Origin of the sequence: Rheinheimera metallidurans, assembly GCF_036983985.1 — a bacterium.
In the GTDB taxonomy this organism is placed as follows: Bacteria; Pseudomonadota; Gammaproteobacteria; order Enterobacterales; family Alteromonadaceae; genus Alishewanella; species Alishewanella metallidurans.
Window position 1 is genome coordinate 461,371 of the sequence record NZ_JALAHQ010000003.1, and the last position, 57,671, is coordinate 519,041.

Genomic DNA, 57,671 nt, shown 5'->3' on the forward strand with positions numbered 1-57,671 from the left:
GATGCGCTGCACCGCGCTTATGTTAATGCACGAATGATGAGTGCTATTCCATTAAATGGCGTATGTGATAACTACAGCTGGGCTGAAGCCATTAGCTTACTAAAATCAGGCCGCGTGGTTATTTTCTCTGCGGGTACCGGTAATCCGTTTTTTACTACTGACTCGGCAGCATGCTTACGCGGTATTGAAATTGGTGCCGACGCGGTATTAAAAGCCACCAAGGTAGATGGTGTTTTCTCTGCCGATCCAGTAAAAGACCCTAGTGCAACCTTGTACAAACAGCTAACGTACACTGAAGTATTAGACAAAGAGCTTAAAGTGATGGATTTAGCGGCATTTACGCTAGCACGTGATCACAATTTACAAATTCGAGTATTTAATATGAACACCGCCGGCGCGTTAAAACGTGTGATTATGGGCGAGCCAGAGGGCACAGTAATCGACCACGCAGAAAATTTACAGTAAACTACTGCGCTTAGTACTGCATTGTGTAACTGATGCAATGAATAAAAAGGATAGAGATCGTGATTAACGACATTATTAAAGACAGTAACGTTCGTATGGAAAAAAGCGTAGATGCGCTTAAAATTCAATTAACCAAAGTAAGAACCGGCCGTGCTCACCCAAGTTTATTAGATGGTATTATGGTGTCTTACTATGGCGCTGATACGCCGCTGCGTCAGGTAGCTAACGTATCTATTGATGACCCACGTACACTGGCTATTACCGTATTTGATAAAAGCCTTACCACGGCGGTAGAAAAGGCAATTATGGCCTCTGACTTAGGTTTAAACCCAATGTCGGCTGGCACTACTATTCGCGTGCCATTACCTGCATTGACGGAAGAGCGTCGTAAATCGTTGGTTAAGTTGGTACGTGGCGAAGCAGAAAACGGCCGAGTTGCGGTGCGTAATATTCGTCGCGATGCTAATGCTGATTTAAAAACGCTGCAAAAAGATAAAGAAATTAGCGAAGATGACGAACGTCGCGCCGCTGATGAAATTCAGAAAATAACCGATAGCTTTATCAAGAAAATTGATGATGTATTAGCGGATAAAGAAAAAGAATTAATGGAAGTGTAATTTGCACTTCTGTTAACGTATCAGCGTCGTGACGTTAAAGCTTTGCGACGCTTTTTTATTTGTTCGTAAGTTTTACATGGTAATAAGGTTGATCAGCAATAGACTGATGAACTCAAGATAAGGACAGGTCGCACGTTATGACTGCATTGACGCAGCTCAAACCGCATAGTTTGCCTAAGCATGTGGCAATTATTATGGATGGTAACGGCCGTTGGGCCGAACGGCAGGGCAAGCCGCGAGTCTGGGGACATAAAAAAGGCGTGGAAGCCGTGCGGCGTAGCGTAAGCTTTTGTCGTGAGCTGGGAATTCAGTCACTTACTTTATTTGCCTTTAGCAGTGAGAATTGGCGCAGGCCAGAAGACGAAGTGTCAACGCTGATGCAGCTATTTTTAATGGTGCTGCAAAGTGAAGTAAAAAAATTACATAAACACAATGTCAGGCTAAAAGTAGTGGGCGACTTATCCGCGTTTAGCGATAAATTGCGCGCTAGTATTGATAAAGCCGAGCAACTAACCGCGAATAATACCGCGTTAACGTTAAATATTGCCGCAAATTACGGCGGACGATGGGATATAGTTAATGCTGCACGCACGTTAGCGATAAAGGTGCAGCAGGGGACGTTAGTTGCAGAGCAAATTGACGAGCAGCTATTTGCTCAACACGTGCAGATGCATGATCAGCCAGAGCTGGATTTATTAATTCGCACTGGTGGTGATTACCGTATCAGCAACTTTTTATTGTGGCAGGCCGCTTACGCCGAGTTCTGGTTTACTGAAATCTTATGGCCAGATTTTGATCAGCAAGTATTTTCAGAAGCGATAGCCGCCTTTGTAAACCGAGAGCGACGCTTTGGCTGTACCGGAGAGCAAATCCGGCAACTAGCGACTCAAGGTAAAGGATAACAAGATTGTTTAAACAACGGGTTATTACAGCGTTAATTATGGCGCCTTTAGCATTGTTAGCCGTATTTTATTTGCCGCTACTAGGTTTTGCACTGTTTATCTCAGCCGCATTTTTATTAGGCGCATGGGAATGGAGTGGTTTATGTAACCTTGCTAACACAGCAATGCGTACAGCTTACGTTAGCTTAACCGCAGTGGTTATGGCGCTGCTGTATTGGCAGCTACCCGCACAAACCCAGTGGCCAATAGAAAATAATATTTTACTAAGCACCGTGCTACTGGCCGGAGTGGGCTGGTGGTTGCTAGCCATTGCGTTGGTGTTAACGTACCCCAAAAGCAAAAATTTATGGGCCAATAGTGATTGGGGCAAAGCCCTAATGGGCTGGCTAACATTAGTTCCGGCGTGGGCTGGGGTGTTATTTATTCGTTCTACTGATTACGCGGCGTCTAGTTTTACTGGCGCTTGGTTAATTGTCTGTCTGCTAGCCTTAGTTTGGGCCGCTGATATTGGCGGGTATATTGTTGGCAAGCCATTTGGTAAACATAAATTGTTACCTCAGGTAAGCCCAGGTAAAACCGTTGAAGGTATGCTGGGTGGCTTAGCGCTAGTGGCAATAGCGGTTACAGTTTTGGCATATTTACAAGATTGGCCAGCCCAAACTGGAATTTGGTATGTGTCGGCATTTCTGCTAACCGTATTGTCTGTGTTTGGTGATCTAACCGAAAGTATGTTTAAACGTGTTGCTGGCAAAAAAGACAGCGGAAAATTTTTGCCTGGGCATGGCGGTATTTTAGATCGCATAGACAGTTTAACCGCGACGGCACCGTTGTTTGCGATTATTGTGGCTATTTTTGGTGGTTTTTACTAATGCGTCAGGTGGTTATCCTCGGCTCAACTGGCTCTATTGGCGTAAGTACCTTATCGGTATTAGCGGCACATCCCCAAGACTATAAGGTGCTGGCGTTAACCGCAGCGACGCAAACTAAAAAATTGCTGCAGCAGTGTTTAGAGTTTAAGCCGCGCTATGCGGCGATGCTGGATAACAACGCTGCTAAAATGTTGGCAGCAGAATTAAAACACGCCGGTAGCCATACTGAAGTGTTATCGGGCATTGAAGCGCTATGTCAGCTTGCAGCGCATCCTGATGCAGATATGGTGATGGCGGCTATTGTCGGTTCAGCGGGCTTGCTGCCAACATTGGCGGCAGTCGAGCAAGGTAAAACGGTGTTACTGGCCAATAAAGAAGCGCTAGTGATGAGCGGTGAGTTGTTTATCAGCAAAGTAAAACAACATGGTGCCACCTTATTGCCGATAGATAGCGAGCATAATGCTATTTTCCAGTGTTTACCGGCTAATTTACAGCTAAACACTCACGCGCAAACTCTGCAAGATTTTGGTATTAATAAACTACTGCTCACTGGCAGTGGCGGCCCGTTTTTGTGTAAGGCATTAACTGAGTTTTCCCAAATTACACCTGAACAAGCCGTGGCCCATCCGAATTGGAGCATGGGGCATAAAATTTCGGTCGATAGCGCCACCATGATGAACAAAGGTTTAGAGTTTATCGAAGCGCGCTGGTTATTTAATTGCCAAGCTGATGATATTGAAGTCGTAATTCATCCGCAAAGTATTATTCATTCTATGGTGCAATATAGTGATGGCTCGGTACTGGCTCAGCTAGGCCAACCCGATATGCGTACACCTATTGCGCATGCCTTAGCATTCCCTAAGCGTATCGCTAGCCCTGTTGCACCGCTTAACTTTAAGCAAATGCGCGATTTTACCTTTACTGAACCTGAGCCGGAACGTTATCCAAATTTATATTTGGCGATGTCGGCTTGCGCTGCGGGGCAAGGTGCAACCACAGCGCTAAATGCCGCTAATGAAGTAGCGGTAGCAGCATTTTTAGCTAAACAAATACGCTTTACCGATATCGCGCGTATTAACAGCAATAGCCTTGAACATTTTGCTGGCTTTCAGGTTGCGGCACTCGATGATATATTAGCGCTCGATCAAGACGCGCGGCAATACGCGCAGTTGCAACTTAGGAAGTGTGTTTAATGTCGGGTGCGATTTGGAATTTATTGTCGTTTATTGTCGCCTTGGGCATTTTAATTACCGTGCACGAGTTTGGCCATTTTTGGGTAGCGCGCAAAAACGGCGTATTAGTTAAACGGTTTTCTATTGGTTTTGGTAAAGCATTACTGCGCTGGCGTGATAAGCAAGGCACTGAATTTGTTATTGCCGCAATTCCACTTGGTGGCTATGTCCGCATGCTGGATGAACGGGTAGATCCTGTTTTACCACAATTCAAAGACCTGGCCTTTAACCACAAAACGGTATGGCAGCGTATGGCCATTATCGCTGCTGGCCCTGCAGCAAACTTTATCTTTGCCATTTTAGTGTTGTGGTTAATGTATATGCTTGGTGTGCAAACGATGCGCCCAGTTGTTGCAGATATTACACCGCAGTCAATAGCATGGCAGGCAGGTATACCCGCACAGCAGCAAATTATCGCGGTTAACCAACATCAAGCTAGCGACGTTAATAGTGTGAACTTGTTATTAGTAGAACAAATTGGCCGAGATAGCATTGAATTAGAACTTAAAGATTTAACGACACAACAGTTACGCACTGTTGTGTTAGATACTAAAAACTGGAAGTTTAACCCGGAAAAACAGAGCGTATTTGATAGTTTAGGTTTAGGTTTAGCTAAACCTAAAGTACTGACCAATATTGCCGCAATACAAAAAGATTCTGCCGCAGATAAAGCGGGCTTACAAATTAATGATAAAATTTTAAGTATTAATGATGACGCTATTAATGACTGGCAGCAGTTACAAGGCATTATTACTAATTCTGCAGAACAGCCACTGACATTACTAATTCAGCGTGCAGAACAGCAGCTAAACGTAACGGTAACGCCTACCTTGGTGATTGCTAAAGACGGTTTTTCGCAAGGTGTGCTGGGCGTTACCCCCCAAGTAACTGACTGGCCGGCTGGGGTACTTTATACCCAACAGTATGGTGCCTTTGATGCTATTGGCGCAGGTGTTGCTCATACGTGGCAGCTCACCCGATTAAGTTTCTCTATGATCGGTAAACTTATAACGGGCGACGTGTCAGTAAAGCATTTAAGCGGACCAATTTCGATTGCACAGGGTGCTGGCACTACCGCCAGTATAGGTTTGGTAGCTTTTTTATCGTTTTTAGCATTGATAAGTGTTAACTTGGGCGTTATTAATTTACTACCGCTGCCAGTACTTGATGGTGGTCATTTAATGTATATGCTGCTGGAACTAATACGTGGTAAACCTGTCTCTGAAAAGACGCAGGAGATAGGTTTCCGGTTTGGAGCGCTAATTCTGCTAATGCTAATGGGAATTGCGCTGTTCAACGATATTTCTCGTTTGTAAATAACTAATCATAAGTAGTTCAATAATGACAATTAAACGATTAGTAGCCGCGATGTTACTTGCCTCTGCTAGTAACTCGGTGCTTGCTGAAGAATCTTTTACGGTTCAAGATATTCAGGTTGAAGGCCTGCAACGCGTAGCGCTTGGCGCGGCGTTAAATAACTTACCTTTTAACGTTGGCGACACCATTAATGAGTTTAATTTGTCACGCAGTATTCGTACTTTGTATGCTGCGGGACATTTCGATGATATTAAGGTATTTCGCGACGGTAACACGATTATTTATCGGCTACGTGAGCGGCCAACCATCAATGCAATAGAATTTGATGGTAATAAAGATATCAAAGAAGAACAGCTGCTAGAGAGCCTGTCAGGTAATCATGTGGAAGTTGGTGAACCCTTAGATAAAACGATTTTAAAAAGCATAGAAAATGGCTTAACCGAGTTTTATCACGGTGTCGGTAAATATCAGGCTGACGTTAAAATAGACGTTACGTATTTGCCGCGTAATCGCGTTAATCTAAAAATTAAGTTTGAAGAGGGTGATGCGGCATCAGTTCGGCAAATTAATATCGTTGGTAATAAGTTATTTTCTGACGAAGAATTATTAAAAAATATTGAATCGAAGCAAGATTTGCCATGGTGGCGCTTTATGTCTTCTGATCGCTATCAAAAGCAAACGCTTAAAGGCGATATAGAAAAGATAAATAGCTACTACCTAGATCGTGGTTATCTGCGTTTTAATATTGATTCTGAGCAAGTATCAGTTAGCCCAGATAAAACGTCGGTGTACGTAACGTTAAACGTTAACGAAGGCGAAAAGTACAATATAAAAAGCGTAAAGTTTGTTGGTGATCTCATCGGTCAAGACGAATTTATTACTCAAGTATTGCCGCTTAAAGAGGGCCAACTGTATAACGGCGCTCTAGTTACTTACACCGAGGAAAGTATTGCTAAGTTATTGGCTCGGTTTGGCTATGCGAATTCTAAAGTGCGTACTATTCCGCAAATTAACGATGATACCAAAGAAGTTGATCTAACCATCAGTGTTGACCCGGGTAAGCGGGTGTATGTGCGCCGCATTAATATGCAAGGTAATAGCTCTACCAGAGATGAAGTGCTGCGCCGTGAACTACGTCAGATGGAAGGGGCATGGTTATCGAACGATGCCCTAGAACTATCAAAACAACGTATTCAACGTCTGCCTTATATTGAAAACGTAGAGTTTGAAACGATTCCGGTAGCCGGCGAAGACGATTTAATCGACATCGGTTTTAAAGTTAAAGAGCAGCCATCGGGTAGTTTTAATGCCGGTATTTCTTATGGCAACTATATGGGTTTGTCATTCCAAATAGGTGTGCAACAAGAAAACTTTTTTGGCACAGGTAACAGCGCTGGTATTAGCTTAAACACGAATAAATATCAAAAGTCGATTAGTGCAACCTACACCGATCCTTATTTTACGTTGGACGGCGTAAGTTTAGGTGGACAGGTATTTTACTCTGATACCGACTATAGCAGTGCATCATCAAACCTTGAGGCTTATAACCAACGCCGCTATGGTTTTGGTGCGAATATAGGTTATCCGATAAACGAATATAATCGCTTAAATTTTGGCGCGAACTACGTAGTTAATAAAATTAACTTACGTGATGATTATGATCAGCTAAGGCATTTCCGCGCGGTATTAAAAGATGAATTAAATCCAGATGCAGCGTTTCATTTTACCAACTATGAGTTATCAGCGGGTTGGGTACGTAGCACGTTAAACCGTGGTTTATTCCCAACTGCGGGTAACTATTTAGGTGCAAACATAAAAGTTACTACGCCTAATTCGGATTTAGCCTTCTTTAAAACCTCATTTGAAGGGCGCAACTATATACCGTTAAGTAATGATCATAGCTGGTCATTCCTATCTAAAATTGAGCTGGGTTATGGTAATGGTTACGGCAGTAAAAATGGCTATGACTACACCTTACCTTTCACAGAAAACTTTTATGGCGGCGGCCAAAATATTCGTGGTTTTGAAAGCCGCATTATTGGTCCACATGCTATTTTTCGCTATGCTGACACAGTGCCAGGCTTACCGGGTGATAACATGTCTAACGGTTATCCTAACTCACCGAATAATGATAGCTATCAGGTATCGCAACGTTCTATCGGCGGTAACGCCACGGCAGTTGTCACCTTAGAACTTATTACGCCGACACCGTTTTTAAGTGATGATTATCGTAACTCGGTGCGCACCAGTTTATTTATTGATGCTGGTAACGTCTGGGATACTGAGTTTGACATGGCGCGTTATGCTGACTTAAAGCAAATCCAGTATGCTCAGCAAAGTCGTCAGGCTCAGCCTTTATTGATCGATTATTCAGATCCGAGCTTGTTTCGCGCCACCGCTGGTGTATCTTTACAGTGGATTTCGCCAATGGGCCCATTAACTTTCAGCTTGGCAAAGATACTTAAAAAGCAAGAAGGCGATTTACAAGAAAACTTTAGTTTTAATATTGGTACAACTTTCTAGATTAGAAAAATAGGGATTAAAAGATGTTAAAGACACGTGCAGTAAAATCAGTAATTATTCTTGTTGCAGGCTTGTTAATGGCTGGCACAAGCATGGCCAAAGAAATGAAAATCGCTTATGTTGATGTGCAAGCAGTTGCGGCTAAAATACCGCAGTCTGCTGCGATGCAAGAAGCCATTAAGAATGAATTTTCTCAGCGTATAGAAGCGGTAAGTAAGTTAGAAAAAGATATTGGCTTTAATATCGAAAAGCTGCGTCGCGATGGGCCAACCATGAGCGATAAACAGCAAGATGAACTAAAGAAAGCGGTTACAGATCAGCGCCAACAATACGAGCAGTTAGCGCGTCCGTTAGATGAAGAAATTCGTAATCGTCAAGCCGAAGAGCGCAACAAGGTTTTAGCGTTAATTAAAGCTGCCATTGATGTGGTTGCTGAACGTGAAAAGTTTGACATGGTATTAAATTCGGGCGCTGCTGTTTATGCTAAGCCAGAGTTTGATATCTCTGAATCGGTAATTACTCAGGTTAGTAAAGCGAAAAAATGATAAGTTTTACGCTCTCTGAACTGGCTGAGCGTTTAGATGCTCAGCTAATTGGCGATGCTGCTTGCAGCATCGTTTCCATTGCATCATTAGCCAATGCTGGGTCGGGTCAGATCAGCTTTTTGTCTAATGCCAAATATCGTAAGTTTTTAGCTGAGACGTCGGCATCAGCGGTGTTAATTACTCATGATGACGTACCCTTTGTCGCACCAACGGTTAATGCATTAGTGGTACAAAACCCCTATGTTGCGTTTGCCCGTGTCGCACAGCTGCTGGATACTACGCCTGCGGCTGCGAATGGTATTCACGCAACGGCTGTGATCGATGCCAGTGTTAAGCTTGGTGAAAACGTTTCCGTTGGCGCCAATGCAGTGGTATCGGCTGGAGTTGTGCTTGGCAATAATGTGCAAATTGGTGCGGGTTGCTTTATTGGTGAAAACGCAACAGTAGCTGATGACACTCGATTATGGGCTAATGTGACGCTTTATCATAAGGTTAACATCGGTAAGCGCTGCATTATACACAGCGGTGCTATTATTGGTGCTGATGGTTTTGGTTTTGCTAATGAGCGTGGAAACTGGCTGAAAATACCCCAAACTGGTAGCGTCATTATTGGTGATGATAGCGATATTGGTGCTAATGCCACTATCGATAGAGGCGCAATAGAAGATACGATAATTGGTAACAATGTTATTATTGATAACCAGTGCCAGATTGCCCATAACGTGAAAATTGGTGATCATACTGCTATAGCTGGCTGCACGGTGGTCGCCGGCAGTACCAATATTGGCCGCTACTGTATTATCGGTGGCGCAGCAGTAATAAACGGCCATATTGATATTTGCGATGGCGCTAATATTAGTGGCATGGCCATGGTAATGAAGCCAATTACTGAAAAAGGTATTTATACCTCAGGTTTACCGGCCACCACCAATCAAGATTGGCGGAAAAATACGGCTAAGTTACGACAAATAGATCAATTATATCAGCGAGTAAAGCAGCTTGAACGCCAGCTTGCTACTGTGCTTTCGGCACAGGATACTGAAAACTAGATAGAGGAATAGCCTTGGCTAACCAATTAAACAGCCTGCAAATTCAGGAAATTATGGCATTACTGCCACACCGTTATCCTTTCTTATTAATCGACCGGGTGCTTGATTACACGCCGGGCGAAAGTTTAACGGCAGTAAAAAACGTTTCAGTTAATGAACCCATTTTTACTGGGCATTTCCCAAACATGCCTATTTTTCCAGGCGTTTTAATTTTAGAAGCTTTGGCTCAAGCTACCGGTATCTTAGGTTTTAAAACGGTTACCGAGCGCTCTGATAACGAATTATATTTATTTGCCGCTATTGATGACGCACGCTTTAAAAAGCCTGTAGTGCCTGGCGATCAAATGATTTTAGAAGTGAAGTTTTTAAAAGAACGCCGCAACATTTGGAAGTTTTACGGTGAAGCTAAAGTTGATGGCCAAGTGGTATGCTCGGCTGAATTAATGTGCGCCAGAAGAGAGCTATAAAACGTGATCCATCCATCGGCAGTAATAGAAGCTAGTGCAAAGCTTGGTAATAATGTAAAAATTGGCCCGTTTTGTTATGTCGGCCATGGTGTGGTGTTAGGTGATGACTGCGTTTTAGAGTCACACGTTGCCATTAAAGGGCCGAGCACTATTGGCAAGGGTAATCATTTTTTCCAGTTCGCCAGCATTGGCGAGGCCTGCCAAGATAAAAAATACCAAGGTGAAGCCACCGAGTTGATTGTTGGCGATTATAACGTATTTCGTGAAGGCTGCTCAGTGCATCGCGGCACGGTACAAGACCAGGGTAAAACTATTATTGGTAGTCATAACCTGTTTATGAATACCACCCATATTGCTCACGACTGCGTTATTGGTAGCCATATTATTTTTGCTAGTGGTGCGCAAGCCGCTGGGCATGTTCACATTGGTGACTGGGCAATTTTAGGCGGTATGACCGGCGTACATCAGTTTGTACATATTGGCGCACATAGTTTCTGTGGCGGCGGCTCTATTGTACTCAAAGACGTGCCACCGTATTTGATGGTGCATGGCGCGCCGTGCGTACCTGCCGGCATTAACACTGAAGGGTTAAAGCGCCGAGGCTATAGCAGTGAAGCTTTGCTGGAAATACGCCGTGCTTACAAAGAGGTTTATCGTAAAAACCAGACGGTAGCCGAAGCTTTGGCCGTTCTAGCAGAGAAAGCCGCTACTACACCCGAGCTTAAACTATTTACCGACTTTATTGCCAATGCTAGTAGAGGTATCGTGCGCTAATGTCTGTAGCTGAACGACCACTCAAAATAGCCATTATCGCCGGAGAACACTCCGGCGATATTTTAGGTGCTGATCTCATTACCGCTTTACAAGCCATTCATCCTGATGCGGTATTTTATGGTATCGGCGGGCCACGCATGCAGGCTCTTGGTTTTAATGCGCTATTTGATATGGAAGAGCTGGCGGTAATGGGCATTGTTGAAGTGCTTGGTAGGCTGCGGCGTTTACTGCAGGTAAAACGGGAAATTATTGCTGCATTGCTGGCTGATAAACCTGATGTATTTATTGGCATTGATGCGCCCGATTTTAACTTACCGGTAGAACTGCAATTAAAGCAAGCGGGTATAAAAACCGTGCACTACGTTAGTCCGTCAGTATGGGCATGGCGGCACAAACGTATTTTTAAAATTGCCGCCGCTACTAATATGGTGCTGTCGTTATTACCGTTTGAAAAAGTCTTTTACGATAAATACAAAGTGCCTTGTACCTTTGTTGGCCATACCATGGCTGATACTATGCCGTTAGATGTAGATAAAGTCGCTGCAAAAATCGAGCTTGGCTTAGATCGCGACAAAATTGCACTAGCGATCATGCCCGGCAGTCGGACTAATGAAATTAAGCTACTAGCCGCCGATTTTTTACTGGCGGCAAGGCAACTACAGCAGCAATTCCCTGAGTTGCAGCTTATCTGTAATATGGTAACAGCAGCTAAAGCCGCACAGTTTAACGAAATAAAGCAACAGATTGCCCCAGAGCTAGATATTAAACTGTTTATTGGTCAGGCACGCCAAGTTTTACTGGCCGCAGACGCTACCTTTATTACTTCAGGTACGGCAACCTTAGAGGCGATGCTAGCAAAATGCTTAATGGTCGTATCGTATCGAGCAAACTGGTTAACCTATCAAATAGGTCGCAGGTTAGTGAAGTTAGCGCATTTTAGCCTACCTAATTTACTGGCAGGCCGCGGTATGGTTACGGAGTTACTGCAACATCAGGTCACACCCAATGCGTTGGTGGCAGCCATGACACCGCTATTAACCTCAGAGCGAGATGAGTTGCTGCAACAGTATCGGGTTATTCATCACAGCATAAAATGCGATGCGAGTGCTAAAGCCGCACAAGCTATTCTACAGGTAGTGAATAATGATGTTGTACCAACGCCCTAACGTTAGCCTAATTTGTGGTGTCGATGAAGTAGGGCGAGGCCCATTAATTGGCGCGGTGGTTACAGCTGCGGTAATTTTAGATCCAACCAAGCCTATTGCTGGCTTAACTGACTCAAAAAAACTAAGCGAAAAGCGTCGTATAGAACTTGCTGAGCAAATTAAAGCCAATGCACTATGCTGGGCGCTAGGCCGCGCGGAGCCAGCAGAAATTGACGAGCTTAATATTCTCCATGCCACTATGTTGGCGATGCGTCGCGCGGTAGCTGCACTTAGTGTGCAGCCAGAATGGGTATTAGTCGATGGCAACCGAACGCCAGATTTTGCTTTACCCGCTAGTGCGATAATAAAAGGCGATTTGCTAGTGCCAGAAATAAGCGCTGCGTCTATTTTGGCCAAGGTAACGCGCGATAATGAAATGCATTTGCTACATCAGGCGTATCCGCAATATGGTTTTGCTGCCCATAAGGGCTACCCGACAGCTGCGCACTTGGCAGCGATTGCCCAGCATGGCGTGTTACCACAGCATAGGCGCAGCTTTAAACCAGTGCGCCACGTTCTTGAGTGCCAAGGGCTATGAGAGAGCCTAGCTTTATTCATTTGCGCGTACACAGCGACTTTTCAATGGTCGATGGCGTTGCCAAAATAAAACCTATTGTTAAAGCCGCGCAAAATTTAGCCATGCCAGCGTTGGCGCTAACTGATCAAATGAATTTTTGCGGCTTAGTGCGCTTTTACAGTGCTGCACATGGCGCGGGTATTAAGCCAATAATTGGTATCGATTGTTACGTGCAGCATGCATTACTCGGTACTGAGTGCAGCCGTATACTGCTACTTGCCGCCGATAATACCGGTTATCAAAACCTTAGCCAGCTTATTTCTAAAGCCTATTTACGTGGCCATGTTGATGGCAAACCACAAATTGAGCATGACTGGCTCGCAGAGTTTTCTGCCGGCGTTATTATTTTGTCTGGTGGTAAAGATGGCGTATTAGGCAAGGCGCTATTAAAAGAAAATAATCAAAGTATTAATCAGTTGCTCGAGTTCTATCAGCTGTATTTTCCTGATCGGTTTTACCTGGAAGTTATTCGTACCGGTAGGCCTGATGAAGAGCACTACATTCAAAAAGCCGTAACGCTGGCCGAGCAATACAATTTACCCTTAGTTGCGACTAACGAGGTGGTATTTTTAAAACCAGAAGATTTCCCTGCGCATGAAATACGCGTGGCAATTCATGATGGTTTTACCCTAGACGATAAACGTCGGCCGAAAAATTATACTGAGCAGCAGTATTTAAAATCTGCAGCAGAAATGCAGCAATTATTTGCTGATTTACCTGAAGCGCTGGAAAACTCGGTTGAAATTGCCAAGCGTTGTAACGTAACCATTCGTTTGGGTGAGTATTTCTTACCGGCATTTCCTACTGGCGGCATGAGCGACGCCGATTTTTTGGTAATGAAATCACGCGAAGGTTTAGAGCAGCGTTTAATCAAGCTATTTCCTGATGCTACCGTGCGCGCAACTAACCGGGTTGCTTATGATGAACGGTTACAAATTGAATTAGATGTTATTAATCAAATGGGGTTTCCCGGCTACTTCCTAGTCGTGATGGAATTTATTCAGTGGAGTAAAGATAACGATATTCCAGTTGGCCCCGGCCGAGGTTCTGGCGCCGGCTCACTAGTGGCTTATGCACTGAGTATTACTGACTTAGACCCGTTAGAATTTGATTTACTGTTCGAGCGTTTTTTAAACCCTGAACGGGTATCTATGCCTGATTTTGACGTCGACTTTTGTATGGACCGGCGCGATGAAGTAATAGAGCACGTGTCGGATATGTACGGCCGTGATGCGGTGTCGCAAATTATTACCTTTGGTACTATGGCGGCTAAAGCCGTTATTCGCGACGTGGGGCGAGTATTAGGCCACCCGTATGGTTTTGTTGACCGTATTTCTAAGCTGATCCCGATGACACCGGGTATGACGTTAGATCAAGCCTTTAAAGAAGAGCCGCGCTTGCCCGAGCTATATGCTCAAGATCAAGAAGTAAAAGATCTTATTGACATGGCGCGCCAGCTTGAAGGTGTTACCCGTAACGCCGGTAAGCATGCTGGTGGGGTAGTAATAGCTCCCACTAAGATCACCGACTTTTCACCGTTATACTGTGACAACGAAGGTAATAACCCAGTTACGCAGTTTGATAAAAACGACGTCGAATATGCGGGTTTAGTTAAGTTCGACTTTCTTGGCTTGCGCACACTGACCATTTTGCAGTGGGCAGTTAATATGACCAATACGCGGCTAGAAAAAGAAGGTCGTGAATTAATTGATATTAACGCTATTTCTTTAGTCGATAGAAAGTGCTTTGATTTACTGCAAAAGGCCGATACTACCGCGGTATTCCAGCTTGAATCCCGCGGTATGAAAGACTTAATTCGCCGCCTACAGCCAGACTGTTTTGAAGATATGATTGCCCTAGTGGCGTTGTTTCGCCCAGGGCCATTGCAATCAGGCATGGTAGATAACTTTATTGACCGCAAACGTGGACGTGAAGCTATATCTTATCCTGATGCGACATGGCAGCACGAATCACTAAAACCTATTTTAGAACCGACATACGGCATTATTCTGTATCAAGAACAGGTAATGCAAATTGCCCAAGTCTTATCGGGCTACTCGTTAGGTGGCGCTGACTTACTGCGCCGAGCCATGGGTAAGAAAAATGCCGAGGAAATGGCCAAGCAACGTGATGCGTTTCAAGATGGCGCAGCCAAAAACAATATTGATCCAGAACTAGCGATTAAAATTTTTGACTTAGTTGAGAAATTTGCTGGTTATGGTTTTAACAAATCACACTCTGCGGCATACGCACTCGTATCCTATCAAACGCTTTGGATGAAAACGCATTATCCGGCAGAGTTTATGGCTGCGGTAATGTCAGCTGATATGGATAACACCGACAAGATAGTCACGCTGGTGGATGAATGCGAACGGATGAAACTAAAGCTTATCCCGCCTGACGTAAACGCCGGTGTGCATAAGTTTACCGTAAATGAGCAAGGCCACATTGTTTATGGTATTGGCGCGATTAAAGGCGTGGGTGAAGGCCCAATAGAAGCCATTATTGAAGCACGTACTAAACACGGTGTATTTACCGATTTATTTGATTTTTGTGCCAAGGTTGATTTAAAGAAACTGAATCGGCGAGTAATAGATAAACTTATTTTATCCGGTGCCATGGACCAACTCGGCCCACATCGCGCTGCGCTATCAGCAACGCTAGAAGAGGCAATGAAAGCAGCGGATCAACATGCTAAAGCGCAAGCAGTAGGGCAAGACGACTTATTTGGCTTATTAAGCCCAGAGCCAGAAAACGCCGCAGCTGCCTTTAAGCAGGTAGCGCCTTGGCCTGATGAAGTATGGTTAGAGGGTGAGCGAGAAACCTTAGGTTTATATTTAACGGGGCACCCGATAAACCGTTATCTAGACGAAATACCGCGTTATGTACATTGTCGCTTAGTAGACTTACAACCGACCAGAAAAGATCAAAGTATTACCGTGGCAGGTTTGGTGGTGTCGGTTAGAATAATGATTAATAAAAAAGGTCGGCGCTGGGCCATTGTTACACTTGACGATAAATCTGCTCGATTAGATGTACGTTTTTTCCCCGATATGCTAGAAATGTTTGAGTTACAGCTACAAAAAGACCATATTTTGGTTATAACTGGACAGGTCAGCTTTGATGATTTTAACGGTGGCCTTACAATGACCGGCCGCGATGTATGCGAGATCACTTCGGTACGAGAAAAGTCTCTACGATCTCTGAATATCACTGTACAATCGTCGAATATAGACCACAATTACCTGCAAAGATTGCAGCAGGTATTAAGCGAGTTTAAGGCTGGCACTGTGCCGGTTAAGCTGCGTTATCAACGCCAGGAAGGCGAAATTATGTTACAGCTAGGGACAACATGGTGGATAACGCCAGCCGATGCTTTGTTGCACCAGTTAAAACAACTGGCAACAATAGAACTAGAATTTAATTAATTAGGTAGTGACTGTCGATGATGCTGAATTATTTGGAGTTTGAGCAACCCATTGCTGAACTTGAAGCAAAAATAGACGAATTGCGTAACGTAAGCCGAAACGGTGATTACGATTTAGGCTTAGAAGAAGAAATAAACAAACTTAAAGAAAAGAGCCTTGGTTTAACCAGAAAAATTTTCGCAGAACTCGGCGCGTGGCAGGTTGCACAATTAGCCCGTCACCCGCTGCGGCCATACACACTGGATTATATTCAGCATGTGTTTACTGATTTTGATGACTTAGCCGGCGACCGTACTTTCGCTAATGATCAAGCTATCGTTGGTGGTACTGCCCGTTTAGGTGATACGCCTGTTATGATCATTGGCCACCAAAAAGGCCGTGATACACGGGAGAAAATAAAACGTAATTTTGGTATGCCGCGGCCAGAAGGCTATCGTAAAGCATTACGGTTAATGGAAATGGCAGAACGTTTTAAAATGCCAATTCTTACCTTTATTGATACGCCAGGTGCGTACCCAGGTATTGGCGCAGAAGAGCGTGGTCAGTCAGAAGCCATTGCGCGTAACCTTAAAGTCATGGCCGGTTTAAAAGTGCCAATTATTTGCACCGTTATAGGTGAGGGTGGCTCTGGTGGCGCACTGGCCATTGGTGTCGGCGACAAAGTTAATATGCTGCAATACAGCACCTATTCCGTTATTTCGCCAGAAGGTTGTGCGTCAATTTTATGGAAAAGCGCTGAAAAAGCACCGCTAGCTGCGGAAGCCATGGGCATTACTGCTGAGCGCATTAAAGAGTTAAAGCTCATTGATGAAGTGCTGCCTGAGCCTTTGGGCGGCGCGCATCGTGCGCCAGAGCAGATAGCACAAACCTTAAAACAGACTTTATTACGCGATTTACAGCAGTTAGAGAAAATGAATACTGCTGAATTATTGGATGTACGCTATAAGCGTTTAATGTCTTACGGTTACTGTTAATCAGTTTTAGAGTAGTAAAAGCCAGTGCCTCTGCACTGGCTTTTTGTTTTGTGGTAGCCTAAACACCTATTTTGGCGTAATGAAAATTATCGATGTCTGAACTTAGCCCTAGTTATCTGCTTAGTAGATTGCAATTGCAGCGCGATAGCCATGTTGTGCTGGCGCTAAGTGGCGGCTTAGACTCTGTGGTGTTGCTCGATTTACTGGTTAAAGCACGTAACCTACAGCCTTTTGCACTGCAGGCGGTGTATGTGCATCATGGCATCAGTAATTATGCGTCGCAGTGGGGCGAATTTTGCGCCCAGCAATGTACAGCTCGAGATGTTGCCTTTACTCAGTGCCGCGTTCAATTACAAGGTAGTGATAATTTAGAGCAAAAAGCCCGCGATGCGCGCTACCAAGCACTGTCTGATTTTGTTTGCTCTGAACAACATACACTACTAACCGCGCACCATGGTGATGACCAAATAGAAACTCTATTCCTCGCTTTAAAACGTGGCGCTGGTGCTGCGGGTTTAAGGGGTATTGCATCACGGCGTAATTTCGCTAAAGGCAGTTTACTGCGGCCGTTGTTAGGCTTTAGCCGCACTGAGTTAGAGCAGTATGCAAATCAACAGCAACTAACTTGGGTTGAAGATGACAGTAATAGCGATACCCGCTTTGACCGTAACTTTATTCGCCAACATATCACGCCTGCACTGCGTCAACGCTGGCCGCATTTCACCAGTTCTGCTGCGCGCAGCATGCAGCATGTGGCCCAGTTGCAGCAGTTGGCTGATCATTACACCGAGCTAGCATTAGCACAATGTGTTAACGCCAATACGCTGTCGTTATCTGAGCTAGCCAAGCAAATACCCGCGCAGCAAGATTTAGTAATAAGACGTTGGTTGGCAGGTTATAACTTAAATCCAGATAGCCAGTGGCTTACTACATTAAAGCAACAGGTTATCGCCGCGCGTATTGATGCTAGCCCAGAACTGCAGTTGGCGGACTATCAACTACGGCGTTTTGCCGACAGATTATATCTGCTAACACCCGCTGAGTTAGCGGTACCTTTGCAAGGCCTAAACTGGCAAGGTGAGGCCGAGCTAAAATTACCTGCATACTGTGGAAGTTTGGTATTTTCTTTGCAGCAGCAAGGTGCGGCTATTCCATTAAATATTACTAATGCCAGTGTGGTATTTGGCCAGTTAAGCTTACGTTTTAAGCCTTTTGGCGCTTCGGTAAGTAAACCACTAAAGCAGTGGTTTAAGTTGTGGCAAGTGCCGCCGTGGCAGCGGTTGCGGGTGCCATTAATCGTAGTTGATAATCAATTAGTCGCCGTGGTGGGTTATGCCAGCAGCGTGTCACCACTATTGGCAACACAGTGGCTGAGCTGGCAAGCCTAAACAGGGTTAAACCGCGACTAGTTAGGCAATGCAAACTGTGCGCTTACCTGCTGCTTTAGCCGCATATAGCGCGGTATCTGCTGCGGAAAATAATTGTTGACCAGTTTGTTCAGCCGTTAACGTCGCTAAACCCGCACTAGCACTAACGTTATACTGTTGACATAAAAAGTGCTGATTTATTACTTTAACCAAGCGTCGCGCTACCAACTCGGCATTGTCGGTATCTTGTTCCGATAAAATTATCGCAAACTCGTCGCCACCAAAACGAAACAGGGTATCCGTTGCACGTAAGGTATCGCGCAAGCAATCAGCTACTGCCAGTAGCACTTCGTCGCCGGCACTATGTCCAGCAGTGTCGTTAACTTGTTTAAAATTATCTAAATCTAACAATATTAGGGTGCAGCGTTCATGATGTCGTTTTGCCAGTTGCACATTTTTGGCAAAGCTATCGTCAAAAAATCGGCGATTGCCCAAACCAGTAAGCGTATCTTTTAACGCCATTTGTTGTAATCGGCTAACCACTAACGCATTGCGTAAGGCAAATAACCACTCACTTTCCAATAGTAATAACTCGCGCTGTACCATAGGAGTAAAGGGGTAGTCGCTGTGATAAATTAGCTCAGCTAAACATTGTTGATTTAGCACCAGCACGCTGCGATGTTCAAATTCCGCTTGGCTTGAACCGATGGCGATAAAATCACCGACGGCGGTTTTTAACGACAATGCTGAAAGCGGCAAAACTTTGCCTGCAGCCATTGAAACAATATTCAACTGTTGCTGAATTTCCAATGTGGTTTGCAACTGGCTAATTAAGCTTTGCTCGGAACACTCAGGTAACTGCGACCAATGCGGTAACTTAGTCATCGCAGCATAACTAGGCGCCGAGCTCAGAGCGACGTCTTGAGCTAATAAGTATTCCATGATGATGTCCATTATTGCTTTTTGTTAACTAAGCAAAAAATAGGCCATAAATTAAATATTGTTTTTAATCAGTCTGTTATGTATTTAATGACGTTTTGGGTCAAAGCTTTGACGACACCTAAGCTAGTCGTCATTATCTTCGCGCAAAAACTGCATAATGCTGTCCATTTGCGCCATGGCATCGTCATAACCTAGTTGAATTAGCCGCTTGGTGTAGTGCCGTTCAAATAACAGATAACTGGCCAAACTTGAATCTGAATGCTGACGAATACCGGTCATTCTTAGTATGGTGCGCACTGCTATTGGTAAAGACAGAAAATGTTCGCTGGCAATTTGACCAAAATTTTGACTTGGGTTAATGACAAAGCTTTGCAGCGGCTTTAATTCCGTGGTTACACCGTGTTGGCGCATAGTATTTACCGTAGTATTTACCCGTTGCATACGCTCTAAATCGGAGTTTAGCGAATCAGTAAATACCGTATCTAATAAATGACCGGCAATAGTGGCTATATCAGGGTGGTGTAACATGCGCTGCGCCGGTTCATTTTTTCGTGGATCGGCAACACCAACAATAAAAATTTTATCTGCACCTAAATGAATTGGCGCACTAAGCGGTGCTAGTTGATTTACCGAACCGTCGCCAAAGTATTGCTGGTGAATACGTACCGAAGGAAACACCATTGGTATAGAAGCTGACGCCATTAAATGGTGCACACCTAGCAGTGTCCGCTGACCGCAACGTTTGGCTCTGCGCCACTCTAACGCTTCGTCAGACTGAAAAAAGGTAATAGAGTCGCCATTGTTATAGCAAGATGCAGTAACCGACACACTAGATAAATAACCGCCTAAAATATTGCGATCGATACGTTTTAAATCGAGCACCTTAGTCAGCATTTGTCGCAGCGGTTTGTTATCAAATAAGCTAACCGGCTTTTTATTGGCATAATCCGCTTGAAAAGCACTGAACATACCGCGAAATAATTGCCGAAATACGCGAAAGTAATCAGCATAATAAACTTGACTGGTATGAAAGTTACGCCAAATCCATTCTAGTTTTTTCACACCCAAGTGAAAACAGGAGGCATAACATGCCATAGCAACGCCATTCATTGCACCAGCAGAAGTACCGCTAATAATCTGAAATGGTAGTTTACTGCTACGAGGATATTGCTGCGAAATCGCTTTTAATACGCCTACCTGATAAGCTGCTCGGGCACCACCACCTGTTAATAATAGGGCGGTTTTTTTAGTGGGTTTATTATTATGCTCAGACATAAAGAGTTGAACTTTTTCCAGACTACAGGCTCATTGCTTAATATATTGCTGGAATCATCACAGAATGCAACGCTTTATCGTGTTGTGCCGTAAGTTAGTTATCGAGGGTGTTATGACCGAACCAAAGTCGAGTAAACAGCAACAAGTCTATTATTTAGCCATTGCTGCGGTGGTAGTGGTAATACTTATCGCAGTATGGCTGTTGTTTGGTAAAGAACAGGTAGCCGAAGTGCCAGTTAACTTAATGCCGCCAGTTGAAATTGTGCCACAACCAGCTCAGGTGCTTGAGCCTGAACCGTTGCTAGAACCTGATTTAACTGAACCTAAAACAGATACTGTGATAAACACGGTTGAACCTGAAATTGTTGCAGAAGTAGTGAAAGAACCTGAAGTCGATACTATTATTCCAACATTAGATGACTCTGACCCTGAAGTAAAAGAGCGCTTACTGGCATTAAATTGGCAGCCGGGATTAGCTGCGCTATTTGTTACAGAAGATATGCTGCGTAACTTTACGGTGCAGGTAGATAATATCGCTCAAGGTCAGCTGGTAAAAGGGTTTCCAGTGCTACAGCCACTTGAAGAAAAGTTCTCTGTTGCAGATAACGCCAAGATGCAGCTAGATGACACCAGCTTTGCTCGTTACACGCCTTATGTACAATTACTGGATAGCGTACCGCCAGAGCAGTTACTTAAGCTATTTAATCGCTATGAGCCATTATTACAGCAAGCTTATGCTGAACTGGGTTACCCCGATAAATTATTTAAAAGCCGTGTTGTGGACGCAATTGATGAGTTATTAGCAACGCCTGAGCTTGAGTACCCATTAGAGCTTACGCGATCATCGGTGATGTACGAGTTTGCTGATCCAGCAATTGAGCAATTACCGGCCGCACAAAAACAGCTGCTACGTTTAGGGCCAGCTCACCAGAAAACCGTTAAAAAGCGCTTGCAGCAATATAAAACCTTGTTACTGAAACCACTTTAAATGGGTACTTGGTTTAAATTGACAATAAATCAAGCGGTATCGGGCTTGCAACAGCCTAAGCTTTTTAGCATAATGCGCGCCTGCTGAGCATTCAGCAGTTCAATGGTAACTCCATTGGTCCTCTCGCAATACTAGTAGGCGAACCTGGTCAGGTCCGGAAGGAAGCAGCCACAGTTTATGATGTATGTGCCGGGATGTGGCTGGTGGGGTTGCCACCCAAACCCCGCTTATGCTCGATGTCTTTTTTTACAATATCTAAAGCTTGCAAAATAGTATCGTTGTCAATTTGTTGTTGTTCAAACAACATAATCAAATCGACCGCCAACTTTATATGCGCTGGCGCTTGTTCTAGTTTAACGCTCACTCATTACCATCCAAAAACTGTCTGGCTCTGGTTACTGCTTCTTGTACCTTCATTTGCATTTCATAACGTTCACTTTGTGGTAAATAGAACGCCATATCTACTTCGTATCTAATGTATCGAGGCGGCAATAGGTTAAGAGAAATACAGCATAAATCGGCTAGGTATTCAGCGTCTTTATCTTGGTCTAAACCTAATTCAACAATATGCTCTAACGTCAACTTTTCGTAATAATTGTGTATATCGTTGTCCAGTGTCATAGCAACCTCATGCTGTTAATGTCTATAGCAGAGCATAATCAGCTTTGGCTTAAAACACCACTGAAAGATTGAGTTACGCCAAGTGGCTGTTACAATGTTTACAAACTGATATGCGTTTATAAAATAATAATAGAAGAACCTTCATGCAAAAAAATACCACACCTTGTTATTACGGCGATTACTTACAACTAGATAAGGTGCTAACCGCACAAGCACCAGAAAGCGCAAAGTATGGCAATGAAGCCCATGACGAAACCCTGTTTATTATTGTGCACCAGGTTTACGAGCTATGGTTTAAGCAAATTTTACACGAGTTAAAAGCGGTAATTGAGGTGTTTGCTGCTGAAGAAGTGAAAGATCAGCAATTAACCGGCGTATTGCATAAGCTTAAGCGTATTATCACCATTCAAAAATTGCTAAATCAGCAAATTAGCGTAATAGAAACCATGACGCCGCAAGACTTTATGTCGTTTCGCGATTATTTGGTGCCTGCGTCAGGCTTTCAAAGTATTCAGTTTAAAATGTTAGAGATTGGCTTAGGTTTAAAAAGCGATTTTCGCATCGACTTTGACAAAAACTCATTTTACAGCCGATTAAATGATAAAGACCGTGAGTTTTTACAACAACTAGAGCACCAACCTAGCTTATTTGAGCGGGTTGAAAAGTGGCTCGAACGCATGCCATTTTTAGAGCTGGAAAAATTTAGCTTTTGGCAAATGTACTGCGAAGCAACACAAAGCATGCTGGCTGAAGATAAAACTACGGTTCAGGCAATAGTACAAATGAGCGAGCAAGACCGGCAACAACAATTAGCCGAAATTGAGCGTACTGCCGACAAGTTTGCGGCATTATTAGATAATGAAAAATACCAACAATTACAGCAAGCAGGCAGTTTTCGCCTAAGCCAGCGTGCCATGTTATCGGCATTGTTTATTACGCTGTATCAGGAAGAGCCGGTATTTAATTTACCGTTCCAACTATTAACCTGCTTAACTGAAATTGATGAACTGCTAACCATCTGGCGCTATAAGCACGCCATGATGGTGCAACGTATGCTGGGTACGAAAATAGGCACCGGTGGCTCATCTGGCCATGATTACCTAAAGCGTACGACAGAGAAAAACCGTATTTTTACCGATTTATTTCATATGGCCACGTTCTTATTGCCTAAGTCAGATTTACCGGCACTGCCGCCAGAAATTAAACGCCGTTTAGGTTTCTATTTCGCTGGCGAAATGTGAGCCTAATAGCGTAAACGCCGCCTTAAAAAGTTGTAAATGTAGGTGCACTAGCGCATCAACATTGCGTTGGTAGCCGCCACCAATAACAGCGGCTACCGGAATAGCGCGCTCAACACAGCTTTGCAGCACCAGCAGGTCTCGTTGATACAGCGCTGGCGTAGAAATAGTTAATAAACCAAGTTCATCATGCTGGTGAATATCAACGCCGGCATCATAAATAACCAGATCAGGCTTATGCCAGTTAAGTAAGCTGTATAGGCTTTGTTGTACGCTATCTAGGTATTCTGTATCGGTGCACTCTTTGGCTAAGCCTAGATCCCAATCAGAACGTTGCTTGCGATACGGGAAATTTTTTTCGCAGTGTATCGAACAGCTAATAATACCAGGCTCATCAGCCAACATTACAGCACTACCGTCACCTTGATGTACGTCTAAATCAACTAGTAAAATTTTATCGACACCGTGGTTTAGCATGGTTTTTGCGGTAAAGACAAGATCATTAAATAAACAAAAACCAGAGCCTTCTGCGTAAAACGCATGGTGATAGCCGCCACTTAAATGTAAGGCGATGCCACTGTGTAATGCGGCTTGGGCTGTTTGTAAGGTGCCGCCTAATGAATGTAACGAACGTTCAAATAGCTCGGCTGACCAAGGAAAACCTATACGGCGCATCGCTTTGGCATCGATGCTGCCATCTTGCAGGCTTTGAATATACGCAGGGCAGTGTACCTGGGCCAATTGTGCTGTATTAACCGCTATCGACTCTGTAAATGCACTAGGCGGCACGCCAATATCAAGCAAGCTTTGGTATAGCCTACGGTATTTAGTAATGGGATAGCGGTGACGCTCTGGTAACTGAAGGTCGCTATAGCAAGGGTGATACAGCATAGCTGGTAGGGCTTGCGGCATAATCTTAGTTTCGTTGCTCTAAATCTTGAATTTGTAGCTCAATATCGGTTAACGCTTTACGACAACGGCCTAGCCTAGCATGCAGCGCTAAACTGCGTTGTATCGCATCTGCCGAGTTATCGCGATTAGCCAGACTTATCATGTCTAATAACCGTCGCTCAAACTCTTGGGTATCGCTAAGTTGCTGATAAAGCTGTTGGCTAGTAGCGCTAAGCTGTTGTACTGCGGCCTTTACTTTTACGGCTTTAGCCGCCGGTTTGTGCCTAGTATCGACATTACGAAAGGCACGGGTTAGCGCGCTGGTTTGCTCACTTAAGCGTTGCACTAAACGTTGTTTGGTGGCACTAGAGAGGTTGTTTGTTTGTAAATGCTGTAAGTGTCGCTGCGCTTCAAGTACGTAGTCGGTTAAATGCGGTGAGCGACAGCTAAACACCGAGCTGTCGAACCAGTTTTGTGGTTTACCATAACTGGGTTGTTGATCAATTTGTTCCGCTTGCTGTTTAAGCTGCTGTAATTGATGCGCCAAGGTGCCCAGTAAATCCATTAGTTACTCCAAGCTTGCCAAGCTAAGCGCAGGGCGATGGCAATAACCACAGTAATAAACATCGGGCGAATAAAACGGCTACCAAATTTAATGGCCGAATGCGCACCCAACCAAGCACCCAGCATAAGGCACAAGCCCATGGCAATACCCAGCGCAAAGTTAACATGACCAAGGGCAATAAATGCCACTAATGAAAAGCCATTGCTAATAAAGTTCATGGTGCGCGCTACACCGCAGGTTAGTAGCAAGTTTATCCGATACATAGCCATGGTTGATACCATCCAAAAGGCACCGGCACCTGGCCCAGCAATACCATCATAAAACCCCAATACTAAACCCTGGCCGCGTTGTTGCCAAAACAGCTTATTATTTTGCTCCGGTAATTGCAGCCGGTCATCAGGTTGCATGCGGTTAAATAAGGTATAAATTGCCGCCAGCAAAATAAGAATAGGCAATATTTTTTCGAGAGCTTCTTTACTAATAAGATCGACAACAAGGGTGCCCAGTACGGCGCCAATAGCAGTATAAACTAAGCTACGTCGCCAAAAAGTGGGGTTAAATAGTTTTTTACGATAATAGGTTACCGACGCCGTGAGCGAGCCAAAGGTAGCTGCCAGTTTATTAGTACCTAGCACCACATGGGGTGGTAAACCGGCAGTAAGTAATGCTGGTACAGTAAGTAAACCACCGCCACCGGCAACGGCGTCAATAAAGCCAGCAATAAAAGCAACGGTGCAGAGGATCAGCAATACTGAGGGTTCTACGGCTAATTCAGCAAACAAGGCATGTCCTGTTAATACTCTATGTTACGACTAAACGGCGGCAGCGCATTTAACATAGCGCTACCATATGATTTGCTGACTAGGCGTCGGTCCAGAATAACTATCCTGCCTTTGTCCTGTTCTTGGCGCAATAGTCTACCACAAGCTTGTACCAGTTTTTTTGCCGTCGCAGGAATAGTCAGTTGTATAAAGGGGTTGCCGCCTTTGCGCGTAATGGCTTCGGCTAAAGCTTCTTCTAATGGCGAGGTTGGCACAGCAAACGGCAGTTTGGTAATAACCAAATTAGTTAATAACTTACCGGGTAAATCTAAACCCTCAGAAAAACTTTGCGTACCAAATAAAATACTACGGTTGTTGTGTTTGCAATTATCACTATGCAGTTGCAATAGAGCTTGGCGTGAAGCTTCGCCCTGTACTAACAATGAAAAACCTTTGCTACGCAGTGCTTCGGCTACTTGCTGCATTTGCCAATATGAGGCAAATAACACTAAGCTAGCTTGATCATCTGGCAAAAATTTAGGCAATAATAATACTAGCTCGTCGGTATAAGCTTGCTCTGTCGGCTCGGTTTTCATTTTTGGAATAATCAGCTGACCTTGCTGCGGATAATCAAACGGTGACGATACTTGCAGCGTTTGTACGCCTTCAAATTGGCTTAGCCCTAGATCGTACTTAATATACTGAAACGAATTAAGCGCAGTAAGCGTAGCAGAACACAAAATAACGGCAAAAGCGTCGCTAAATAGCAGCTGTTCTAGTTTATTTGCCACACCAAGCGGGCAGGCATGGCCAATGACATATTGGTTTTGATTATTTAACTCAACCCAGCGTGCTTGATAGACATTTTTTTGCTGCTCCATCGCATACAGTTGCCATAACGCTTGTTGTTGTTCGATTTTTTGCCGCAAGTAACCTAGCTCTTGTAATAAGTTTAAACTTTGCTTTAGTGGCAATTGCTGCTCTGTTATACAGTCTTGCATGTGTTGCTGCACTTTATCTAACTGGTTTAGTGCTTTTTGACTTACCTGAGCTAGCTGCTCGGCTTGTTGCTGTATGAGAGTAGGCAACGCGGCATCAACAAAACGATGTTCGGTTTTATCGGCAAACCAGCGCGGTTTAAATTCATTAATACAGCGCTCTATCGGTTTTAATAAACTATTTAGCTCGTTACAGCTATCGTCAAAGCGCAGCAGTTCTTTCATTACTGTTGCCGGTAACAACGTAATTAGCTGTTGAATAGCTTTTGCCGCTTTTTCTAACCACACACTGTTGTGGCTTAACTGCGCTTGAGCCGCAAAGTAATCACGGGCAATGTCGGGCAAATGATGCGCTTCGTCAATAACATAAAGAGTTTCTTCAGGTGGTGGCAAAATACTATTGCCGCTAGCTAAATCGGCCAGTAGCAAGGCATGGTTTACTACTAATACATCAGCAGTGGCTATTTCTGCACGTGCGAGATGAAAAGGGCAGGTAGCATGGCGTCGATCACCTTTATGGCAATGCATAGGGTCGGCCACAATGCGTTGCCACATATCCTCGGCTAAAGGCGAGCTAAGCGTGTCTCTGTCGCCAAGCCACTGTCTTTGTTGCCATTTATCTAGCAGTTGTTGCCAGTCAAATGCCGCATCTTGCACTGTAGCAAATAATTCTGGGTGCTTTTGCTGCTGGCGTAAACGCTCAATGCAAGCATAACGTTGCCTGCCTTTTACTAAGCTAAATTCAAAGTTAAGTTTGCTGTGTTGCTGAAAAAACGGCAGATCTTTATTTACCAACTGCTCTTGCAGCGCCACCGTTGCAGTAGCAATAACCACCTTTTTTTTCTGCGCTAGCGCATACGGAATAACCGCCAACATATAGGCCAACGATTTACCGGTACCCGTACCTGCTTCAATTAAGCCAATACGCTCACGACGATGATAAGTACCCGAAATAATTTTCGCAATTTCCGCCACCAACTGATTTTGCCCAGCCCGTGCTTGGTAATTAGGTAGCGTGGTTTTTAAGCGCGTATGTATCGCACGTATTTTGCTTTTTAGCTGCTCAGTTAACATAATTAATGTGTATTTATATACAGTTGTTTGATTGTATACGCATAAGAGGAGACTAGCAAAATTGTAATGTACCGGTGAGGGATTAACTTAGCCTATATTTAGCGGGAAACCCTAGAAAATATGCATTAACTAGGCATCAGCACGGCCATTTTTTACAAAATTACAGCTCCTGACAATCTAACTAATAAATTGTTCCGTAAAACCATTGACGATATTAAAAAATAAAGCTTATTATCAAGTGGTGTTAAGGTTAGGTTTTAAGGTGTGAGCGGGGTTTTTTGCGCGATTAAAGGTTTTTTATTTTAAAAATAAAATAGATGAATAATGATCCAGGGAGAAACACATGTATACGAATAATAAATTAGCTAAGGCTGTACGTTTAGCCATTGCTTTTGGTGCAGTTTCTACATTAGCCATGCACTCTGCAATGGCCAATGCACAGGAAGATACTGTTGCGGCAGAAAAATCGATTGAGAAAATTCAAATTACGGGTAGCCGTATTCGCAGCGCGAATGCTGTATCAACAAGTCCGATTGCAACTATTGGTGAGCTTGAAATTGCACAACAGCAACAGCCTGAAATGGAGCGCGTGTTTCGCAACCTAGCTGCAACTTTGCCTGGCGATAACAGTAACGTAAATAACGGCAGCGGTGGTGCAGCAACGGTTAACTTAAGAGGCTTAGGCTCAAACCGTAACTTAGTGTTAATGAACGGCAAGCGCATGGTGCCTTATAACCTAGGAGGTAGCGTTGATACCTCAACTATACCAACAGCATTAGTTGACCGCGTTGATATCGTTACAGGCGGCGCATCTGCAGTGTACGGTTCTGACGCTATCTCTGGCGCAATCAACGTTATTTTGAAAAATGATTTTGAAGGTGTCGCATTAGACATGTCGCATTCGCGTACATCGAAAGCTGATGCGATGACAAAAAATATAGCGTTAACACTAGGCGGTAACTTTGATGACTCTAAAGGTAATGCGGTAGTTTCCTTTAGTTGGTTAGACCGGGATCCTCTGCTTTTAGGTCAGCGTAGTTTAGGTAATTACGGCATTGGAACGGCAGAAGGCGATAATTACGCCGAATTTTTGGCAGGAACACCACCTACTCGTCCGGCTGACCCATTGTGTGGCGGTAGTACGCCGAACGTCGTTGCCCCGGGTGGTGGCAGTGGTACTGGTATTCCGACACGGGTTGGTGTAGCAGGCGTGCCTTCTGTTAGCGGTCAATTCCGCGATGATGGTTCTTTAGTGTTAGGCCCTCGTTGTAGCGATTTTAACTTTAACCCATTCAACTATTATCAAACACCATCAAATCGTTATAGTGCGACAGCAATGGCGCATTATGATCTTACCGATGAGCATACCGTTTATGGTACGTTTAACTTCACAAACACATCTGTAAGCCAGCAAGTAGCGCCATCAGGTATTTTCGGTTCAACCTTCTGGGTGCCTATGGCTAACCCATTTTTAAGCACTCAATCTAGAGATGCTATTATCAATGGCTCTAACGCTGCTATTGGTCAATTAAACGTAGCTGGTTATGAAACATGGCGTGACACAAACAACAACGGTGTTGTTGATAGTGCTGACTCTATGTTGCTTACCGTAAGTCGTCGTACGCCAGAGTTAGGTGCGCGCTCTACTACTTTTAATACCAGCCAATTCCAAATTTTAGGCGGGATGAAAGGTTTTATTGATGATAACTGGGCGTACGATGTGTCATTTCAGCATGGTGAAACTAATCGGGTAGAAATGAACGCTGGCTACACTAACGTTGCTAACATTGCTAATGCATTAAATGCTGTTTCAACAACCGAGTGTTTATCTGGGCCTGGTTGTGTTCCATTAAACGTATTTGGTGGCTTTGGCACTATTACACCTGAAATGGCATCTTACGCGTCTGCTACTGCGTTTGCTTCTACTAAGTACCAGCAACGTGTGCTATCAGCAATAATTGATGGCGAAATTAGCTCTGTCGTCTCACCTTTTGCTGAATCACCACTAGGTGTTAGTTTTGGTTATGAATACCGCGAAGAAGTTGCAAAATATGATCCAGATGAGTGTTTAAAACTTGCACCAGCGAGCTGTTTAGGTGGTGCCGGTGGTAACTCATTACCTGTAGGTGGTTCATTTAAAGTTAATGAAGTTTTTGTCGAAGGCAAATTACCATTAATTGAAGATGCTACTTTTGCCGATGTGGTCGAATTAGAGTTTGGTTATCGTCACGCCAATTACAATACAGTTGGTGAAAACGGTAGCTGGAAGTTAGGTATAGCGTGGCGTCCAGTTGACGAGTTACTATTTCGTGTGATGAAACAACAGGCAACACGTGCACCAAACGTAGGCGAATTATACGCTCCGCTGACTTCTGGTTTAGAGAACGCTCAGCAAGATCCTTGTTCTATAGCTAATGCGGGCAATATTGATGCAACACTTGCTGCGCGTTGTATCGCAACAGGTATGACGGCAGCGCAAGTAGGCGCGGTTGATGACATTGTTAGTGGGCAAGTAAACGTTCGCGCTGGTTCGAATCCTAACGAGTTACCTGATGTTGAAAAAGCCGATACCTTTACCGCAGGTTTAGTGTGGACGCCTGAGTTTGAGTCAGTAAAACGTGTACAGTTCTCAGTAGATTATTATGATATTGATGTTAATGGCTATATTGGCGAGAACACGCCGCAAGAAATACTAGATGGCTGTTATGTACTAGGCAATACGGCGCAATGTGCACAGATTAATCGTATTGGTGGTGGCCTAACTATTTCTGGGGCTGGTGTAGAAGCTTACACAACCAACTTAGCGTATTTACGTACCAGTGGCGTTGAGGTTGCTTATAACTTTGGCTTCGATTTAGCTGATTTAGGCTCGTTAGACTTCAACGGTAGTGTAAATAAGTATCTTAAAGTTGAAAGTTTAAGCTCGTCTGTTTCAGAAGTTATTGACTGTAATGGTTTTTACGGAACTAACTGTAATCCTCAGCATAAATTGCGTTTAAATCAACGTGCTACGTGGAATTACGAAGATTTATCAGTATCGTTATTGTGGCGTTACTTAGGTTCAATAGATATTGAAACTAGTCTGGCTAATGATACTTATGCGCCATTCCGTCAAATTGCGTCATTTAGTTATTTTGATATGTATGCAAATTATCATATTACCGATGCTATAAGTGTAAGCTTAGGTGTAGATAATTTGCTAGACAAGAAAGCACCAGTACTTGGTGGTGAAGCGGCGTCTACTTCGTATAACAGCGGTAACACCTTCCCTGCTTATTACGACATGCTAGGCCGTACTTACAAAGCGAGTGTTAGCTTAAAATTCTAATGTCGACTAAATCATTGTAATTCAATATAAAAACGGCTGGTTTTTCAGCCGTTTTTTTTATTCCCATAGTTAAAATAAATATTCATTTTCAAGTTTTTGGAAAAGTTCATTAAATAGGTTGACCCTGATGAAAGCTTGAGTTTATCATCGGGCTCGACAGCTCGGCGGTTTTCCGAGTTGAACGGAGTGTCATACGTTATAAAATATTGACAATGATTAAAAATAGAACTGCTAACTACAGCGGTCCAGGGAGAAACACATGTTTACGAATAATAAATTAAGCAAAGCTGTGCGCTTAGCTGTAATTTTTGGCGCGGCATCTGCTACTGCATTTGCAGCGTCTGTAAATGCTGCGGAAGAAGATGAGGCAGCTAAAAAGGTCGAGCGTATCGAAATAACAGGTTCACGCTTAAAACGTACAGATATGGAAGGTGCGCTACCGGTAACAATTATTGGTAGTGCTGAACTTAAAGCCAGCGGTGATATATCAGTTGCTGATTTCATGCGTGATACTAACTTCAACTCTTTCGGTTCTTACCAGTCTACGTCTGGTAGTAGCGGTGGTGGAGCAGCTCAAGTTAGCTTACGTGGCCTAGGTGCCGGTCGTACACTAATATTAGTTGATGGTCGTCGTACACCTACGTCGCCTATTCTAGGTTCGGGTCAAGATTTAAACTCAATTCCAATGGCTGCAGTTGAGCGTATCGAAGTGTTATCAGATGGTGCTTCTGCTGTTTACGGTTCGGACGCTATCGCTGGTGTAATAAATATAATTACACGTAAAGATTTCGAGGGTGTAGAGTTTTCTTATGGTTTAGGCAAACCAACAAACGCAGGCGGCGATACCGAAGAAATGAGTTTCGTTATTGGTAGTGCCGGAAATAAGAGCAGAGTACTGTTTGGTGCATCGTTCAATAGCCGTGACGTGATCTATACGCGCGATCGCGATTACTGGTATACAGATGACAATCCAGGTGCATCTTCTTATTCGAATAACTTTAGCCAAAAGTTACTTGTTGATGGTAAATATGTACATGCTTCATCTTTAGGTGCTGCAGGTCGTTTAAAGCATCCAGATTTTGGAGCTGCTGTGCCTGGACTATGTACGAATGGTGATGATAGTGATCTGTACTATTTAACAGGTAGCACGGCTGCTAACAAAACTTGTCAATTTAATCACAGTGCTACGTCTGCAAACTTAACTAGCGTGAAGAACTTGTCGTTGTTTGGCCGTGGGAATTATCAGATAAACGATGATTGGTCGACATATGTAAATGGTGGTTTTAATCAGGTAACCAGTTTTGGTCGATTTGCAGCATTGCCATCTTCTCCGTGGGCAGGCGGTGCTATTACAATAGAAGCTGGTAGCCCAAACCATCCAGGTACTGCCCCAGCCGACGGTGGCTTTAACCCTAATTATGATGCATTTTATGCGCAGTATGCTAATGAAGATCTGTCATTATACCATCGTTTCGCTGCCTTAGGCCCGCGTGATAACCACGTTGAAAATACTACAACAGATTTCACCGCTGGCTTCGAAGGCACTATTGGTGAAGTTAGTCTTGATTTTGGCGTTCGTTATGTAAAATCACGTGCTATAAACATGGGCGAGAACTACGTTGTGGCCGGTTTAGCTCAGCCGCAGATTACTTCAGGTGCTTATAATATCTATGACCCATTTTCGGGCGATCCAAAATCTTTGGGCATGACCGCGACTACGTCACGTGACATGCACTCTTCAGTTAAAGAAGTTTATGCAAATGCTTCGTTCGATGTGTTTGAATTAGCAGGTGGTATTGCTTCTGCGGCAGTCGGTGCTGAATACCGTGAAGAAGATTACCAAGATAAGTATGATTTATTATCTGGAGCTGGCCAGGTATCAGGTTCGTCAGGTTCGTCTGCGGGCGGTAGCCGAAATGTTAGAGCTATTTATGGTGAGATGCTTTTCCCTGTAATTGACTCTGTTGATATAGAAATAGCAGGACGTTATGACAAATATAGCGACTATGGTGGTGACTTTGCACCAAAGATTGCTGCTCGCTGGCGTCCTACTGCTGAATTGTTAGTGCGAGCATCGTATGGCGAAGGCTTCCGTGCACCAACTTTACGCGACATAAGCTTGCAGCCAGCTTTTAGTGCAGCGTACACTGGTGATGAGGCTACATGTATTGCTCTTACTGGTTCGCCTTGTACCACTGCTCAAGTTCAAGTAAATACTTACTCTATGGGTAACGTGAATTTGAAATCAGAACAGTCTAAACAATATGGTTTAGGTTTAGTATGGGAAGCGAGCGATTGGCTTAACATGTCGGTTGATTATTATAATATTGAGATTACTGACAGCATTAGTTCTACCAGCTTAGCTACTGCAGTTGGCTGTTTAAGAGGCACAGTGTCTGTATGCCCTTCAGGAGTTAGTCAGTTCCCTAACGGTACCACCTTTCCAAACCCTGCTTTAGGTGTTGGTGTTTCGTTTGAAGGTAATCAGCTAGCAGGTGCTATCACTGGAGCTCAATTAGGTTCTGTTAACTTAGGTAAAGTTGAAACTAATGGTTTAGATTTTAGTGCGCAAACTAACTTCGATTTAGGTTGGGGGCAGTTACGTAATAACTTTACTACTAGTTACGTTCAAAAATATTCAGTTAACGGTGGCGATAATGCTTCTGGTGATTATGGTTATCCAAAGTACAAAGCTACATTGACCAATATTTTAGCAGTTGGTGATTTCAGTATTAACTGGAACATTAGTGCCACTGCTAGCCAGGATGATCGTTACTTGAGTGGTGGCGAGGTTCTTGTTGATCATATTCCAACCTGGATTATTCATAATATTCAAGCAAGTTATAATGCTCCTTGGGATGCAACTATTTCTGTAGGTGTGAATAACGTTGCCGATAAAGCGCCTGCAGATGCAGAACTTTACGGCACCAGCTATGACTATTATATGTATAGCCCGTGGGGTCGTGTACCTTACATCCGTTATACTCAGCGTTTCTAATATAGTTCGTTAACAAAAGCCGGTGAAAACCGGCTTTTTTTTGGCTGTAAAATGGCTTTTTATCTAATGCTTACTAATTGACTTACTTAGTCGAGCCGGAATATAAAGTGGTGTATTTATTTAAATAGCGGTAAACAAGTCTGTTTTAATTGCTGTATTGTGGAATTGTAAATAGTATATTTTGAGGTGATTTATGCGGGGTATTATATTTATATGCGTGTTCTCATTAATGTTGGCGTTACCGGCATTAGCTACAGAACAAGTGCCAATAGAAAATTTTTTTGAGCATGCTAAGTTTAACAATATGAAACTGTCACCTGATGGAAAACATATTGCGTTTAGCTACCAAGAGGAATCAGAAATTAAGCTTGCGGTCATGCGGTTAAAAGATAAAGCAATTTTATCTGGTTTTGCGTTCGGTGAGAATATGCATGTGATTAATTTCCATTGGGCGAATAATGGCCGGGTACTGATGGAAGTAAGGGAAGTCACTGGTAATCTGGATAGTATGTCTGGTTCCCCGTTAAACTTGTATGCAGCTAATATTGATGGAAGCCGCCGCGTAGAATTGTTTCGCACCGAGCGTTCTGATTACACTTTATTACATTTATTGCCAGACCAGCCAGATCGTATTTTAATTGGTAAGCGACATTTTGCAGAAAAAAATGGTATGCGTGCTTTCACGATTGATATTAATCGTGGTAAAGAACGATATTTAAATGAACAGCCAGCAGGCGTAATTGCGAGCCTTATTGCTGATAATAGTGGTGAAGTGAGACTTGGGATCGAGTTTATTGAAGGGAAAACGTTTGATGAAAATAAGACAGTGATTCACTACAAAAAAAATGATAACTGGCAAACTCTTAACTTGCAGTCTAAGCGTAATAATCCTCTAGTTTATCCACTGGGCTTTTCTTCAGACAATAAAAGAGCTTATTTTTCATCCAATCATGACATGGCGACTAGTGATGTAAGTGGTTTATTTGAATATGATTTTGAAACGTCAACCTTACATTTAGTAGCGCGACATGCGTATTCTGATATTGGCCGGGCCTTTTACAGCCACGAGGGCGATGTGCTGGCGGTAAGTTATGTTGCAACAGTAAATGAAACCCAGTTCATTAATACAGAGCATAAAGACGCTAAGTTGTTGGCGGGTATACAGGCTGCATTTCCTGACGAACTCGTTGCCATTACGTCGTTTAATAAAAGCGGTACTTTGGCTTTATTTGTCGTCTCTTCAGATAAAAGCTCCGGCGAATTCTTTCTATATGATATCCAAAAGGGAGAAGCGCGTTATCTGGCGTCCGCTCTTGATAAGTTAAAGAAAGATACATTAGTTGCTATGCAAAGTATTGAATTTAAAGCTCGTGATGGAAAAGTTATCCATGGTTTGTTAACTATGCCAGCTAGTCTTCCTAAGAACGCGCCTCTGATTGTGAATGTACATGGTGGCCCTTTTGGTGTTTACGACAATTGGGGATTTAACAGGGAAGCGCAGTTTTTCGCCAATCGTGGTTATGCGACATTAAATATTAATTTTCGTGGTTCAGGTGGTTACGGTGAGGACTTTCAGCGGGCTGGTCGTCTGGAGTGGGGGAAAAGTATGCAAGATGACGTAACCGACGGCACATTATGGGCGATAGAACAGGGTTTTGCCGATCCGTCACGGATATGTATCTTTGGTGGTAGTTACGGTGGTTATGCCGCATTGTGGGGAGTTATTAAGGAGCCAGACCTGTATAAGTGCAGTGTCGGCTATGTTGGAGTATACGATATGCCATTATTTTTTAATGGTGATGGCTCTGATGCCAGTCGTAGTCGTAATATAGAACAATATATGAGTTCTCATGTTGGTAAAGGTGGTGAATATCTGCGTTCAATATCACCGGTCCATCATGTAGATAAAATTAAAGCTGAACTCCTTATTGTGCATGGTTCTAAAGATGTGCGAGTACCAATTATACATGCGAATAATCTAAAAAAAGCGTTGGATGGCATTGGTAAACCTTATGAATGGATGGTAAGGGAAGAGGGCCATGGCTTCTACAAGTTAGAAAATAGAGTTGCGCTATATAACAAAATGCTGGAGTTTTTTGACAAACATATTGGAGAGAAATAGTTTTTTCTATCAAGCTAGCGTAGTAAATATATAATATGATGTAGGCGTTCAGGTTCTATCTATAAATTAGTTTACCGCCGTAATTAGTCCGATAGTTAGGTTGTTGTGGCGGAATAAGTTCGCTAAGTGAGATTAATTGGTATTTGGACCTTAAAATATATTTTTACCTAATGTTGAGATAGAAAATGTAATATAAGGTTGTGTCTCTAATAGCTTACGCTAAAATCACAGCCCATCTTTTAAAAGAAGGTAAAATCTATTACCATTAACACCTAAATATCTCTGATAACGGAAGAGTAGTGCAATGACTGACGAAAATTTCAAAGACTCGTTTAATCTATGGCAGTTTTTAGCCTTGGTTGGCGCATTTGTCGCTTTATTATGCTTGGCACCAATTATCGGTTGGTTTCAAGCTTTATCCTAATGCACTGCATAATATTAAGGCCGCCTAAGGGCGGCTTTTTTGTCCCACTCGGGACGTTTAATAAAGGTTTTTGATATGGATAAGCAAGCATTAGCGCTTGAGTTGAAACAGGTTATTAAGACGGTTATTGACTACCCAAAACCGGGTATTGTCTTTCGTGATGTAACTAGTTTGATGCAAGATGGCCCAAGTTTCAAAAAAGTTATTGATGCCTTTTATCAGCTATACAGCGGTAAAGGTTTTACCAAAATTGTCGGTACTGAGTCACGTGGTTTTATCTTTGGTGCGCCGTTAGCGTATGCGATGGGCATTTCTTTTGTGCCAGTACGCAAGCCAGGCAAGCTGCCGCGTCAGCGTATTTCACAAAGTTACCAGCTAGAATATGGCGAAGACGCATTAGAACTGCACGCCGACGCGATTAGTGCTGGTGATAAAGTGTTATTAGTTGATGATTTATTAGCTACTGGCGGCACTATTGATGCGACAGCCAAACTCGTTAGGCAGCTGGGTGGTATTGTTGATGATGCTGCCTTTGTTATTGCACTGCCAGATTTAGGTGGTGTTAAAAGGTTGGAGCAGGCGGGGCTAAATATTCTTAGTCTGGTTGAGTATAGTGGCGATTAAGTTTAGTCTGTTAGCCAACACACCAACTGAGATATCAACAGCCGTATGAGTTATCAGGTATTAGCGCGTAAGTGGCGTCCGCAGCATTTTGGCCAACTTGTTGGGCAGGAGCATGTAAAAAACGCGCTTGGTAATGCCCTTAATAATAATCGGCTGCATCATGCTTATTTATTTACCGGTACTAGAGGTGTCGGTAAAACCACGATCGCACGTATTTTTGCTAAAAGTTTAAACTGTGAACAAGGTATTACTGCAACCCCTTGCGGGCAGTGTAGTGCTTGTTTAGAAATAGACACCGGTAACTTTGTCGATTTAATGGAAATTGACGCTGCGTCGCGTACTAAGGTTGAAGACACCCGCGATTTACTTGATAACGTGCAATATGCGCCAAGCCGTGGTCGGTTTAAAGTGTATCTTATTGATGAAGTACACATGCTGTCGAAGCATAGCTTTAATGCATTATTAAAAACGTTAGAAGAGCCGCCACCGCACGTAAAGTTTTTGCTGGCAACTACGGATCCGCAAAAGCTACCTATTACCGTATTATCGCGCTGTTTGCAGTTTAACTTACTTGCATTAAGCCCTCAGCAAATAGAGCAGCATTTAGCCTTTATTCTTGGCGAAGAACAAATTCCAAACGAGCCTGAAGCACTTACTATGTTAGCGCGTGCGGCAAAAGGCAGTTTGCGTGACTCGTTAAGCTTAACCGATCAGGCCATTGCGCAAAGTAACGCTAATATTACGTTAGACACCGTGCGTACTATGTTGGGGTTTCTTGATCAAAGCTGGGCGCAACTATTGTTGCAAGCAATACTGAACCAAGATGTACAGCAGCTGCAAACTCAGTTGGCGGCCTTGGTGCAGCAGCAAAGCCATTTTTCGCAAGTATTAGACGACATGCTGTCGTTATTGCATTTAACCGCGTTAACGCAGTTTAGCGCTAGTGCCGCGAGTTTCTCCGCGCAACAGGAATATGTTCAGCAATTGGCTGATACCCTAGCACCGGCTCAGGTGCAGCTATATTACCAATTGTTAATTAGTGGCAAAAAAGAGCTACCTTATGCACCAGATCCATTAACTGGGCTGGAAATGGCGCTATTACGTGCCATGGCATTTATTCCTGAAGCTCAAACACCCAATGCGGCAGCGGTTAGTCGACCAGTTATAGCCGCGGTTAGTAAAACTGTTAAGTCAGCAGCGCACGCTGATGCGCCAAAGCAGCAAATACCCGAAGGTAATGCTCCGGTTGAGGCAGCGATGCCACTGCAAGCGCTAAGCATTCCTGAACCAGCAGCCGAAGCTACTGACGTTGAGGTTACTGAGGTTGCAGCCGAGGCCTCTGTTGGTATTGCTCCTGGAATTGCAGGGATTATGGCCCGGCGCGGGGTGCACGTTACGGCAGCACCACCGGAAAAAAAGCCTGAGCGCCCCCAGGCGCATGCTTCTGTGCCAGAGGCGATAGTTACAACGCCGGCGGTGCAGGTATCTGTAGCGCAGCCACAGGCGCCGGTTGCCACTGCAACGGCGCAAAATTTAGCTAAGGCCACTGCTGATGGCAAATTGCCAATTAGCCCCGCAACAGCGGTCGTTAATAGCACAGTCGAGCCAGACTTTGACGATAACTATGACACTAGCGACAGCGATATTCCGCAATATGATGCTGCCTCAGCCGATGCATTATGGCAGCATTATGAACAAGATATGCAGCAGTCTGTTGTGGCCACGGCAAATATTGCTGCGCCGACGATGGAGCAATTTGACGGCAGCATTAATGAACAGAATTTCTCTATTCGCTTTGCCGCGCAAGTAGATGCTTGGGCTGCGCGAGTAGAAACGCTTGATACCGGTGGCCTTAGTCGCTTATTTTTGCTTAATTCAGCAATGCAGCTAAACGGTAATACATTAAAGCTTGCGGTTGCACAAAGTCAGCAGCATTTAGATAGCGATAATTTTCGGGTAAAGCTGCAGCAAGTGTTAGAGCATAGTTTTAATCAGTCATTAACGGTTGAGATAAGTTATCAAGCTGAGGTGCCAACTAGCCCATTGAGTATTCAGCAAAAAATTGTGCAAGAGCGTTTGGTCTACGTAACAAGCTTATTACAGCAAGACGAAAATGTGCAGCAGTTACAACAGATGTTTGACGCGCAGTTATTGCTCGATACCATTTTAGTAAACTGATAACAGTTGTAAACTTGGCGCTTTAATTCGGCGCAACTTGTATTTTCCTGGCGAAGTTATTATCTTGTCGCCACTAAGGCTCAGTGCAATTGCACTGATACATAATCTTAATTTTTAGCAGGTGTAAAGCTATGTTTAAAGGCGGTATGGGTAACATCATGAAGCAGGCGCAAGCCATGCAGGACAAAATGCAAAAAGTGCAGGCTGAAATTGCTGCAATGGAAGTAACAGGCGAAGCCGGCGCGGGTTTAGTAAAAGTAACTATGCTGGGCAACCACAATATTCGTCGTGTTAATATTGATGACAGCTTAATGCAAGATGATAAAGACATGCTGGAAGATTTAATTGCTGCGGCAATTAATGATGCTGTACGTCGTGTTGACGAAACAAGCAAAGAAAGAATGGCGACTGTTACCGGTGGTATGCAGTTGCCACCTGGTATGAAAATGCCATTCTAATGAGTCGTCATACGCCACTGTTACAACAGCTAATTGATGCGCTGCGTATTTTACCGGGTGTTGGGCCAAAATCGGCGCAGCGTATGGCGTTTTCGTTACTAGAACGTAACCGTGAAGCGGGTTTGCAACTTGGCGCCGCGTTAACTGCGGCAATGAACAAAATTGGTCATTGCCAGCAGTGTCGTACTTTTTGTGAAACGGAGCTGTGCCATATCTGTACTGATCCGAAAAGGGCGCTAGATGGCATTATTTGCGTGGTAGGCTCGGCAGCCGATCAGTTGGCAATTGAACAAACCGCTCAGTTTAAAGGCCGTTATTTTGTGCTGCAAGGCTATTTGTCGCCATTAGATGGCATCGGGCCACAAGACTTAGGCCTAGATATACTAGGCAAAACCTTGGCCGAAGGGCAGGTTACTGAGCTGATATTAGCAACCAACCCTACAGTAGAGGGTGATGCTACCGCGTTTTATATTGCTGAGTTGTGTCATAAACGACAAGTAAAGGTATCACGTATTGCCCAAGGTATACCGATAGGCGGTGAATTAGAATTTATCGATGGCACTACGCTGTCTCATGCCTTTAGCGGGCGCAAAGTTTTTTAGAAATACGTTAATCTGTTCGCTCCTAGCTTGAAATCTGGTTAATTCTCCCCATATTAGTTGTCAGTGTTTGGCTGCGCGCTGCAGCCTAATGTAGAACTGTAAAACTTTGATGTTTGAGGATTAGCACCATGAGCGATACTACAGCCACTTCAGCGGGCCAAAAGCAAACCCACGGCTTTCAGGCCGAAGTAAAACAGCTGCTGCAGCTGATGATCCATTCACTGTATTCAAACAAAGAAATTTTCTTACGTGAACTGGTATCTAACGCATCTGATGCGGCAGACAAACTGCGTTTTCTTGCACTATCGGATGGCTCGCTATACGGCAATGATGGCGAATTACGCGTACGTATTAGCATCGATGAGAAAGCCCGCACGCTAACGGTTAGCGATAACGGTATTGGTATGACGCAAGATGAAGTCATTAGTCATTTAGGTACTATTGCTAAATCGGGCACCAAAGAGTTTTTCTCACAGTTATCTGGCGATCAAGGTAAAGATTCTAAATTAATTGGCCAGTTTGGCGTGGGTTTTTACTCAGCTTTTATTGTCGCGGACAAAGTTACCGTGCGTACGCTTAAAGCTGGCGCAGCAGCGAACGACGCTATTGAATGGGAATCCGCTGGCGAAGGCGATTACACCATTACCCCTATTACTAAAGACAGTCGTGGTACTGAAATTACCTTGCATTTACGTGAAGGCGAAGATGAATTTTTAGGTCGCTGGAAAATAGAAAGTATCGTTACTAAGTATTCTGACCACATCAGTATTCCGGTTGAATTATGGCAAGAAGAACAACCAGAGCGTGATGGCGCCGATGGTGAAAAAATTGCCGCAGTACCAGGCCAATGGCAAGCGGTAAATAAAGCCACTGCACTGTGGACTCGCGATAAATCAGATATTACTGATGAAGAATATCAAGAGTTTTATAAGCATATTTCGCATGACTGGAGCGAGCCATTAAGCTGGAGCCATAACAAGGTTGAAGGTAATAACAACTACACGAGCTTGTTATATGTACCGAAAAAAGCACCTTTTGACATGTGGAATCGTGACGCCCAGCATGGCTTAAAGCTATATGTACAGCGTGTATTTATTATGGATGACGCAGAGCAGTTTATGCCTAGCTATCTGCGGTTTATTAAAGGCTTACTCGATTCTAGCGATTTACCATTAAACGTATCGCGCGAAATTTTGCAAGATACAAAAATTACCCAAGCACTGCGTAAAGGCTGTTCTAGCCGCGCATTAAAGATGCTGGAAAAACTGAGTAAAGATGCAGAGCAGTATCAGATATTTTGGAATGAATTTGGTCAGGTGCTAAAAGAAGGCCCTGCGGAAGACATGGCCAATAAAGAGCAAATTGCCGCGTTATTACGCTTTGCTTCTACTCATAATGAAGACAGCACGCAAAATGTGGCCTTGGCTGACTACGTTAGCCGGATGAAAGAAGGCCAAGACGAAATCTATTACATAGTAGCGGATAGCTACGCTAGTGCTAAACACAGCCCACACTTAGAGGTGCTGCGTAAGAAGGGCCTAGAAGTATTGCTACTGTCTGACCGGATCGACGAATGGCTAGTGCAGCATTTAACTGAATTTTCCGGTAAAAAACTGCGTTCAGTGGCCAAAGGTGGTTTGGATTTATCGAAATTAGATGACGACGAAACGAAAAAAGCGCAGCAAGAAACTGAAAAGGCCTTCGCTGATGTGCTAAGCCGGTTTAAAAATGCCTTAGGCGAGCAAGTAAAAGATGTAAAAGTAAGTCACCGTTTAACTGATAGCCCTGCTTGTGTCGTTACTGATGAGCATGACATGAGTACCCAGATGATTAAGCTGATGGAATCAGTTGGTCAAAAGGTGCCAGATGTTAAGCCGATTTTTGAGCTAAACCCAGAGCACCAGTTGGTAAAACACGTTGCTGATGAGCCAGATGAAGACCGTTTTAAGCAATGGGCTGAAGTGCTGTTTGATCAAGCATTGCTGGCGGAGCGCGGTAATTTAAAAGATCCTGCGGGGTTTGTTTCACGCTTAAATAACCTGCTGCTATCTTTAGCTAAGTAAGTTAACACCAGCAGGCACAGTGTATTTACTGTGCCTGCGCTATACCCCCATTTATTGTTATTCTCTTCTTTCTAAATTTCTATTTGCCTCTATACTTTCAGCTACTTAGTTCTATTTTTCTGGGGCATCTATGTCTGGGTTGTGGCGTAATATAGGTTTTGCTGGCCGGCTAACGGTCATTATGGTCAGTTTGATCTTAGTCTCTATTCTGGTGCTAACGAGCTTGGTGTTTGCTGAATATCGTAACGCGCAAACTACAGCTGTAGTAAATAGCCTAGAAACGACCAGCGCACTAAACGCTAGCGCCTTTACTGATTGGTTGTTAGAGCGACAAGATGAAATGCGTTATCTTGCCTCGTTATCACAAGCACAACAGCTCGAGTTAGACCAAACTGCGGTTTTAATGCAGCAGTTAGCGCAGCTAGATGGGCATTACGATACCATTTTCTTAGTTTCGCCCGAAGGCATTGGTTTGGCTGGCGTTAGTTTTGCTAATGGTAAAGCCAGTATATTAAGTACCGAAGAAGCCAATAATTTTAATGTTGCTGACCGAGGTTGGTTTAAGCAGGCAATGGCCGGCGAAAATGCTTTTTCGCAGCCCATAGTCTCACGAGCTACCGGCAATCGCGTTAGCACAATAGCTATTCCAATTCGTTTTAATAATAAAATAGTGGGTGTGATACGCGGTGCCGTGCAACTAACGACTATTTTCAATAAAGTAAATCAACTTAGCCGCAATGATTTTACTGAAATTTATTTATTAGATAGTGAAGGCAAGGCTATTACCCCTGCCGCCTCAATTACCAATAGTGAACAGGCATTAACTACACAAGCGGCAGAAGGTATCCGGCAAAAACGTAGTGATGTTGGCCAATATAATAATGCGGCTAATGCTGCCGTTATTGGCAGTTATAGTTATATTCCGATGCTAGGTTGGGGTTTAGTGTTAGAAAGCCGCGAATTTGAAAGCTTAAGTGCGGTGCGCGAAATGTTATGGACGCTAATCGTTATTTCTTCAGTAGTGTTAATTATTGCGGTAATTGTCTGTATTAGCTTGGTACGCAGCATTACCCGTACGCTAGGAGGTGAACCTGATTACACGGCCAACATAGTGCATCAGGTCGCAAATGGCGATTTAACGGCAACGGTAATACTTAAATCTGGTGATAAAACCAGTTTGCTGGCGTCTATTAATGTAATGCAGCAAAACCTGCGTAACATGCTGGGGCAAATTCGCGATTATGCTGATCAAGTAGCGGCCGCAGCAACAGAGCTATCACAAATTAACGAGCAAACTCAACAAGGTATTGATCAGCAAAATAGTGAAATTAATAATTCTGCAGTAGCAATGAACCAGATGACCGCCTCACTAGAGGAGGTGTCAAGAAACACCCAACAAGCCGCTGATGCTGCCGGTTCTGCAGAAAAAGAAACACAAAATGGCAGGCAAGTTGTGGCCGACACAGTAAAAAATCTTACTGGTTTATCTGAAGAAGTGAGTCGTGCTGCAGAAATCATCAACCATTTAAAACAAGACAGTGATCAAATTGGCAATATTTTGCAGGTCATAGAAAGTATTGCCGAACAAACTAACCTATTAGCCTTAAACGCGGCTATCGAGGCTGCAAGGGCAGGGGAAACTGGGCGTGGTTTTGCCGTAGTAGCTGATGAAGTTCGCACTTTAGCTAGCCGAACAAAAGCCTCAACTACTGAAATTCAACAGATGATTGAGAAGTTACAACGCGGCACTGATAATGCGGTTGATGCTACGATGAAATCTGAACAGGCAACGCGTAGAACTGCCGAACAGGCAACTAAAGCCGGTGATGCACTGAATATTATTAGCCAAGCAGTGTCGTTAATTAATGATACGGCGCAGCAAATTGCTACGGCAACAGAGCAGCAAACGACAGTGTCGCGCGATCTAAATCGAAATTTGCATAGCATTAGCGATGTGGCTTACCAAACCGCAGAAAATGTGACGCAATCTAGCCAAGCCAGTGACTCATTATCGCACTTAGCTGAGCAATTAAAGGCGTTGTTGTCTAAGTTTAGAATTTAATCCGATAACTTTAGTCGAAGGATATTGGTTAAAGCGGCAGAAATAACTGTAATATACAGCCGCTTTAGCCTTCAAAACCCTCTGGAAGCCCGCATTACACATAGAGACGATTAAAACTCAATGAATTAGCCCGACCAGTGCTGCATAGCCGACAAATTTCTTGTCTCAGCCGGCACATTATGTAAAGATCCTGTCATTATTATTAATCAATCCCAAAATATGAGGGTAGTGCTATGCGCATAATTTTGTTGGGTGCCCCTGGTGCCGGAAAAGGAACTCAGGCTCAGTTTTTAATGAGTAAATATGGCATTCCACAAATTTCCACCGGAGATATGCTGCGGGCGGCGATTAAAGCAGGTACTGCAATGGGTTTAGCGGCCAAGCAAGTAATGGATGCCGGCCAGTTAGTGTCAGATGACATTATTATCGGGCTTGTTAAAGAGCGCATTGCTGAACCAGATTGTAGTAAAGGTTTTTTGTTAGACGGTTTTCCACGTACAATTCCGCAAGCTGATGCGATGAAAGATAAAGGCATTGTCATTGATCATGTGATCGAATTTGACGTGCCGGATGACGTTATTGTTGAGCGCATGAGCGGTCGCCGCGTGCATCCTGCGTCTGGTCGGGTCTACCATATTCGCTATAATCCACCAAAAGCAGACGGAAAAGATGATGTTACCGGTGAAGATTTAGCTATTCGTCCCGATGATGTTGAAGAAACTGTTCGTAAGCGTTTGGCTATTTACCATGAGCAAACAGAGCCGTTAGTCGGTTACTACCGTGCTGAAGCTGATGCCGGCAATACGCGTTATCATCATATTGATGGTACTAAAGCCGTTGATGCTGTAACGAATGAATTAGCCACTGCGCTAAGCAAGTAAGTTAAGGTATCAGTAAAAAAGCCCTAATTATTAGGGCTTTTTTTATATCTAATCATAATGTTATTTATAATTAGTGACGTCATTTAGGCGAAGTAAGTTAACTTTTAGCGACAATATCTTTTAGCGCCGCCAGTGCTTCGTCATAATTGGGTTCTTGCGCTAGCTCGCCAACGAGCTGCTGGTAAGCAAGATTACCGTCGCGGTCAATAATTAATACGGCACGCGTTAATAAGCCCATATCTTTGATTAATAAACCGTAATTACTACCAAAATCACGCCATACCGCATCAGATAATACTAATACTTGATCTATCGCTTCTTGCTGACAGTAACGTTTTTGTGCAAAAGGTAAATCTGTACTGATAGTTAGTAACACGACATTTTCGGGCAAGGTAGCAACTTCAGAATTAAAGCGCTTAGTTTGCAATGAACAAATGCCGGTATCAATACTTGGCACTACGCTAATCATTACCGTTTTACCTTTGAAATCAGTTGATTTTATGGTTTTAAAGTTACCATCTACCACTTTAAATGCTGGTGCGTGTGCGCCAATGTTAATTTTTTTACCTAGTAAGATAATATTTTGTTCACCCGCTTTTACTTGGCTTAAACGTTCAGGTAACCGAGCTTGTAAATCAACCGCTGACAGGGTAAAACTTAAACTGGCTAAAGCGAATGCTAGAACAGTTTTACTATAAACATGTAAAAATGTAGACATAATACAGCTCCTATTAAGATTGAGCACATTAAAGTAATTCGCTGGAATACAACATATTTTTGCAGTGCCCGGCCTAACTAGAAATTTCAGTCTAGACTGACATTAAGTCTGTACTAAGTGAGACCCCGATGACGACAGCGGTACTAATTTGTGATGATTCCAACTTGGCTCGTAAACAACTTGCCAGAATTCTACCACAGGAGTGGCAAGCTAACTTGTTTTTTGCCGGTCATGGTGCAGAAGCGCTAGATACGTTACTGACGCAGAAAATTGATTGGCTGTTTCTCGATTTAAATATGCCAGTGATGGATGGTTATCAGGTATTGCTTGAGATACAAAAGCGACAGCTAAAGGTGAATGTCGTGGTGGTATCTGGTGATGTGCAGCCCGAAGCTTTTGAGCGGGTAAAAAGCTTAGGCGCACTTGATTTTATTCGTAAACCGGTAGATGTCGCTAAGCTGCAGCAGCTGATGCAACAGCACGCAATAGAGATAGAAGCTACCGCCGCATCACCTGCAGCGACCGCTGTAGTATCAGCAGAACTAAGCGCTGAGATGCGTGATGTGCTGCAAGAGTTAACCAACGTTGCTATGGGGCAAGCAGGTGATTTGTTAGCGCGCCTGCTAAATGTGTTTGTTAAGCTGCCAATACCCAATGTTAATTTGATTGAAGTGAGTGAACTACATATGGCGCTAGCCTCTGTAGAACATGAAACTGCGACATCAGCGGTATGTCAAGGCTTTATTGGTGGCGGAGTGTCTGGTGAAGCTTTGTTGATCCTCACTGATTCTAGCTTTAAAGATATTGCCCGCTTGATGAATTATCAGGGCGAGCCAACCCCAGAGATTGAGCTAGAGTTACTAATGGACATCGCCAATATTTTGATTGGGGCCGTACTTAAAGGGTTAGCAGAACAAATTGATATGAGCTTTAGCCAAGGTCACCCCGTAGTGCTAGGTCAGCATGCGGCAGTAAGTGAGCTGATTAAAGCGAATGCGAAACGTTGGCGTAAAACTTTAGCGATAGAGCTTAGTTACGGTATTGAAAATTATAATATTAGCTGTGATTTATTATTACTGTTTACTGAGGACAGCTTGAAAACACTGAATTACAAAATCGCATTTCTGCTAGAGGAGTAACGATGTCGCAAGCGCAGGTAGATGTATCAGAAGTGCACTGGCTAATGGATATGTTTCAGACAGTCGATGTGGGTTTAGTGGTGCTAAATTGTGATTACCGAATCCAAGTTTGGAACGGCTTTATGGAAAACCATAGTGGCTTAACACCGCGTCAGGTTAGAGATCGTTATCTATTTGATTTATTCTCAGAAATTGATGAAGACTGGTTACGGCGTAAATGTGATCCGGTGATCTTACTAAAAAATCGTGCTTTTACTATTTGGGAGCAGCGACCTTATATTTTTAAGTTTCGTAATTATCGACCCATAACGAGCACCGCAGAATATATGTATCAAAATAGCACTATTTTTCCGCTATCTGATACCCGTGGTAAGGTAACCCATCTGTGTTTTATTATTTATGACGTAACCGATGTGGCGGTAAGCCGCATCGAATTAGAGTCGATGAATGGCAGGTTGAGCCAGCTAACAAAAATTGATTTTTTAACCCAGCTGTATAATCGCGGGTATTGGGAAGAGAGCCTAATTCAAGAATTCAATCGCTTGCAGCGCTATAAGCACCGCAGTACGTTGCTAATGTGTGATATCGATCATTTTAAACGTGTGAACGATACCTACGGCCACGCTGCTGGCGATGTCGTTATTCAAGCTATAGCTGATGCCGTGCGTAAAACCCTGCGCAGTACCGATATTGCTGGCCGTTATGGCGGCGAAGAGTATGCAATATTATTAGTAGACACCACGTTAGAGCAAGCAGCCGTATTAGCAGAAAGATTACGCCTATTAGTTGAATCATTACCCATTAACTACCAAGAGCATAAGATTAACGTTAGCCTAAGCATAGGGTTAGCTGAATATACACCTGATATGACAGAGCATCGGCAATGGATAGAAGCATCAGATAAAGCCTTATATCAATCTAAAGCCGGTGGTCGTAATCAGGTAACGAACTACCGTTAAATAAAAAAACCGGTAAAAACCGGTTTTTTTATTTCTAGCCTTTAACTTATTTTGCTAGGTTATCGTTAACGAACTGCCAATTAACCAGTGCCCAGAATGCATCTAGGTAGGTTGGGCGGGCATTACGGTAATCGATGTAATACGCGTGTTCCCATAAATCCACTGTCATTATTGGTGTTACGCTAGTATCTGTTAATGGCGTAGCGGCGTTACTGGTATTAACAATGTCTACACTGCCATCAGCTTTTTTCACTAACCACGTCCAGCTTGAACCAAAGTTATTTACGGCTTTGTCATTAAACGCTGTTTTAAATGCAGCAAAAGAGCCCCATTTCGCGTTAATAGCGTCTGCTACTGCACCGGTTGGCTCGCCGCCACCGTTTGGTGATAAGCAATGCCAGTAGAACGTGTGGTTCCATACCTGAGCGGCGTTATTAAACACTCCGCCATCAGAGCTACGGACGATTTCTTCTAACGATTTACCGGCAAAAGGCGTACCTTCAATTAAACCGTTTAATTTTACCACATAGGTATTGTGGTGTTTGCCATAGTGATATTCTAATGTTTCGGCAGAAATATGTGGTGCTAAAGCGTCTTTTGCGTAAGGTAATGCTGGTAATTCAAAAGCCATAGTCGTTCTCCATTGGCGTTGTTTATGTTGTCTGCGAGGCGTAGACTACAAAACCTGACTAAAATACTCAAGTTTTGCAGTGTTGGTTATAAACTGATCTGGTATTATAGGTGGTCTTGATCAGTACGTTAAGCTGTCGCATATATATGGGTTTTTTTTTACAAATCTCAAGTGTTAGCGGCAACAGAACCACGTAAAATGTTAGCCAATCTGAAAATACGAATGTTGTGAGGTGTTAATGGAAACGCTAGATAAAATTAAACAGCAAATTGCTGAAAACCCTATTATATTATTTATGAAAGGTTCTCCTAAGTTCCCAAGTTGTGGCTTTTCTGCACAGGCATCACAAGCGCTTATCTCTTGCGGTGAGCAGTTTGCTTATGTTGATATTTTGCTAAATCCGGAGATCCGCGCCGAGTTACCAAAATATGCTAATTGGCCCACGTTCCCACAGCTATGGGTAGACGGCGAGTTGGTTGGTGGTTGTGATATTATTTTAGAAATGTTTCAGCGTGGTGAATTGCAGCCATTGATTAAAGAAACAGCTGATAAACATAAAACGGATACCGTTGAAGAATAAGCATCTTAACGCTACTAAAGGCCGCAACAGCGGCCTTTTTGCTTAGTTAAGCTTGAGTTTAATCAGCAAAGCCAGATGTTGCCGTAGGCTCACTGTCGCCAGCATCTTCTTGTGTTAGCGCCCGCGATAACGGCCAGCCGCCACGCTGTTTCCAGCTATTCACAATGTAGCAAAACAATTCCGCAGTACGCTCGGTATCATAAAGTGCACTATGCGCTTCTTTATTATCAAATTTTATACCTGCAGCATGACAAGCTTTAGCTAGTACAGTTTGGCCTAATGCTAACGCGGCTAAACTGGTGGTATCAAAAGATACAAAGGCGTGAAACGGCGAGCGCTTGTAGTTTAACCGCGCGATAGCTGCATTAAAAAAGCCCTGATCAAAAGCAGCATTGTGCGCAACGATGACGCTACGCTGACAGCCTGCATCTTTTTGAGCTTTGCGCACGGCTTTACATATTTGTGTTATTGCTTCTCGCTCTGGCACCGCACCGCGTAGTGGGTTAAATGGATCTATACCGTTAAAAGCCAGTGAGCTAGCATCTAAGTTTGCCCCCTCAAAAGGGTCCACATGAAAATGTAGGGTTTTAAGCGGCACTAAATTGCCTGCATCATCCATATCCAACAAGGTGGCGGCAATTTCTAACAAAGCATCGGTTTTAGCATTAAAGCCTGCGGTTTCTACGTCGATAACTACTGGGTAGTAGCCTCGAAAGCGCTGTGCAAGCTGAGATATTGGTTCGGTCATAACATCGCCATTTTATCCATGAACGACTATTATGCCAAAAAATTACGCTAGCGTCTTGTTACGGCATAGTGTTTGCTTAGCTTTAGTGGTAAGTCATTAAAAGAGTATCTAATGTAGTGGGAAGCCAGAAAATGCGAACATTAATTGCGTCTAGCCTGATATTGCTAACAGCGTCAGTGGCTGCTCAGCCACAGCTGCGTCAATATTCTGCCACTATTGAGCAGTCTATGTGGGCGTTAAGTAAAAACACACCACTAGAATGCCAATTGCAACACGACATTCCGCAGTTTGGTCAGGCGGTATTTCGCAGTATAGCCAGCAAAGGCTTAAATTTAGACTTTGAATTACAAATGCAGCGTTTACCTGATCATTACGGTTTAGCTGAAGTGTTGTCGGTGCCGCCAGCGTGGCGTCCCGGTGAGCCAAGCAAAGCCGTGGCGAGTATGAAGTTATTAAAACAATACAATGGGGAGTTGCCGAAAAAGGCCGCATGGACGTTATTAACCGAATTAGAGCATGGCTTTAGCCCAACGTTTTACTTTAGCGACTGGTACAGCCCCTATGACAAAGTTGTTGCGGCAATGAACCCAGTGCAATTTCCCAAGTCGTACCAGCAATTTAATCAGTGCATTTCTCAATTATTACCCTATGGTTTTGATGATATTGCGTTTACGGTATTAAGCTATGAAACCGGTGGTGACGAGCTAACACGCGAATCAGAACGGCGCTTAGGCCAAATTGCTGAATATTTAAAATATGATCCAGAAATAGATTTTATTGAAATTCAAGGCTATACCGATAGTTATGGTGGGCGTTGGATGAACGAACAGCTGTCGGTAAAACGTGCTGAGAAAGTAAAACGTTTTTTTGTTGCCGCTGGAGTGGCAGAAGAGAGGGTGCAGGTAGAGGGCTTTGGTGAGCGTAGACACGTAGCGCCGAACGATACAGCACTAGAGCGAAAAATTAACCGTAGGGTTGTGTTACAGCTAACTAAGCCTTAAGGCTTAGTTTTGCACCATAATGTCTACTTGACGCCAATTGTTACGGCTAGAAATTAAAATGCGTACCTGTTTATTATTTACCGTGAAATACAAATTTTCGCGACCGTACAGGGTTTGTTCGCTGTTGGGTTGCCCTAATTGTTGAATATAGTATTCACGTAAATCAGACGCGTTTTGTTGGCTAAAAAAGCTCATTACCGCCGGCATTTTGCTATCTAAACGAGCAAATTCGCGCGCATCAGTCGGTAAGGGTATCTGATAGAAGTCCTTCGCATGGCTTATGCTACTAAAAAGCCCTAGCAAAAGGGTTAAGCTAAATACTGCGACTAAACGCATAATAGTATCCTTTATATCATTCTTTATAAAAGCGCGAAGCACTTAATTTGCTAATAAGCTGCTGGCTTAACGGTAGAGGTTCTGCACAAATTTGGCAAGCAACTAATTCTGCCAATAATGGTGACAACATTATACCTCTAGCGCCCATTCCGCCCAGTATATATAAATTGGCGCTGTTATTAATAGCGCCAATTGCCGGTATGCTACCTGGAAATGACGCGCGAAAAGAGGCTGTAGCACCAATAACCTTCGCCTGGGAAAGCCATATAGGTTGTTGCAATTGCTCATTTACTTGCTGCAAGTTTTCGACGTTATCCTTTGCGGTTACCTCGGCTACTGTTGCATGGCGGTCAAAAGTTGCCCCTAAGCAATGTATGCCTTGCCACTGTGGCGTTATATAGCCGTTATGACAAAGCACGGTTTGCAGTGGTGCCATAGCGGCTTGCTGAACATGGCTAACTTGGCCGCGAATTTTATTTAGTGGCAAGGCTGCCGTTTGGCTAAAACTAGCGAGTTTACTGCCGGTTGCCAATACTAGAACCTGCGCATTAATATTCCCCGCTGTGGTAGTGAGCAACCAATGCTGTTGCTGTTGGGTTATTGCACTTACTTGGCAATTAAAGCTAATTTGAAATGAGCTACTTTGTTTTAGATAGGCCAGTGCGGCTAGGCAAAACTGTTGCGGGCTAAGCCAACCGCCTAATGGGATATGCACACCTGAATGGGGGACGGCTAAACCGGCTATGGCAGAGGCTTCAGTGGCACTAACCCCGCACACTAAACTAGTAGGATACAGTGCTTTTTCAATAAATTTTTGTTGGCGTTGAGCTAGCTGTTCATTGGATGCAAGGTGCAGCACGCCGCACCAGTCCATGGCAAAGTCTAGCCCTTGCTTTGCCCAGTGTTGATAGAAGTTTCGCGCAAACAAAAATGCCTGTACGTGCAATAAGCTTTCATCGGTGATGTGGGCGTGCAAGTTGGGGTATACCGCTGCCTGTCTATTTTGTGAAGCTTGTAAGGCTACACTTTGGTCCTCACAAATAAGGTGCACGGCAATACCGCGCTGCTGTAATGCTAGAGCCAGACAAAATGACGCTACCCCACCGCCAATAATAGTAACGCCGCTTATTTCTGCGTTAACCGCCTTAGCCGGTTTTGCCATATAAGCGCTAAGCATCTCGCGTTTACGGCCAAAACCCTTTACTTTCTCAACCGTAAAACCCGCATCTTGTAAGCCACGCTTTACCAAGCCGGCTGCGGTGAAGGTTGCTAGTGTAGTGCCTGCGGTGCTTAGTCGAGCAAGGCCATTAAACAATGGCGGCTGCCACATATCGGGGTTTTTACTGGGAGCAAAACCATCAAGATAAATAGCATTCACTTTGGCATTTAGTTGTGGTAGCTGGCTATTAACATCGCCAAACCATAAATCGAGCAATACAGTGCCATTATCAAAGCTAAGTCGGTGACAGCCGGCAACACAAAGCGGGTAGCTTTTTAGCAGTAGCAGGCCTAATTCAGACAGCTCGGCGTGCACTGCTAGTGCGCGGCGCAAATCAGTATGGCTTAATGGGTACTTCTCAATACTACTGAAATATAAGCGCTGACATCGCGCAGCTGGCAAGCTTTGTCGATACTGGCGAAACCGCAGCCAAGTAAGCAAAAAGTTTGCGCCAGTGCCAAAGCCGGTTTCAATAATATGGAATGCGGTATCAGCATGGCTTTGCCAGCGCAGTGGCAGGCCATTTTGCTGCAAAAACACGTAGTCTGTTTCTGCCAAGCCGCCATCATTAGAAAAATAAACGTCGTCAAACAGCGACGCAACTGGCGTACCTTGTTCATTAAAGTGTATTTTAGCATTGCTAAGCGTAGACATAGACTGCAAACCTGACGCAAAATTCAGCTTGTAGTTTACCCTAAGCAACCGCTATATTAAAAATAGAGTACAAGTGTGCGCTGAAAGCTGACCACTTTTGATGGCAAATTCCGTACAATAGCGCGCAATATCATTTTAAGCGACCGGCGATAGCTTGGTCCGTTGGAGAAAGCATGAAAAGAGCTGTAATCACAGGTATCGGTATCGTATCCAGTATCGGTAATAATAAAGACGAAGTACTGGCGTCGTTAAAAGCTGGACGTTCAGGTATTACCCGTTCAGAAGAGTTTGCTGAGCTTGGTTTACGTTCTCAAGTTTGGGGTAATATTAAACTTAACCCAAGCGAATTAATTGACCGTAAAGCTATGCGCTTTATGGCTGATGCTGCGGCTTTTGCTTATCTTGCCATGCAAGAAGCTATGATTGACGCGGGCTTTACCGAAGAGCAAATTTCTCACCCGCGCATTGGGCTCGTTGCCGGCTCGGGTGGTGCATCGTCAAAGGTACAAGTAGAAGCTGCGGATATACTGCGGGAAAAAGGCGTAAAGCGGGTTGGCCCTTATGCAGTGCCTAAAACCATGTCTAGCACCTGCTCTGCATGTTTAGCGACCCCTTTTAAAATTAAAGGCGTTAACTATTCTATTAGTTCTGCTTGTGCTACCAGTGCGCATTGTATTGGCCACGCCGTAGAACTAATTCAGTTAGGTAAGCAAGACGTGGTATTTGCTGGCGGTGGCGAAGAAGTGCACTGGACACTGGCGATGGAATTTGATGCCATGGGTGCACTGTCTACTAAATATAACGACACGCCAGAATTGGCTTCACGCACCTATGACGCCAACCGTGATGGTTTTGTTATTAGCGGCGGCGGCGGTATGGTGGTTGTAGAAGAATTAGAGCATGCATTGGCTCGTGGCGCGACAATTTACGCCGAAGTAGTAGGCTATGGTGCAACCTCAGACGGTTTTGATATGGTTGCTCCAAGCGGTGAAGGTGCAATACGCTGCATGCAAATGGCCATGCAGGGTGTTGATGCAGAAGTTGATTACGTTAATACCCATGGTACCAGCACGCCAGTAGGTGACGTAAAAGAGCTAGGTGCTATTCAGCACGTATTTGCCGGTAAATCACCCGCAATAAGTGCCACTAAAGCCATGACCGGACATGCATTGGGTGCGGCGGGTGTGCACGAAGCTATTTACTCATTATTAATGATGAAACATAGCTTTATCGCGCCATCAATTAATATTGGTGAGCTAGACGAAGCCGCTAAAGGGCTAAATATTGTCACAACCGCAACACCAGCAGAACTGAATACAGTAATGTCGAACAGTTTCGGTTTTGGTGGTACAAACGCTACGCTGGTAATGCAGAAATATCGCGGCTAAGTTTGGTTGCAGTAATTAGAAAGGGCGCATTTAGCGCCCTTTTTTACACATTAAATTTCTTCGTCTTCTAAATCCCAGTCGTCTAACGCTTGGCGTAACCTTTTTTGCTCTAGCAAATCATCAATACGCCGCCGAGCTTCTAGTTTTTGTTTTGATTTAGTGTCTTTAGGTGATAAATCTTTGATGATCTCAACATCATCAGCCAAATCGTCTAGTTCAAACTCGTTGCTGTCTACCTGTGACATAAGCACACCTCAAATATTTTTTGCCTATTTACAGAATTTTAGTAATTAAAAACAGTGAATTATTTTGTTAAACACGATAAAAATTTTTCAAATAAGCGCTTCCGCTTCACTAAGTAGTGGACGAAACACCTGTTTACGCGCTGACAGTTGTGTTTTTCCAACTACTACTTGTTCAATAAAATCAATAACTTTTTCTTGTAAACGCACACCATTTAAACGATTAATTCGTGCAATACCGCCTGGGCTCATTACGTTAACTTCAATTAGTTTTCCGTTGATAACGTCAATGCCAGCAAAAAATAAACCGTCTCGTGCCAGCTTCGGGCCAATGTGGGCGCATAGCCGTTTTTCTTTTTCGCTAAGCTGGTGCTTAACGACACTGCCGCCAGCATGCACGTTAGAGCGCATGTCATCTGCAGGAGGAATACGGCGCATAGCACCAATAGGTTTACCGTTTAACATTAAAATGCGAATGTCACCTAGTTCGGCACCTTCTACGTATTCTTGTAAAATGACGTAATTGCCGCGCTCTTGATCACCGATATAAAAATCGAGCAGTGAGCGTGCACTTTGTGCCGCTGATTTCTCTAATAAAATAACACCTTTACCGCCGTAGCCATTAAGCGGCTTTAAAATCATTTTGTCGTTAGGTGAGTCAGCCAGCACACGAGCCAAATAATCTTTATTTTTTGATACGTGTGTTACCGGTATAAACTCATTGTTAGGGTCGTGTAGTGACGCGGTATACATCTTATTATTGGCAATACGCACGCCATCTAAGTCATTCATAATAAACGTATCTTCACGCACTGAATCAAGAAAATTCAACACTATTGGATCAAGCGGCGGATTAAGCCGAATAAAAATAGCGTCAAAGGCCGCTAGCGGCAGCTTTTGTTGATTAAATTGAGCATTACGATAAAAGCTGGCAATGTTATTTGATACTTTTTGCCCTTTAACAAACACTTTGCAAAATGCCATGGCAATGCTGTCGCGCACGGTTAAATTAGTGGCGTGGGTTATAGCAACCGTATGCCCACGACTTACTGCTTCGTGGATCATACGAATAGTGCTATCGCCGTCTGGATCAACTTTTTCCCACGGGTACATTAAAAAACAAATACGCATAATATTCTCTGTATCAATAGCATTGGCTAAGCATAAAACTGCCGCCAGAAAAAGGAAGCGGATAATAGCGGATAGCCAAAAAAACACACCTTAAATTTGTTTTAGTATGACAGGTTAATGCAGTTTGTTAGTGGTTAAAGCGTAAACATTTATGGAAGAAAATAGGCTGGTACTACGCTATATCGTACTTAGTGGTATTTTAGCCGCAATACGGCAGCTAACCGCACTATAAACACATAAATTTTATGATAAATTTAGTAGTATTATCAGTCTATATAACCCGCAGTTAGCACTTACGGTAACAGAATAATAGGTAACCCAGTGGCAAAAACAGTACAGGCATTTACTTACCGCACCATTGTTAGCATATTACCGCTTCTGCTCGCGCCATTAGTTACAGCCGATCCGTTATCAGCACATAGGTTAGAGCAAATAACAATAAAGGGCCGGCAAACCGATTTATTAGGTTTAGCCAGCTCGGCATCTGAAGGTGTTATTGGTAATACCGAAATTGCGGATCGTCCTTTATTACGCACAGGTGAAGTGCTGGAATTTATTCCCGGCATGGTTGTTACCCAGCATAGCGGTAGTGGCAAGGCTAACCAGTATTTTTTACGTGGTTTTAACCTTGACCACGGTACTGATTTTGCAACCTATATTGATGGTATGCCAATGAATATGCGCAGCCACGGTCATGGCCAAGGCTACACAGATTTGAGTTTTATTATTCCCGAAGTTATAGCGCAAATTGATTATCAAAAAGGTGCTTATCACGCCAACAGTGGCGATTTTTCCGCTGCCGGTTCAGCCCGATTTGGCCTGCAAAACCGTACTAGTAAAGAAGTAGAATTAACGCTGGGACAGAACAACTATCAGCGCTTGTTGGCTAAAGGCAGTAGTAAGCAGGGCAAGGGTAACCTAATGCTAGCGGCGGAACTGCAGCAATATGATGGCCCATGGAGCGACATTAGCGAAGATGTAAACAAGCTAAACCTGCAAGCACGTTATAGCCAGGCGCTGGGTTCTGGCCAGTTAGCGCTAATGCTGATGGCGTATGACAATAACTGGAACTCCGCTGATCAGATCCCGCAACGCGCTGTAGAACAAGGCTTAATTAACGAGTTTGGTTCGCTAGATACTGATTTAGGTGGCGACAGTTCGCGTTATAGTGTGTCGGCAAGTTGGTATAGCGATGCTTGGCAGTGGAATGTTTATGCGCTAAAAGCACAGATGGATTTATGGTCTAATTTTACCTATTTTCTTGAAGATCCGATAAATGGCGATCAGTTTGAACAGGTAGACCGGCGCTGGGTCTACGGCGGTGAGTTAAGCCATCATTGGCATCATCAATTAGGCGAGCTCGCTGTCGAGCATGTGGTTGGGCTACAATTACGGGCTGATGATATCGGCGAGGTAGGCCTGTATAACACTAAACAGCGTGCTCGCTTAAATACCGTGCGTAACGACGCCGTGCAACAAGGTTCGGCGGCATTGTTTAGCCAAACTAGCTTACAGCTAAAT

Annotated in this window: 48 protein-coding genes, 1 other RNA gene and 1 pseudogene (2 of these 50 only partly in view); 35 read left to right on the plus strand and 15 right to left on the minus strand. The window is 43.7% G+C overall.

Going from position 1 to position 57,671, the window contains the following annotated elements:
- The 16 genes from pyrH to tilS form a co-directional block, all read left to right on the plus strand.
- Positions 1 to 465: the 3' portion of a UMP kinase gene (gene pyrH, locus MN199_RS11235; protein ID WP_132584808.1), read on the plus strand. Its footprint begins 276 nt before the window's first position; the window shows 465 of its 741 coding nt (coding positions 277-741); its start codon lies off the left edge, out of view; the stop codon is at positions 463 to 465.
- A 59-nt stretch (positions 466 to 524) separates the two neighbouring features.
- A complete protein-coding gene (gene frr, locus MN199_RS11240; RefSeq protein WP_132584806.1) occupies positions 525 to 1,082 on the plus strand; it encodes a ribosome recycling factor in 558 nt (185 codons plus the stop codon).
- A gap of 137 nt (positions 1,083 to 1,219) precedes the next feature.
- Positions 1,220 to 1,984, plus strand: coding sequence for a polyprenyl diphosphate synthase (uppS, locus tag MN199_RS11245; RefSeq protein WP_335739472.1), 765 nt, complete (start codon positions 1,220 to 1,222; stop codon positions 1,982 to 1,984).
- Between the two features lie 5 nt (positions 1,985 to 1,989).
- Positions 1,990 to 2,853 carry a phosphatidate cytidylyltransferase gene (locus MN199_RS11250; protein WP_335739473.1) on the plus strand — a complete coding sequence of 288 codons (864 nt, stop codon included), beginning with the start codon at positions 1,990 to 1,992 and terminating at the stop codon, positions 2,851 to 2,853.
- The gene (gene ispC, locus MN199_RS11255) at positions 2,853 to 4,046 is read left to right on the plus strand and encodes a 1-deoxy-D-xylulose-5-phosphate reductoisomerase (protein WP_335739474.1); all 1,194 of its coding nucleotides are present in this window, start codon (positions 2,853 to 2,855) and stop codon (positions 4,044 to 4,046) included. Before MN199_RS11250 ends, ispC begins: the two co-directional genes overlap by 1 nt.
- Positions 4,046 to 5,401 (plus strand): sigma E protease regulator RseP, encoded by a 1,356-nt coding sequence (gene rseP, locus MN199_RS11260; protein WP_335739475.1) that lies wholly within the window; start codon positions 4,046 to 4,048, stop codon positions 5,399 to 5,401. The genes ispC and rseP overlap by 1 nt, the downstream gene beginning before the upstream one ends.
- Positions 5,402 to 5,426: 25 nt before the next feature.
- Positions 5,427 to 7,925 carry an outer membrane protein assembly factor BamA gene (gene bamA, locus MN199_RS11265; RefSeq protein ID WP_335739476.1) on the plus strand — a complete coding sequence of 833 codons (2,499 nt, stop codon included), beginning with the start codon at positions 5,427 to 5,429 and terminating at the stop codon, positions 7,923 to 7,925.
- Between the two features lie 23 nt (positions 7,926 to 7,948).
- Positions 7,949 to 8,470, plus strand: a complete 522-nt coding sequence (locus tag MN199_RS11270) for an OmpH/Skp family outer membrane protein (RefSeq protein ID WP_132584794.1) — start codon at positions 7,949 to 7,951, stop codon at positions 8,468 to 8,470.
- A complete protein-coding gene (lpxD, locus tag MN199_RS11275) occupies positions 8,467 to 9,519 on the plus strand; it encodes a UDP-3-O-(3-hydroxymyristoyl)glucosamine N-acyltransferase (RefSeq protein WP_335739477.1) in 1,053 nt (350 codons plus the stop codon). Before MN199_RS11270 ends, lpxD begins: the two co-directional genes overlap by 4 nt.
- Positions 9,520 to 9,533: 14 nt before the next feature.
- Positions 9,534 to 9,986 carry a 3-hydroxyacyl-ACP dehydratase FabZ gene (fabZ, locus tag MN199_RS11280; protein ID WP_335739478.1) on the plus strand — a complete coding sequence of 151 codons (453 nt, stop codon included), beginning with the start codon at positions 9,534 to 9,536 and terminating at the stop codon, positions 9,984 to 9,986.
- Positions 9,987 to 9,989: 3 nt separating this feature from the next.
- The gene (gene lpxA, locus MN199_RS11285) at positions 9,990 to 10,760 is read left to right on the plus strand and encodes an acyl-ACP--UDP-N-acetylglucosamine O-acyltransferase (protein ID WP_132584788.1); all 771 of its coding nucleotides are present in this window, start codon (positions 9,990 to 9,992) and stop codon (positions 10,758 to 10,760) included.
- Positions 10,760 to 11,926, plus strand: a complete 1,167-nt coding sequence (lpxB, locus tag MN199_RS11290; RefSeq protein ID WP_335739479.1) for a lipid-A-disaccharide synthase — start codon at positions 10,760 to 10,762, stop codon at positions 11,924 to 11,926. The genes lpxA and lpxB overlap by 1 nt, the downstream gene beginning before the upstream one ends.
- Positions 11,904 to 12,503, plus strand: coding sequence for a ribonuclease HII (rnhB, locus tag MN199_RS11295; protein ID WP_335739480.1), 600 nt, complete (start codon positions 11,904 to 11,906; stop codon positions 12,501 to 12,503). The genes lpxB and rnhB overlap by 23 nt, the downstream gene beginning before the upstream one ends.
- Entirely contained in the window at positions 12,500 to 15,970 is a 3,471-nt protein-coding gene (dnaE, locus tag MN199_RS11300) for a DNA polymerase III subunit alpha (protein WP_335739481.1), read from the plus strand. Before rnhB ends, dnaE begins: the two co-directional genes overlap by 4 nt.
- A gap of 17 nt (positions 15,971 to 15,987) precedes the next feature.
- The gene (gene accA, locus MN199_RS11305) at positions 15,988 to 16,944 is read left to right on the plus strand and encodes an acetyl-CoA carboxylase carboxyl transferase subunit alpha (RefSeq protein ID WP_335739482.1); all 957 of its coding nucleotides are present in this window, start codon (positions 15,988 to 15,990) and stop codon (positions 16,942 to 16,944) included.
- Positions 16,945 to 17,036: 92 nt separating this feature from the next.
- Positions 17,037 to 18,332 carry a tRNA lysidine(34) synthetase TilS gene (gene tilS, locus MN199_RS11310; RefSeq protein ID WP_335739483.1) on the plus strand — a complete coding sequence of 432 codons (1,296 nt, stop codon included), beginning with the start codon at positions 17,037 to 17,039 and terminating at the stop codon, positions 18,330 to 18,332.
- Positions 18,333 to 18,353: 21 nt separating this feature from the next.
- Here the strand turns inward: tilS and MN199_RS11315 are convergent, their stop codons facing one another.
- Both MN199_RS11315 and MN199_RS11320 read right to left on the minus strand, forming a co-directional pair.
- Positions 18,354 to 19,253, minus strand: a complete 900-nt coding sequence (locus tag MN199_RS11315) for a GGDEF domain-containing protein (RefSeq protein WP_335739484.1) — start codon at positions 19,251 to 19,253, stop codon at positions 18,354 to 18,356.
- Positions 19,254 to 19,376: 123 nt separating this feature from the next.
- Positions 19,377 to 20,528 (minus strand): patatin-like phospholipase family protein, encoded by a 1,152-nt coding sequence (locus tag MN199_RS11320; RefSeq protein ID WP_335739485.1) that lies wholly within the window; start codon positions 20,526 to 20,528, stop codon positions 19,377 to 19,379.
- 64 nt (positions 20,529 to 20,592) lie between these two features.
- Here MN199_RS11320 and MN199_RS11325 point away from each other — a divergent pair, with 64 nt between their 5' ends.
- Together MN199_RS11325 and ffs are read left to right on the plus strand one after the other, a co-directional pair.
- Entirely contained in the window at positions 20,593 to 21,516 is a 924-nt protein-coding gene (locus MN199_RS11325; protein WP_335739486.1) for a DUF3014 domain-containing protein, read from the plus strand.
- Positions 21,517 to 21,628: 112 nt separating this feature from the next.
- An RNA gene (ffs, locus tag MN199_RS11330) (signal recognition particle sRNA small type) lies at positions 21,629 to 21,725 on the plus strand.
- Between the two features lie 29 nt (positions 21,726 to 21,754).
- On the opposite strand, the pseudogene MN199_RS14795 reads toward ffs, so the two are convergent.
- Together MN199_RS14795 and MN199_RS11335 are read right to left on the minus strand one after the other, a co-directional pair.
- Positions 21,755 to 21,880, minus strand: a pseudogene (locus tag MN199_RS14795) (DUF2496 domain-containing protein); the annotation flags it as partial.
- On the minus strand, positions 21,877 to 22,137 hold the full coding sequence (locus tag MN199_RS11335) for a late competence development ComFB family protein (protein ID WP_132584773.1): 261 nt from the start codon (positions 22,135 to 22,137) through the stop codon (positions 21,877 to 21,879). The gene MN199_RS11335 and the pseudogene MN199_RS14795, both read right to left, overlap by 4 nt.
- Before the next feature lie 143 nt (positions 22,138 to 22,280).
- Between MN199_RS11335 and MN199_RS11340 the strand changes: the two genes are divergently transcribed.
- On the plus strand, positions 22,281 to 23,378 hold the full coding sequence (locus MN199_RS11340) for a tryptophan 2,3-dioxygenase family protein (protein WP_335739487.1): 1,098 nt from the start codon (positions 22,281 to 22,283) through the stop codon (positions 23,376 to 23,378).
- On the opposite strand, the gene MN199_RS11345 is transcribed toward MN199_RS11340, so the two are convergent.
- From MN199_RS11345 to dinG, 4 genes are read right to left on the minus strand one after another with little or no spacing between them, the layout of a single operon-like run.
- Complete coding sequence (locus tag MN199_RS11345) at positions 23,349 to 24,287, minus strand: histone deacetylase family protein (protein ID WP_132584769.1); 939 nt, start codon at positions 24,285 to 24,287, stop codon at positions 23,349 to 23,351. The genes MN199_RS11340 and MN199_RS11345 overlap by 30 nt on opposite strands.
- A 4-nt stretch (positions 24,288 to 24,291) precedes the next feature.
- Entirely contained in the window at positions 24,292 to 24,831 is a 540-nt protein-coding gene (gene priC / locus MN199_RS11350; RefSeq protein ID WP_132584767.1) for a primosomal replication protein PriC, read from the minus strand.
- The gene (locus MN199_RS11355; protein WP_132584765.1) at positions 24,831 to 25,613 is read right to left on the minus strand and encodes a sulfite exporter TauE/SafE family protein; all 783 of its coding nucleotides are present in this window, start codon (positions 25,611 to 25,613) and stop codon (positions 24,831 to 24,833) included. Before MN199_RS11355 ends, priC begins: the two co-directional genes overlap by 1 nt.
- Positions 25,614 to 25,624: 11 nt before the next feature.
- Positions 25,625 to 27,664: an ATP-dependent DNA helicase DinG gene (gene dinG / locus MN199_RS11360; RefSeq protein ID WP_335739488.1), complete on the minus strand. Its 2,040-nt coding sequence runs from the start codon at positions 27,662 to 27,664 to the stop codon at positions 25,625 to 25,627.
- 343 nt (positions 27,665 to 28,007) lie between these two features.
- On the opposite strand from dinG, the gene MN199_RS11365 reads away from it, so the two are divergent.
- The 10 genes from MN199_RS11365 to adk all read left to right on the plus strand — a co-directional run bounded on the left by MN199_RS11365 (position 28,008) and on the right by adk (position 45,404).
- Complete coding sequence (locus tag MN199_RS11365; protein ID WP_335739489.1) at positions 28,008 to 30,992, plus strand: TonB-dependent receptor domain-containing protein; 2,985 nt, start codon at positions 28,008 to 28,010, stop codon at positions 30,990 to 30,992.
- A 259-nt stretch (positions 30,993 to 31,251) separates the two neighbouring features.
- Entirely contained in the window at positions 31,252 to 33,990 is a 2,739-nt protein-coding gene (locus MN199_RS11370; RefSeq protein ID WP_335739490.1) for a TonB-dependent receptor, read from the plus strand.
- A 193-nt stretch (positions 33,991 to 34,183) separates the two neighbouring features.
- Positions 34,184 to 36,112 carry a S9 family peptidase gene (locus MN199_RS11375; protein WP_335739491.1) on the plus strand — a complete coding sequence of 643 codons (1,929 nt, stop codon included), beginning with the start codon at positions 34,184 to 34,186 and terminating at the stop codon, positions 36,110 to 36,112.
- 499 nt (positions 36,113 to 36,611) lie between these two features.
- Positions 36,612 to 37,160 (plus strand): adenine phosphoribosyltransferase, encoded by a 549-nt coding sequence (gene apt / locus MN199_RS11380; RefSeq protein ID WP_335739492.1) that lies wholly within the window; start codon positions 36,612 to 36,614, stop codon positions 37,158 to 37,160.
- 45 nt (positions 37,161 to 37,205) lie between these two features.
- Complete coding sequence (gene dnaX, locus MN199_RS11385) at positions 37,206 to 39,338, plus strand: DNA polymerase III subunit gamma/tau (protein ID WP_335739493.1); 2,133 nt, start codon at positions 37,206 to 37,208, stop codon at positions 39,336 to 39,338.
- 131 nt (positions 39,339 to 39,469) lie between these two features.
- Positions 39,470 to 39,796: a YbaB/EbfC family nucleoid-associated protein gene (locus tag MN199_RS11390; RefSeq protein WP_132584750.1), complete on the plus strand. Its 327-nt coding sequence runs from the start codon at positions 39,470 to 39,472 to the stop codon at positions 39,794 to 39,796.
- Positions 39,796 to 40,398 carry a recombination mediator RecR gene (recR, locus tag MN199_RS11395; RefSeq protein ID WP_335739494.1) on the plus strand — a complete coding sequence of 201 codons (603 nt, stop codon included), beginning with the start codon at positions 39,796 to 39,798 and terminating at the stop codon, positions 40,396 to 40,398. Before MN199_RS11390 ends, recR begins: the two co-directional genes overlap by 1 nt.
- A 128-nt stretch (positions 40,399 to 40,526) precedes the next feature.
- Positions 40,527 to 42,461 (plus strand): molecular chaperone HtpG, encoded by a 1,935-nt coding sequence (gene htpG / locus MN199_RS11400; protein ID WP_335739495.1) that lies wholly within the window; start codon positions 40,527 to 40,529, stop codon positions 42,459 to 42,461.
- A gap of 130 nt (positions 42,462 to 42,591) precedes the next feature.
- A complete protein-coding gene (locus MN199_RS11405) occupies positions 42,592 to 44,523 on the plus strand; it encodes a methyl-accepting chemotaxis protein (protein ID WP_335739496.1) in 1,932 nt (643 codons plus the stop codon).
- A gap of 233 nt (positions 44,524 to 44,756) precedes the next feature.
- Positions 44,757 to 45,404: an adenylate kinase gene (adk, locus tag MN199_RS11410; RefSeq protein WP_132584742.1), complete on the plus strand. Its 648-nt coding sequence runs from the start codon at positions 44,757 to 44,759 to the stop codon at positions 45,402 to 45,404.
- Between the two features lie 97 nt (positions 45,405 to 45,501).
- Here the strand turns inward: adk and tpx are convergent, their stop codons facing one another.
- Complete coding sequence (gene tpx / locus MN199_RS11415; protein WP_132584740.1) at positions 45,502 to 46,122, minus strand: thiol peroxidase; 621 nt, start codon at positions 46,120 to 46,122, stop codon at positions 45,502 to 45,504.
- 128 nt (positions 46,123 to 46,250) lie between these two features.
- Here tpx and MN199_RS11420 point away from each other — a divergent pair, with 128 nt between their 5' ends.
- A complete protein-coding gene (locus MN199_RS11420) occupies positions 46,251 to 47,261 on the plus strand; it encodes a response regulator (RefSeq protein ID WP_132584738.1) in 1,011 nt (336 codons plus the stop codon).
- Positions 47,262 to 47,263: 2 nt separating this feature from the next.
- On the plus strand, positions 47,264 to 48,220 hold the full coding sequence (locus MN199_RS11425; protein ID WP_132584736.1) for a sensor domain-containing diguanylate cyclase: 957 nt from the start codon (positions 47,264 to 47,266) through the stop codon (positions 48,218 to 48,220).
- Positions 48,221 to 48,266: 46 nt separating this feature from the next.
- On the opposite strand, the gene sodB is transcribed toward MN199_RS11425, so the two are convergent.
- On the minus strand, positions 48,267 to 48,851 hold the full coding sequence (gene sodB, locus MN199_RS11430; protein WP_335739497.1) for a superoxide dismutase [Fe]: 585 nt from the start codon (positions 48,849 to 48,851) through the stop codon (positions 48,267 to 48,269).
- A 238-nt stretch (positions 48,852 to 49,089) separates the two neighbouring features.
- Between sodB and MN199_RS11435 the strand changes: the two genes are divergently transcribed.
- Entirely contained in the window at positions 49,090 to 49,431 is a 342-nt protein-coding gene (locus MN199_RS11435; protein WP_132584732.1) for a Grx4 family monothiol glutaredoxin, read from the plus strand.
- Between the two features lie 58 nt (positions 49,432 to 49,489).
- Here MN199_RS11435 and rnt read toward each other — a convergent pair whose 3' ends face one another.
- Positions 49,490 to 50,179, minus strand: coding sequence for a ribonuclease T (rnt, locus tag MN199_RS11440; RefSeq protein WP_132584730.1), 690 nt, complete (start codon positions 50,177 to 50,179; stop codon positions 49,490 to 49,492).
- Between the two features lie 131 nt (positions 50,180 to 50,310).
- On the opposite strand from rnt, the gene MN199_RS11445 reads away from it, so the two are divergent.
- Positions 50,311 to 51,180, plus strand: coding sequence for a flagellar protein MotY (locus MN199_RS11445; protein WP_132584728.1), 870 nt, complete (start codon positions 50,311 to 50,313; stop codon positions 51,178 to 51,180).
- 3 nt (positions 51,181 to 51,183) lie between these two features.
- Here the strand turns inward: MN199_RS11445 and MN199_RS11450 are convergent, their stop codons facing one another.
- Complete coding sequence (locus tag MN199_RS11450) at positions 51,184 to 51,516, minus strand: hypothetical protein (RefSeq protein ID WP_132584726.1); 333 nt, start codon at positions 51,514 to 51,516, stop codon at positions 51,184 to 51,186.
- 16 nt (positions 51,517 to 51,532) lie between these two features.
- Positions 51,533 to 53,389 carry a bifunctional tRNA (5-methylaminomethyl-2-thiouridine)(34)-methyltransferase MnmC2/FAD-dependent 5-carboxymethylaminomethyl-2-thiouridine(34) oxidoreductase MnmC1 gene (gene mnmC, locus MN199_RS11455; protein WP_335739498.1) on the minus strand — a complete coding sequence of 619 codons (1,857 nt, stop codon included), beginning with the start codon at positions 53,387 to 53,389 and terminating at the stop codon, positions 51,533 to 51,535.
- A 173-nt stretch (positions 53,390 to 53,562) separates the two neighbouring features.
- Between mnmC and fabB the strand changes: the two genes are divergently transcribed.
- Positions 53,563 to 54,777, plus strand: a complete 1,215-nt coding sequence (gene fabB / locus MN199_RS11460; RefSeq protein WP_132584722.1) for a beta-ketoacyl-ACP synthase I — start codon at positions 53,563 to 53,565, stop codon at positions 54,775 to 54,777.
- 50 nt (positions 54,778 to 54,827) lie between these two features.
- Here fabB and MN199_RS11465 read toward each other — a convergent pair whose 3' ends face one another.
- Both MN199_RS11465 and MN199_RS11470 read right to left on the minus strand, forming a co-directional pair.
- Positions 54,828 to 55,022, minus strand: a complete 195-nt coding sequence (locus tag MN199_RS11465) for a PA3496 family putative envelope integrity protein (RefSeq protein WP_132584720.1) — start codon at positions 55,020 to 55,022, stop codon at positions 54,828 to 54,830.
- A gap of 87 nt (positions 55,023 to 55,109) precedes the next feature.
- On the minus strand, positions 55,110 to 56,150 hold the full coding sequence (locus MN199_RS11470) for a glutathione synthetase (protein WP_335739499.1): 1,041 nt from the start codon (positions 56,148 to 56,150) through the stop codon (positions 55,110 to 55,112).
- Positions 56,151 to 56,471: 321 nt separating this feature from the next.
- Here MN199_RS11470 and MN199_RS11475 point away from each other — a divergent pair, with 321 nt between their 5' ends.
- Positions 56,472 to 57,671, plus strand: partial view of a TonB-dependent receptor gene (locus tag MN199_RS11475; RefSeq protein WP_335739500.1) — the 5' portion only. The gene runs 861 nt beyond the window's last position; the window shows 1,200 of its 2,061 coding nt (coding positions 1-1,200); the start codon lies at positions 56,472 to 56,474; its stop codon lies beyond the right edge, outside the window.

Bases quoted from the DNA above. Each gene is read 5' to 3' on its own strand.
- uppS (WP_335739472.1), top strand. From the start codon at position 1,220: ATGACTGCATTGACGCAGCTCAAACCGCATAGTTTGCCTAAGCATGTG.
- ispC (WP_335739474.1), top strand. From the start codon at position 2,853: ATGCGTCAGGTGGTTATCCTCGGCTCAACTGGCTCTATTGGCGTAAGT.
- rseP (WP_335739475.1), top strand. From the start codon at position 4,046: ATGTCGGGTGCGATTTGGAATTTATTGTCGTTTATTGTCGCCTTGGGC.
- bamA (WP_335739476.1), top strand. From the start codon at position 5,427: ATGACAATTAAACGATTAGTAGCCGCGATGTTACTTGCCTCTGCTAGT.
- MN199_RS11270 (WP_132584794.1), top strand. From the start codon at position 7,949: ATGTTAAAGACACGTGCAGTAAAATCAGTAATTATTCTTGTTGCAGGC.
- lpxD (WP_335739477.1), top strand. From the start codon at position 8,467: ATGATAAGTTTTACGCTCTCTGAACTGGCTGAGCGTTTAGATGCTCAG.
- lpxB (WP_335739479.1), top strand. From the start codon at position 10,760: ATGTCTGTAGCTGAACGACCACTCAAAATAGCCATTATCGCCGGAGAA.
- rnhB (WP_335739480.1), top strand. From the start codon at position 11,904: ATGATGTTGTACCAACGCCCTAACGTTAGCCTAATTTGTGGTGTCGAT.
- dnaE (WP_335739481.1), top strand. From the start codon at position 12,500: ATGAGAGAGCCTAGCTTTATTCATTTGCGCGTACACAGCGACTTTTCA.
- accA (WP_335739482.1), top strand. From the start codon at position 15,988: ATGATGCTGAATTATTTGGAGTTTGAGCAACCCATTGCTGAACTTGAA.
- tilS (WP_335739483.1), top strand. From the start codon at position 17,037: ATGTCTGAACTTAGCCCTAGTTATCTGCTTAGTAGATTGCAATTGCAG.
- MN199_RS11315 (WP_335739484.1), bottom strand. From the start codon at position 19,253: ATGGAATACTTATTAGCTCAAGACGTCGCTCTGAGCTCGGCGCCTAGT.
- MN199_RS11320 (WP_335739485.1), bottom strand. From the start codon at position 20,528: ATGTCTGAGCATAATAATAAACCCACTAAAAAAACCGCCCTATTATTA.
- MN199_RS11325 (WP_335739486.1), top strand. From the start codon at position 20,593: ATGCAACGCTTTATCGTGTTGTGCCGTAAGTTAGTTATCGAGGGTGTT.
- MN199_RS11335 (WP_132584773.1), bottom strand. From the start codon at position 22,137: ATGACACTGGACAACGATATACACAATTATTACGAAAAGTTGACGTTA.
- MN199_RS11340 (WP_335739487.1), top strand. From the start codon at position 22,281: ATGCAAAAAAATACCACACCTTGTTATTACGGCGATTACTTACAACTA.
- MN199_RS11345 (WP_132584769.1), bottom strand. From the start codon at position 24,287: ATGCCGCAAGCCCTACCAGCTATGCTGTATCACCCTTGCTATAGCGAC.
- priC (WP_132584767.1), bottom strand. From the start codon at position 24,831: ATGGATTTACTGGGCACCTTGGCGCATCAATTACAGCAGCTTAAACAG.
- dinG (WP_335739488.1), bottom strand. From the start codon at position 27,664: ATGTTAACTGAGCAGCTAAAAAGCAAAATACGTGCGATACATACGCGC.
- MN199_RS11365 (WP_335739489.1), top strand. From the start codon at position 28,008: ATGTATACGAATAATAAATTAGCTAAGGCTGTACGTTTAGCCATTGCT.
- MN199_RS11370 (WP_335739490.1), top strand. From the start codon at position 31,252: ATGTTTACGAATAATAAATTAAGCAAAGCTGTGCGCTTAGCTGTAATT.
- MN199_RS11375 (WP_335739491.1), top strand. From the start codon at position 34,184: ATGCGGGGTATTATATTTATATGCGTGTTCTCATTAATGTTGGCGTTA.
- apt (WP_335739492.1), top strand. From the start codon at position 36,612: ATGGATAAGCAAGCATTAGCGCTTGAGTTGAAACAGGTTATTAAGACG.
- dnaX (WP_335739493.1), top strand. From the start codon at position 37,206: ATGAGTTATCAGGTATTAGCGCGTAAGTGGCGTCCGCAGCATTTTGGC.
- MN199_RS11390 (WP_132584750.1), top strand. From the start codon at position 39,470: ATGTTTAAAGGCGGTATGGGTAACATCATGAAGCAGGCGCAAGCCATG.
- recR (WP_335739494.1), top strand. From the start codon at position 39,796: ATGAGTCGTCATACGCCACTGTTACAACAGCTAATTGATGCGCTGCGT.
- htpG (WP_335739495.1), top strand. From the start codon at position 40,527: ATGAGCGATACTACAGCCACTTCAGCGGGCCAAAAGCAAACCCACGGC.
- MN199_RS11405 (WP_335739496.1), top strand. From the start codon at position 42,592: ATGTCTGGGTTGTGGCGTAATATAGGTTTTGCTGGCCGGCTAACGGTC.
- adk (WP_132584742.1), top strand. From the start codon at position 44,757: ATGCGCATAATTTTGTTGGGTGCCCCTGGTGCCGGAAAAGGAACTCAG.
- tpx (WP_132584740.1), bottom strand. From the start codon at position 46,122: ATGTCTACATTTTTACATGTTTATAGTAAAACTGTTCTAGCATTCGCT.
- MN199_RS11420 (WP_132584738.1), top strand. From the start codon at position 46,251: ATGACGACAGCGGTACTAATTTGTGATGATTCCAACTTGGCTCGTAAA.
- MN199_RS11425 (WP_132584736.1), top strand. From the start codon at position 47,264: ATGTCGCAAGCGCAGGTAGATGTATCAGAAGTGCACTGGCTAATGGAT.
- sodB (WP_335739497.1), bottom strand. From the start codon at position 48,851: ATGGCTTTTGAATTACCAGCATTACCTTACGCAAAAGACGCTTTAGCA.
- MN199_RS11435 (WP_132584732.1), top strand. From the start codon at position 49,090: ATGGAAACGCTAGATAAAATTAAACAGCAAATTGCTGAAAACCCTATT.
- rnt (WP_132584730.1), bottom strand. From the start codon at position 50,179: ATGACCGAACCAATATCTCAGCTTGCACAGCGCTTTCGAGGCTACTAC.
- MN199_RS11445 (WP_132584728.1), top strand. From the start codon at position 50,311: ATGCGAACATTAATTGCGTCTAGCCTGATATTGCTAACAGCGTCAGTG.
- MN199_RS11450 (WP_132584726.1), bottom strand. From the start codon at position 51,516: ATGCGTTTAGTCGCAGTATTTAGCTTAACCCTTTTGCTAGGGCTTTTT.
- mnmC (WP_335739498.1), bottom strand. From the start codon at position 53,389: ATGTCTACGCTTAGCAATGCTAAAATACACTTTAATGAACAAGGTACG.
- fabB (WP_132584722.1), top strand. From the start codon at position 53,563: ATGAAAAGAGCTGTAATCACAGGTATCGGTATCGTATCCAGTATCGGT.
- MN199_RS11465 (WP_132584720.1), bottom strand. From the start codon at position 55,022: ATGTCACAGGTAGACAGCAACGAGTTTGAACTAGACGATTTGGCTGAT.
- MN199_RS11470 (WP_335739499.1), bottom strand. From the start codon at position 56,150: ATGCGTATTTGTTTTTTAATGTACCCGTGGGAAAAAGTTGATCCAGAC.